The following is a 56241-nucleotide window of genomic DNA, read 5'->3' on the forward strand; positions in this document are numbered from 1 at the left end:
ACCACGTCGGCGTTCGCCCGTTCAATTTTCCATTTCAGCAAAAATTTGCGCAGGAACTGCGGGCAACGCAACGGCAGCGCATTGATAAGGCGGTTGGCGAAGGTGACGGGCTGATGCGCAGGCAACTGGCGGCGGATCTCTTCGCCAATGTCGCCGCTGATGCACAGGACCTGGTTGCTGCCGTCGGTGGTATCGTTGATGTACTGCAGGAACAGGCGCTCGACGCCGCCCATTTTACCCAGGTTGATAATGTGCAGTTTTTTCATGCTATAACCTTTTGCAACGCCTGCCATGCCGTATCGGCGTCGATTGTCGCCATGCTTTTTTCCGGCGAAATCAGCGAGTGCTGATTTTGCCCGTAACCGCCGATCAGGCCGGGATCGGTCGGCCCGAACAGCGTGATGTTCGGTTTGTCGAGCGCGGCGGTCAGATGGCTGAGCCCGGTGTCGACCGAAACCACGCCTTTGGCGCCGGCCAGCACCTCGGCCACCTGCTGCAGGCTGAGTTTCGGCAGCACTTCGACATGTGGAAAACCTTCCGCCAAGCGCAGCGCGCGCTGATGTTCATGCTCTGCGCCCCACGGCAGTTTGATCTTCAGCCCGCTGTCCGCCGCCAGCGCGATCAGCTCACGCCAGTTTTGCTCCGGCCAATGCTTATCGTCACGGGTCGTCGCGTGCAGAAACACCAAATACTGCCCGGCATCGGCCGGCGGGCGGCTGAGAAAGCGTGCGGCGATGGCGTAATCGCCGTAGCTGCCCGGTTTATCGTAGCCGAGGCTTTTGGCGAACAGTTCGCGCGTGCGTTCCACCGCGTGCTGCTGTTTGTCTACCTCATGGCGCACATTGTAGAACCAACTGGCGAACGGCTCGCGCGCACTCTTGCAGTCCAGGCCATGTTTGTTGCCTTTAGCGATGCGCGTGATCAGCGCGGCGCTTTTGATCAGGCCCTGCGCGTCGATCACCACGTCGTAACGGCGTTCTTGCAGCGCGCGCTTGAAGTCGCAGCGCTGTTGCCGAGTATCGTTGCCGAACCAGTTTTTTCGCCAGCGGCGAATGGCTACCGGGATCACGCGATCTACCGCCGGGTGCCAGGTGGGGATTTGGCTGAAGCCTTCTTCCACCACCCAGTCGAAGCGGATATCGGGAATGGCCTGCAGCGCGTCGGTCAGGGCGGGCAGCGTATGCAGCACGTCCCCCATCGAGGAGGTTTTTACAATTAACACCTGCATGACTATTCCTCGCTGGCGACAAGTAACGGCGTCAGCGCATCCAACACTTGCTGCGGCTGAATATCGATCAAACTTTGGTGGTATCCCTGCTCGGCATCGCCCTTACGCACCTTGTGGTAGCCGCTGATCAGGCGAATGACCCGCGCCTTGTCGGAAAGCGGCGGCGTGAAGTCGGGGCTGCTTGGGCCGTACAAGGCTATCAGCGGTTTGTTCAACGCTGCGGCAACGTGCATTAAACCGGAGTCGTTGCTGACCACCGCCCGGCAGGCTGCGATCAGGATAACTGCTTGCTCCAGCTGGGTTTTCCCGGCCAGATTAAGGCAGAAATCGCGCGCGTCGTCCTGCAATGCGGCGCGGATCTGTTCGCCGGCCTCATGGTCTTTTGCCGAACCGAACAGCGCGATCTGATAGCCGCCCTCGATCAGCCGCTGAGCTAACGCCGCGTAGTGATAGTGCGGCCAGCGTTTGGCGGGGCCGAACTCCGCGCCCGGGCAGAAGCCGACGATCGGCCGGCTGTCGGTCAGGTTGAAGGCCGCGGTGGTGTCGGCGATCTCTTCGTCGCTCACCTGCAGCCGCGGCCACAGCAGCGGCTGCGGCAGATCGTCGGCGCGCAGAACGCGGCCTTTGTCATAGGCCAGCGCCACGTAGCGTTGCACCATCAACGGGAAGGCGCTCTTGTCGAGCACGCGGACGTCGTTCAGCAGGCCGTAGCGCATTTCGCCCCGCCAGCCGGTGCGCTGCGGGATATCGGCGAAGAAGGGCACCAGCGCGGATTTGAACGAGTTGGGCAGAACATAAGCGCGATCGTAACGGTTGGCGCGCAGAGCGCGCCCCAGGCGGCGGCGCTCGCCGAGCCCCAGCGCGCCGTGGCCCAGCGGCATCGCCAGCGCCTGATTGACTTCCGGCATGCGCGCCAGCAACGGGCGGCACCAGGCCGGCGCCATCACATCGATCTCCGCCGACGGGTATTCGGCCTTCAGGGTGCGATAGAGACTTTGCGACATCATCATGTCGCCAACCCAAGAAGGGCCGATAACCAGTATTTTCATACCCAGCGTTAATTCCTTCAGCTTATGCGGTGCGGTTCAACCAGGCCATGTACTCTTTCACGCCTTCGGCGACCGTTTTGAACGGTGCGTTGTAGCCGGCGGCGCGCAGCTTGGTCAGATCGGCCTGAGTGTACGCCTGATAGCGGCCTTTCAGCTTCTCCGGGAACTCGATGTATTCCACAGCGCCTTTCTGGTGGAAGTCCACCACCGCGTCGGCTACCGCCTGGAAGGTTTCCGCTCGGCCGGTGCCGCAGTTGAAGATGCCGGATTTGCCGGTTTCCCAGAACCACAGGTTAACCGCCGCCACATCGCCGACGTAGATGAAGTCACGCTTGAAGTTTTCGCTGCCGGCGAACAGTTTCGGGTTTTCGCCGCGGTTGATCTGAGTATTCAGGTGGAAGGCGACGCTGGCCATGCTGCCTTTGTGGCCTTCGCGCGGGCCGTAAACGTTGAAGTAGCGGAAGCCGCAGATCTGCGAGTCCGCTTCCGGCAGGATCTCGCGCACGTACTGATCGAACAGGAATTTGGAGTAGCCGTAAACGTTGAGCGGCGCTTCATACTCACGCTCTTCGATGAACTCTTCGCGGCCGCCGTAAGTGGCGGCGGAGGAGGCATACAAGAACGGGATTTCGCGATCCAGGCAGTAGTGCAGCAGGTCTTTGGAGTACTGATAGTTATTGTCCATCATGTACTTGCCGTCCCACTCGGTGGTCGCGGAGCAGGCGCCTTCGTGGAACACCGCTTCGATCTCGCCCAGATCGTCGCCGGCCACGATGCTGGCGATAAAGTCTTCTTTATCGATATAGTCGGCGATGTCCAGATCGACCAGGTTGACGAACTTGGTGCCGTCTTTCAGGTTATCCACCACCAGGATATCGCGATATCCCTTGTCGTTCAGTGCCTTAATGATGTTGCTGCCGATCATGCCGGCGCCGCCTGTGACGATAATCATTGGGTTACCCCTGCTAAGCTGCCTGGCGGGGCACAATGCCCCACGCTCAATGGCGGTTATAATAGCATTTCATGCCGCGGCAAACAGCGGAAGGGCTCCGAATATCCCGCATTGCCATTGAAGGCCGCCGTTTGCCGTGATATCTGCTGCAATTTTAATATTCTCTCCCGCGCATTCTCGTCAGTTTGGTTACAAATCAGTAAAATATGCCGCAAATAGCCCAATCCTGGAGATAACCGAATGTCAGCGTCTTTTTATCAGCAGTTGGAACAACAGCTTGCCGCCACGCGCAGTGAAGGGCTGTTCAAGGAAGAACGCATCATCACCTCCGCGCAACAGGCGGATATCGCCGTCGCCGACGGCAGCCATGTGATCAACTTCTGCGCCAATAACTACCTGGGCCTGGCCAACCACCCGGCGCTGATCGCCGCCGCCAAGTCGGGCATGGACAGCCACGGTTTCGGCATGGCGTCGGTGCGCTTCATCTGCGGCACCCAGGACAGCCACAAGCAGCTGGAACAGAAACTGGCGGCCTTTTTGGGCATGGAAGACGCGATCCTGTACTCCTCTTGCTTCGACGCCAACGGCGGGCTGTTCGAAACCCTGCTCGGCCCGGAAGACGCCATTATCTCCGATGCGCTGAACCACGCGTCGATCATCGACGGCGTGCGCCTGTGCAAGGCCAAGCGCTATCGCTATGCCAATAACGACATGACCGAGCTGGCCGCGCAGCTCAAGCAGGCCAAAGCCGACGGCGCGCGTCACATCCTGATCGCCACCGACGGCGTCTTCTCGATGGACGGCGTGATTGCCAACCTGAAAGGGGTTTGCGATCTGGCGGACGAATACCAGGCGCTGGTGATGGTGGATGACTCTCACGCGGTGGGCTTTGTCGGCGCCAACGGGCGCGGCACCCATGAATACTGCGAAGTGATGGGCCGCGTCGATATCATCACCGGTACGTTAGGCAAAGCGCTGGGCGGCGCGTCCGGCGGTTACACCGCTGCCAAGAAAGAAGTGGTGGAGTGGCTGCGCCAGCGTTCGCGCCCGTACCTGTTCTCCAACTCGCTGGCGCCGGCGATCGTCGCCGCGTCGATCAAAGTGCTGGAACTGCTGGAAGAGGGCGATGCCCTGCGCGATCGCCTGTGGGCCAATGCGCGTCTGTTCCGCGAAAAAATGACCGCCGCCGGCTTCACGTTGGCCGGCGCCGATCACGCCATCATCCCGGTGATGCTGGGTGAGGCGAAGTTGGCGCAGGAATTCGCCAATGCGTTGCTCAAGGAAGGCATCTATGTGACCGGTTTCTTCTATCCGGTGGTGCCGAAAGGCCAGGCGCGCATCCGTACCCAGATGTCCGCCGACCACACCCCGGAGCAAATCGAACGCGCAGTGGCGGCGTTTACACGTATCGGTAAGGATCTTGGCGTTATTGCATAAGGTAAAACCATGAAAGCACTGTCAAAACTGAAAGCGGAAGAAGGGATTTGGATGACCGACGTGCCTCAGCCGGAGCTGGGCCACAACGACATCATGATCAAAATCCGCAAAACCGCGATCTGCGGCACCGATGTGCATATCTACAACTGGGACGAGTGGTCGCAAAAAACCATTCCGGTTCCGATGGTGGTCGGCCATGAATACGTGGGCGAAGTGGTGGCGATCGGTCAGGAAGTCAAAGGCTTCAACATCGGCGATCGCGTGTCCGGCGAAGGCCACATCACCTGCGGCCACTGCCGCAACTGCCGCGGCGGCCGCACGCACCTGTGCCGCAACACCGTCGGCGTGGGCGTGAACCGCCCGGGCAGCTTCGCGGAATACCTGGTGATCCCGGCGTTCAACGCCTTCAAGATCCCGGATAACATCTCCGACGAATTGGCTTCGATCTTCGATCCGTTCGGTAACGCGGTGCACACCGCGCTGTCGTTCGATCTGGTCGGGGAAGACGTGCTGGTGTCCGGTGCCGGCCCGATCGGTATCATGGCGGCGGCGGTGTGCAAACACGTCGGCGCCCGCCATGTGGTGATCACCGACGTTAACGAATACCGCCTGGAACTGGCGCGCAAAATGGGCGTGACCCGTGCGGTGAACGTCAGCAAGGAAAACCTCAGCGACGTGATGGCCGAACTGGGCATGACCGAAGGGTTCGACGTCGGCCTGGAAATGTCCGGCGCGCCGCCGGCGTTCCGCACGTTGCTTAATGCGATGAACCACGGCGGGCGTATCGCCATGCTGGGCATTCCGCCTTCGGATATGTCGATCGACTGGAATCAGGTCATCTTCAAAGGGCTGTTTATCAAAGGGATTTACGGCCGTGAAATGTTCGAAACCTGGTACAAGATGGCGGCGCTGATCCAGTCCGGCCTCGATTTGACCCCGATCATCACCCACCGTTTCTCGATCGACGAGTTCCAGCAGGGCTTCGACGCCATGCGCTCCGGCAAGTCGGGCAAAGTGGTGCTGAGCTGGGATTAACCTCGGCGATGTGAAAAGGGCCGGAATTCCGGCCCTTTTTTTATGCTTGCGGTTTGGTTTGCGTCCAGTGCTGCCAATGACGCTTGATGAAAGTCACCGGCGGCGAGGTGGCAATGCTGTCGGCGATAACGCCCAGCGCGGTGCCGGCGTTGGCTTTTTCCTTCGGCGGTTTGACCTTGCACTGCTTGATGCCGCCGCTGAACGGGTTCTTCGGCTGCGGTTTTTGCGGTTTGACCGGCGGGACGTAGCTGCCACCGCCGTTGCCCTGCGGTTCGTTCAGCAGCGCGCTCGGTTTGACCAGTACGATATCGGCGGGCAGCGACGGCAGCATCTGCTGCAGCACCTTCACCGTCGCCGGGCGCGGGTGGCCGATGGCGATGGCGGATCCGTTGCGCCGCGCCAATTCAACCGCGCGGTTGAACTGGCGGCGGATATCGGCTTCGTTCGCGGTATCGTCGAGGAACACCTTGCGTTTGATCACTTTCACGCCGGTGCCGGCCGCGGCGCGGGTCGCCTGGCTGCTGCCGATGGTCATGCTGTCGAGGAAGTACAGGCGGTAGCTTTCGAGCGCCTGCATCACTTTCTGCATGCCCGGCAGGCTGGAGGTCATGGCGCTGCCCATGTGGTTGTTCATGCCGACCGCGTAGGGCACGTTGTTCACCGCGTTGCGGATGATGCGCTGGATCTCGTCGCTGCTCATGGAAGGCTGCAGGGTATCGCGTTCCAGCGGCTGCTTGCTGAGCGGCGCCATCGGCATGTGGATCAAGACTTCGCGGCCCTGGCTGTGGGCGCGGGTGGCCATCAGGCGGGCATGCGGCGCGTTGGGCAAGACTGCGACCGAGATCGCCGTCGGCATTTGCAGCACCGCGTTTTCTTCGTGAGGGCGGTAGCCCACGTCATCGATGACGATGGAGAGTTTTCCTGCCTGCGCAGCGTAAACCTGCAGCAGACAGCCGATTAACAAAGCTGTACGGGTTTTGACATAACGCAAATCTATCTTCCCAACCACGGCAGTGGGTTAACCGCCTGTCCCTGACGACGGATTTCGAAATAGAGCGACGGCGTTCCCTGGCCGCCGCTGGTGCCGACCAGAGCGATCGGCTGGCCGGCGCGCACCTGCGCCCCGACGTTGACCAACGCGCTTTGGTTGTAGCCGTACACGCTCATGTCGCCTTTACCGTGTTCGACCACCACCATCAGGCCATAGCCTTGCAGCCAGTCGGCCAGCAGCACGCGGCCATCGGCGACGGCTTTCACTTCGCTGCCTTCGCGGGCTTCGATCACCATGCCTTTCCAGCGTAGCTCGCCCTGCTGCTGCTCGCCAAAGCCGTGCAGCGTGCGGCCGCGCACCGGCCACATCAGCTGGCCGGCCGGACGACCGAGGCCGCCGGTTCGCGCCATCAGCGAGCGATCGGCTTCGCTAGGTTTGTAGGTGGTGCCGGTTTTCTTCGCCTGCTGTTCCTTGATGCGCACCTGCTCGCGCACTTTGGCCGCTTCACGCGCTTCGCGTTCGGCGCGCGCACGGGCTTCGCGCTCCGCCCGAGCGATCTTGTCGCGCATGCGGGCTTCGTTCTGGCGCAGTTCCACCAGGCGTTGTTGGTCTTTTTCCAGCGAGGCTTCCAGCGCGGTCAGCGTTTTCTTGCGGGCGCCGCGCGCCTGCTCCAGCCTCTGCTGCTGCGTCTGTTGCTCGCTCAGTAAGGATTTTTGCTGGCCCTGTTTGGCCACCAGCGTGGTTTTTTGCTTCGCCAGCTCGGTGCGGGTCTGTTTCAACTCTTCGATGGTTTTCTGGCGCGCTTCGTTCAGATAACCGAAATAGGCCAGAATACGTTCGCTGCGCTGGCTTTCTTCACCGCTGAGGATCAGCTGCACGGCGCTGTGCTGCCCTTGCCGGAAGGCGGCATCGAGCTGTTTGGCGAGGAGATTTTGCTGGGTCGATTGCTGCTTTTGCAGTTTGGTTATCGAGGCGTTCAGGCCGGAAATATCCTTGCCCAACTGGGTGAGCGTGCCCTGGGTGTCGCGCAACTGGCGGCTGGCCTGGGCGATGGTTTTTTCCTGTTGACGCAGCTGATCCTGCAGCGAGCTGCGCTGCTGTTGCTGCTGCTTCACCGCTTTTTCTTTCTCGGCGATGCTCTGCTGGATGTCTTTCAGCTGGGATTTATTGTCTTCCGCCGCCTGGCCGGCGAGCGGCAACAGCAAGACGCCAGCGCAAAATACGCTGGCGCACATGGCGGTGAACGTCCTTGGCGCGGTGCGTTCAGGCAGCGGCCGGCTGCCTGCGTTTGCGCTTCGGGTTACCCTTGATAGTGCAAAAAACGCCTTCTCCCTCATGGAGAAGGATTATTCCACGATGAACAGCGGCTTACCAGTCATCTCTTGCGGGATTTCCATTCCCATCAGCGTTAACAGGGTTGGCGCGATGTCCGAAAGCTTGCCGCCTTCGACCGCGCGCGCCGGTTTGCCGACGTAAATCAGCGGCACCGGCAGGCTGGTGTGGGCGGTGTGCGCCTGGCCGGTGGCCGGATCGCGCATCTGCTCGGCGTTGCCGTGATCGGCGGTGATCAGCAGTTGGCCGTCGACGTCGCGCACCGCGTCAACCACCTGAGCGATGCAGGCGTCCAGCGTTTCCACCGCTTTGACCGCCGCTTCATACACGCCGGTATGCCCCACCATGTCACCGTTCGGGTAGTTGCAGATGATGGCGTCGTATTTGCCGCTGCGGATGGCGCTCAGCAGCTTGTCGGTCAGTTCGGCGGCGCTCATCTCCGGCTGCAGATCATAGGTGGCGACCTGCGGCGAGTTGACCAGCACGCGGTCTTCGCCCTTGAACGGCGCTTCCACGCCGCCGTTATAGAAGAAGGTGACGTGGGCGTATTTTTCGGTTTCCGAGATGCGCAGCTGGGTTTTGTCGTGCTTCATCAGCCATTCGCCGAAGGTGTTGGCCAGCGGCGCCGGCGGATAGGCGCAGGCGGTCGCGATGTCGGCGGCGTATTCGGTCAGCATCACGAAATCGCCGAACTGCACCTGCTTGGCGCGCGGGAAACCGTCGAAGTCGGCGTTCACGAAAGCGCGGGTGATCTGGCGCGCGCGGTCGGCGCGGAAGTTCATGAAGATCAACGCGTCGCCGTCCTGCATTGCGGCATCGGCCTCACCGGCGGCGCGGATCACGGTCGGTCTGACGAACTCGTCGTTTTCACCGCGCTGATAAGCAGCCTGCAGGCCGGCGATCGCATCCTCGGCCACGGAATCGCCTTTGGCTGCGGTCAGCAGGTCATAGGCCAGCTGCACGCGATCCCAGCGGTTGTCGCGGTCCATCGCGTAGTAGCGGCCGATCAGCGAGGCGATGCGCCCGACGCCCAATGCGGCGAAGGCGTCGCGGCAGCGTTGCAGCGGGGCTTCGGCGCTGCGCGGCGGCGTGTCGCGCCCGTCAAGGAAGGCATGCAGATAAATGGCTTTGGCGCCGCGTTGGGCGGCCAGCTTGATCATGGCCAGGATGTGCTCGTCATGGCTGTGCACGCCGCCCGGCGACAGCAGGCCCATGATATGCACCGCCTTGCCGGCCGCTACGGCCTTATCGACGGCGGCGGTCAGCACCGGGTTGGTGAAGAAGTCGCCGTCGGCGATCGCTTTGTCCAGCCGGGTCAGATCCTGGTACACGATGCGCCCGGCGCCCAGATTGACGTGGCCGACTTCGGAGTTGCCCATTTGCCCATCGGGCAGGCCGACATCCAGCCCGGAGGCGGCGATCAGCGTATGCGGCTGCTCCTGCCACAGACGATCCATCACCGGGGTGCCGGCGTTCAGGATCGCGTTGTCCTGCCGCTCTTCACGGTGGCCGTAACCGTCCAGGATCACCAGGACCATCGGTTTTTTGTTGTTCGACATTGCATTGACCTCTTATGAACTTTTTAAGCTGCGAATAGCCATGCGCCCGCCGCAAGCATGGCTATTCGCCCTCGAAAAACCGGCTGATTTTACACCGCCGCCGGCGATAAATAGCCCAAAGAGATCAAGGTTGCGGCGAATCGCGCGGGCTTTTATGCTCTGACGTCGGGAATTTCTCAGCGCAGCCCGCAGTTTCTACAATCGCGCTTGCTTATTGGCTGTATTTGCCGCACTCGGCAGGTATACTCTGGAACCTTGACTTATTTATCCCTTAACTGACGGGAGTTGTTACACCCCATGCTGCAAGAAATTATGCCATTCGTAAGCAGACACCCTATTCTGAGCCTGGCTTGGATCGCTCTGCTGGTCGCCGTGATCGTCATGACCTTCAAAAGCCGTTTCTCCAAGGTCAAAGAGATCGCCCGCGGTGAAGCTATTCGCTTGATCAACAAAGAAGAAGCCGTGGTGGTCGACACCCGCAGCCGCGACGATTTCCGCCGTGGTCACCTGGCCAACGCCATCAACCTGACCGCCAGCGAAATCAAAAACGGCAGCCTGGGCGAGCTGGAAAAACACAAAGCGCAGCCGATCATCGTCGTGTGCGCTAACGGCACCGCCTCCCGCGAGCCGGCGGAGAACCTGAGCAAGGCCGGTTTTGAAAAGGTGACGATGCTGAAAGACGGCATTGCCGGCTGGAGCGGAGAAAACCTGCCGCTGGTGCGCGGTAAGTAACCGTTTAACCTATTTGAGGTGGCAATCCATGGCTAACATTGATATCTACACCAAAGCGACTTGCCCGTTCTGCCATCGCGCCAAGGCGCTGCTGAACAGCAAGGGCGCGGCGTTTAACGAGATCGCCATCGACGGCGATAGCGCCAAGCGCGAAGTGATGATCGAGCGCAGCGGGCGCACCACCGTGCCGCAGATTTTCATCGACGGCCGGCATATCGGCGGCTGCGATGATTTATATGAACTCGATGCTCGCGGCGGCCTGGATCCGCTGCTTTAAGCAGCTTGCCGGTTCACCGAGTGTCAATAAGGACGTTTAACCAAGGGTATTACTCACATGTCAGAACAAAACAGCACCGAAATGGCTTTCCAGATCCAACGTATCTATACCAAGGATATCTCCTTCGAAGCGCCGAACGCGCCGCAGGTTTTCCAGCAGGAATGGCAGCCGGAAGTTAAACTTGATCTGGATACCGCGTCCAGCCAGCTGGCTGACGAAGTGTATGAAGTGGTACTGCGCGTAACCGTGACGGCGACCCTGGGCGAAGAGACGGCGTTCCTGTGCGAAGTGCAGCAGGCGGGCATCTTCTCGGTAGCAGGCATCGAAGGCACGCAGCTGGCGCATTGCCTGGGCGCATACTGCCCGAACATCCTGTTCCCGTATGCGCGCGAGTGCATCACCAGCCTGGTTTCCCGCGGCACCTTCCCGCAGCTGAACCTGGCACCGGTCAACTTTGACGCGCTGTTCATGAACTATCTGCAGCAGCAGGCGGAAGGCGAAGGTGCCGCACCACATCAGGATGCCTGATGAACACCGTCAATGCTTCAATGACTGTCATCGGTGCCGGCTCGTACGGCACCGCATTGGCCATCACGCTGGCGCGTAACGGCCACACCGTGGTGCTGTGGGGGCACAACCCCGCGCAAATTCAAACGTTGCAGCGCGATCGCTGCAATCAGGCGTTTCTGCCCGATGTTCCCTTCCCCGATACCCTGCTGCTCGAAGCCGATTTGGCGCGTGCGCTGGCCGCCAGCCGCGACGTGCTGGTGGTGGTGCCGAGCCACGTGTTCGGCGACGTGCTGCGCCAACTGAAGCCGCATCTGCGCCCGGATGCCCGCATCGTGTGGGCCACCAAGGGGTTGGAAGCGGAAACCGGCCGGTTGCTGCAGGACGTGGCGCGTGAGGCGCTGGGCGAGACGATCCCGCTGGCGGTGCTCTCCGGGCCGACGTTCGCCAAAGAGCTGGCCGCCGGCCTGCCGACGGCGATCGCGCTGGCGGCGACCGATGCGCAGTTCGCCGACGATCTGCAACAGCTGCTGCACTGCGGCAAGAGCTTCCGCGTCTACAGCAATCCCGACTTCATCGGTGTGCAGCTTGGCGGCGCAGTGAAGAATGTGATCGCCATCGGCGCCGGCATGTCCGACGGCATCGGTTTCGGCGCCAATGCCCGTACCGCGTTGATTACGCGCGGGCTGGCGGAAATGAGCCGTCTGGGGTCTGCGCTGGGCGCCGATCCTTCGACGTTCATGGGCATGGCGGGGCTGGGGGATCTGGTGCTAACCTGCACGGACAACCAGTCGCGCAACCGTCGCTTCGGCATTATGCTGGGGCAGGGTAAAGGCGTGCAGGAAGCGCAGGACAGTATCGGTCAGGTGGTCGAGGGCTATCGCAATACCAAAGAGGTGTTGGCGTTGGCGCAGCGGCACGGTGTGGAAATGCCGATCACCGAACAGATTTATCAGGTGCTTTACTGCCACAAGGACGCCCGCGAAGCGGCGCTGAGCCTGCTGGGGCGAGCCCGAAAGGACGAAAAACCCAGCGCGTGACATAAAACGATATGTCGGGGCAGCGGAATGCTGACCCCGCAAATGACCTGGGCCGCTTCGCGCTACCGTGTGAAGCGGCCCGTTTGGCAAGGTAAAGGGGTATGTGATGTCGTCAGAAGAGTTGGAACAGGTCTGGAACAGCATTAAATCAGAAGCGCGAGCACTGGCTGATTGTGAACCGATGCTGGCCAGCTTTTTCCATGCGACGTTGCTCAAGCACGAGAACCTGGGCAGCGCGCTCAGCTATATGCTGGCCAACAAGCTGGCCACGCCGATCATGCCCGCCATCGCGGTGCGTGAGGTGGTGGAAGAGGCCTACAAGTCTGATAACCAGATGATCGTTTCGGCGGCGCGCGATATCCTCGCGGTGCGCCTGCGCGACCCGGCGGTCGATAAATACTCCACGCCGCTGCTTTACCTGAAGGGGTTCCATGCGCTGCAGGCTTACCGCATCGGTCACTGGCTGTGGCAGCAAGGGCGGCAGGCGCTGGCTATCTACCTGCAAAATCAAATTTCCGTCGCCTTTGGCGTGGACATCCATCCGGCGGCGACCATCGGTTGCGGCATCATGCTCGACCACGCCACCGGCATCGTGATCGGTGAAACGGCGGTGGTGGAGAACAACGTTTCTATCCTGCAGTCGGTCACCCTGGGCGGTACCGGTAAAACCAGCGGCGACCGTCACCCAAAAATCCGTGAAGGGGTGATGATTGGCGCAGGCGCCAAAATTCTCGGCAATATCGAAGTGGGCAAGGGCGCGAAGATCGGCGCGGGCTCGGTGGTCTTGCAGGCGATACCGCCGCACACCACCGCCGCCGGCGTGCCGGCGCGCATCGTCGGGCGGCCGGAGAGCGATACGCCGTCGATGGATATGGACCAATACTTCAACGGCACTAACCACGGCTTCGAGTATGGCGACGGCATCTAAGCCGTGGTTGCGGGTTCATTCAGGGGGAGCTTCGGCTCCCCCTGTGTTTTTCAGGCGGTGGTCAGCCCTGTTTCGGGAACGTGACGATGTCGTTGACCATGTCATCGATCGCCGCTTTAACTTCTTGTTCCGTGACTGGCGCACTGTCGTTGTTGACGGTTTTGCCGTAACTCTTGCGCACCACTTCCAGCACCGTTTTACCGCTATCCTGATCGATCAACTGCGCTTCCAGGAACAGCGTGGTGTTTTGCGTCCGGTGGCCAGTGGCGGCCATGGTGCTGGCCACCACGGCCGCTACCGGCACCACTTCATAGAATTTCATATCCTCATCTTCGGCAGACACGGCGGTAATCGCGACTTTGGCCAACAGCACGCGGGAACCTGTCGGGTTATTCAAAACGGTAGTGCGCTCGGCCACCGCTTTTCTCACGCTTTGGTCGGTATAGTTTCTAATTTTGTCCAGCGTTTGTTGGCTGACGCGGGCGGTGGGTTTAGCCGCCGGGTAATAAACCACGGGAGCGACATACACGCCGCGATAATTCGACTCTTTAAAGGTGGGATCGATCCAACGCAGCGTTTTATGGCCGCTTGGCGAGCTGGTTTCCTGCAGCTTGCTGTAGTCCGGCAGGAACCCCGAATATTGATTCGTTTGGGTGACTTTGGACGAGCAGCCCGCCAGCAACAGGCCCGCCGCCAGAACCGCCATGGCAACGCTCAAACGTTGTTTCTTCATATGGTTTCCTATGATGAGTGGTGATTACCCTTACAAAACATAGCGCATTATCTGCGCCTCATCGGGCTTTTTCGGGGCCGGGCGTGCCCTGCTGCGGCCTTTTTTCAGGATCGTGATGCGCCGCCGGTTTTCGCCGCCAGTGCCGGTGATAAGGCGGCGAGCAAGGCGTCCGCGCTGACCAGCGCCTGGCGTTGCTCAGCTTGCCACCGGGGCAACAAGGGCCAGAGATCCGCCTGATGTTCGGCTTGCAGGCACCAAACCTCCCGGTCGTGCCAATCACCGAGGGCGTTCTGCGCCGCTTTCAGGCTCGCCATCGCGGCGGGGGAGAGGGGAAGGCGCTGCGGATAGGCTTCAGCCGCGTAACGCAGGCGTTTTATCAGCAGCCGCAGGCGGTGGCGATCGTAGCCGGTATCGGCCAATGCCCGGCGCAATTGCCGTTGTTGGCGCTGCAGGTGTTTATTCAGGCGGTGTTTGGCGACGCGTTGCGCGCTGCGGCGAAAGCGGCGCGGCCAGGCGTGCAAAAGCGAGGGAAAGCCGATGAGCTGCGGATGGGTGAGCAGTTGACGGTAGCGGGCCTGAAATTCGCTCTGGCGCACGTTAGCCTGCCAATCGAGGCGATGGCGCGCCAGTTCGGCGATCAGCACCTCGAGATCGCGCAGCGGCGTCGTGAGCCTGCCCAATTCGGCGGCGGCCCGATCGAGCCGGGTTGCGCCGGGGCAGCCGCGTAACGGGCGCAGCAGGCTGCGAATACGGCGCAGACAGACGCGCAAGTCGTGCAGCGCTTCGCTGTCTTGCGCCTGTTGCAGCCGCAACAGCGCCTCGTTCAGCGCCGGTTCGAGCCGGCGAAGCTGGGTGACAATCTCTGCGACGAAAGCCATATGCCGTGCCTGGAAAGGATGACTCTTCCAGTATGGCGCGACGTCGCGGATTACGCCTTGATCAGTGCACCGGCATAGCCCAGCTGCCGCCAGGCTTCATACACCACCACCGATACGGCATTCGACAGGTTCATGCTGCGGCTTTGCGCCTGCATCGGGATGCGGATTTTTTGCTGCGCGGGCAGCGCATCGAGGATGTCGGCAGGCAACCCGCGCGTTTCCGGGCCGAACAGCAGGTAGTCGCCGGCCTGGTAGCTGACGGCGCTGTGCGCTGGCGTGCCCTTGGTGGTGAGGGCAAACAGCCGCTGCGGGTTTTCGGCGGCGAGAAAGGCGGCGTAATCGGCATGGCGGCTGACGCGGGTGAACTCATGATAGTCCAGCCCGGCGCGGCGCAGGCGTTTGTCGTCCCACGGGAAACCCAGCGGTTCGATCAGGTGCAGATTAAAGCCGGTATTGGCGCACAGGCGGATGATATTGCCGGTATTGGGTGGAATTTCGGGTTCAAATAAAACGATGTTCAGCATGTTGCAGGCCCCTCGTGAACGAGGGGCGCAGGATAGCAAACTCTTACTGTTCTGTCTTAGACGATAGGCGTTGATGATGCAGCGGCAGCCACAGCACCAGCCGCAGACCGCCAAGCGGGCTGTCTTCGGCCTTCACCCAGCCGCGATGCTGATTGACCGCCGCCTCGACGATAGCCAGGCCAAGGCCGGTGCCGCCGGACTCACGGTCGCGCGCCTCATCGGTGCGGTAGAACGGACGGAAGATCTGCTCGCGGTCTTCGGCGCTGACGCCGGGGCCGTCGTCGTCAACCTGGATAGTCACGCCCTGATTGTCGGCGCTGAACGCCACGGCGATGCGGGTGTGCGAATAACGCAGGGCGTTGCGCACGATGTTTTCCAACGCGCTGTCCAGCGCGCTCGCGTTGCCGAACAGCGTCCACGGACCGGGCGGCGCAGCGATCTCCAGCTGCTTGCCCATCTGTTCGGCTTCGAAACGGGCGTTATCCAGCACGTCGGCCCACAGTTCGTTGGCCTTCAACTGCTCGCGCGCCAGCTCGCCCTTCTGCTGCCCGCGCGACAGCGCCAGCAGATCGTTGATCATCGAATCCAGCCGTTGCGCTTCGGTTTCGATGCGCGCCAGCTCGTGGCCTTCGCCGTGGCGGCGGCGCATCAGCGCGGTGGCCAGCTGCAGGCGAGTCAGCGGCGTGCGCAGCTCGTGCGAGATGTCCGAGATCAAGCGTTGCTGGGCGTTCATCATGCGTTCCAGCGCGCTGACCATCTGGTTGAAGCTGGCGCCGGTGGCCAGAAATTCCTGCGGGCCGGCCTCCAGTTCCGGATGCTGTTTCAGGTTGCCGCGCGCCACGTCATCGGCGGCGTTCTTCAGCTTGCGCGCCGGTTTCGCCAGGCTCCAGGCCAGCCACAGCAGCAGCGGGGCGCTGATCAGCATGGTGACGATCAGCAGCAGCAGCGGCCGGTCGAACATCAGGTTGATGAAATCGGATTGCGGGCTGTTGGCGGGGCGGATCAGGTACAGCTGGTAGTTGTCTTCGCCGTCGCGCACCGCGAACGGCCCGACCAGTTCGACGCGGCCGTACTTTTTCTTCTTCGGATGATCCGAATTGTCGGATTGGCCGATGAAGTTGCGGACGATCTGCATTTCATTGCGCTGCGCGCCGATCACCCGACCTTCGCTGGTGACCAGCAGCAGGCGTTGGCCCGGCGGCGCCCATTTGTCGATGGCGCGGAACAGGCGGCGCCACCACATTAGATCGTTGGCCGGATCGTTTTGCAACTCGGCCTCGACGTGCTGTTCCAGCATCAACCCCTGCCGCTGCTCGCTGTCGAGCAGCGAGGTCATTTGGCGGGAGTCGAGCTTGGGCACCATCAGCACCAGCATTAGCACCAGGGCTAACGTGAACCAGAAAATGGCGAAGATGCGTGCCGTCAAACTGTTGATCATGTTGCAGATACCATCAAATAACCACGCCCGCGCAGGGTTTTGAACCACGGATGCCCGTCTTTGCGATCCGGCAGCTTACGCCGCAGGTTGGAGATATGCATGTCGATGGCGCGATCGAACGGAGTCAGGCGTTTGCCCAGCACTTCCTGGCTCAGCAGTTCGCGCGACACCACCTGGCCGAGATGTTGCGCCAGCAGATACAGTAAGGTGAACTCGGTGCCGGTCAGATCCAGCACCTGGCCGTCGAAGCTGGCCTCCTGGCGGCCGGGGTTCAGCTGCAGGCCATCGACATCCAGCGTCGGGGCGCCGCTGTCGACCTGCTGCTGCTGTTCGCTCCAGTTGGAACGGCGCAGAATGGCGCGAATGCGCGCGACCAGTTCGCGATCGTTGAAGGGTTTCGGCAGGTAATCATCGGCGCCCAGCTCCAGGCCCAACACGCGGTCCAGTTCGCTGCCGCGCGCGGTCAGCATGATGACCGGCGTCTGGTGATGTTGGCGCAGTTCTTTCAGCGTATCGATGCCGTTTTTCTTCGGCATCATGATGTCGAGCAGCAGCAGATCGACGGAGCTGTCCAGCAGCGACAACGCCTGCTCGCCATCGTGCGCGACGACGATATTAAAACCTTCCATTTCAAGCAGTTCTTTTAACAGCGAGGTCAACTCGCGGTCGTCGTCAACTAACAGAATCTTGTTCATTATGATTTACCTCCAGACGCAAAATACGTCATCAACTGTTGCCATTCCATGACTTTACGTAGTTTTACATGCACTGACGCAGGTTTTCAGGTGCGGCGGTACACTGCTCCTCGTTGATTCGCAAAGTGAGAAAGCTTGAGGAGTTGAAATGCGTAAGGTGACCGCATTAGTTATGGCATCACTGCTGGCAATTGGTTCGACCGCTGCCTTCGCTGCCGACACTATACCGGACACAGCCCAACCTCCCGGCAACGACGCGATGACCCGAATACCCGGCCAGCACCATATGTTCGACGGTGTCAGCCTCAGCGAACAGCAGCGCCAGCAAATGCGCGATTTGATGCGCCAGGCCCGGCACGATCTGCCAGGTGTCAATGTAGCTGAAATGGAAGCCATGCATAAACTGGTGACCGCAGAGAAATTTGACGAAGCCGCCGTGTATGCCCAGGCGGAAAAGATGGCCCAACAGCAGGTCAAGCGCCAGGTCGAAATGGCCCGGGTGCGCAACCAAATGTATAACCTGCTGACGCCAGAGCAAAAAAGTGTTTTAGACCAGAAACATCAGCAGCGCATGCAGCAGATGGAGCAACAAATTTCTGGTTTGCAGCAAGCTTCTGCCCAGAAGTGAAGTACGACTGAGTAGTCCCCTGTTTTTCCTTGCCATAGACACCATCCCTGTCTTCCCCGCCATGATGGCGGGGTTTTTTTTATCCGACATTTCGCTATATTGAGCGCCATACCTTTTGACCGGGATCCCTCAATGGAACAGCGCTATGCACGCCTGGTAAAGTCCGCTGCGTTGGCCGCTACCGCGCTGGCGTCGTCGCTGTTGCTGATCAAAATCGTCGCCTGGTACCAGACCGGTTCTGTCAGCCTGCTGGCGGCGCTGGTGGATTCGCTGGTCGATATCGCCGCCTCGCTGACCAACCTGCTAGTGGTGCGCTATTCGCTGCAGCCGGCCGATGCCGAGCACACCTTCGGCCACGGCAAAGCGGAATCGCTGGCGGCGCTGGCGCAAAGCATGTTTATTTCCGGTTCCGCCCTGTTTCTGTTTCTCACCGGCTTCCAGCATCTGTATGCGCCGCAAACGCTGCGCGATCCCGGCGTTGGGGTCGTCGTGACGGTGATCGCGTTAGTCAGCACTCTGATGCTGGTCACCTATCAACGCTGGGTGGTCAGAAAAACGCGCAGCCAGGCCGTGCGCGCAGATATGCTGCATTATCAGTCAGATGTCATGATGAATGGTGCTATTCTTATCGCTCTTGGGCTAAGCTGGTACGGCTTCCAGCGGGCGGATGCGCTGTTTGCGCTGGGCATCGGCGTTTACATCCTCTATAGCGCGCTGCGCATGGGCTACGAAGCGGTGCAGTCGCTGTTGGATCGGGCGTTGCCGGATGACGAGCGCCAGGCGATTATCGCCGTGGTTTCCTCCTGGCCCGGCGTGAAAGGCGCACACGATCTGCGCACGCGTCAGTCGGGGCCGACGCGTTTCATCCAGCTGCATCTGGAGATGGAGGACACGCTGCCGCTGCGCGAGGCGCACCGCTTGGCCGATCAGGTGGAACAGGCGCTGCGGCAACGTTTTACGGGGGCGGACGTCATCATTCACCTGGATCCGTGCTCCGTGGTGCCGCCGGGTAGGCAGGGGCATTGGGAGCTATAATCATATAGAGGCATAGCGCAACGTATTATCATGAATATCTGAGTTAGCTCAGCGTGCCATGCGGTGTTTTAACCGTTATATTGCGTGACTTGAATCAATTCAGCTGGGTGTTTTTGATATAATATCCAGCAATAAGCCGTAAAGCTGGTTTTCTGCAGCCGGAGAGGTTTCAAGACGATCGGCGGAGACAGAATTCTTAAGAAATTGCATCTACACAGTTCAGAGGTAGTCATGATCAAGAAAATCGGTGTACTGACGAGCGGCGGTGATTCGCCGGGTATGAACGCTGCAATCCGCGGCGTTGTGCGTTCTGCGCTTTCAGAAGGTCTGGAAGTTTTTGGTATTTACGATGGCTACCTTGGCTTGTACGAAGATCGCATGGAGCAGCTGGATCGCTATAGCGTGTCCGACATGATCAACCGTGGCGGCACCTTCCTCGGTTCGGCCCGCTTCCCGGAATTCAGGGATGAAAACGTGCGCGCCAAGGCGATTGAAAACCTGAAGAATCGCGGCATCGACGCGCTGGTGGTGATCGGCGGCGACGGTTCCTACATGGGCGCCAAACGCCTGACGGAAGAAGGCTTCCCGTGCATCGGTCTGCCGGGCACCATCGATAACGATGTCGCCGGCACCGACTACACCATCGGTTACTTCACCGCGCTGGAAACCGTGGTGGAAGCGATCGACCGCCTGCGCGATACCTCCTCGTCGCACCAGCGTATCTCCATCGTGGAAGTGATGGGCCGTTACTGCGGCGATCTGACGCTGGCGGCGGCGATTGCCGGCGGCTGCGAATTTATCGTGCTGCCTGAAATCGAATTCAACCGCGAAGATCTGGTGTGCGAAATCAAGGCCGGCATCGCCAAAGGCAAAAAACACGCCATCGTGGCGATCACCGAGCACATCTGCGACATCGATGAGCTGGCGCGCCACATCGAGCAGGAAACCAAGCGTGAAACCCGCGCCACCGTGCTGGGCCACATTCAGCGCGGCGGTTCGCCGGTCGCCTATGACCGCATCCTGGCCTCGCGCATGGGCGCCTACGCCATCGAACTGCTGCTGCAGGGTTACGGCGGCCGCTGCGTCGGTATCCAGAACGAAAAAATGGTGCACCACGACATCATCGACGCGATCGAAAACATGAAGCGTCCGTTCAAGGGCGACTGGCTGGAAACGGCGAAAAAGCTGTACTGATACGCCACTCAGCGCACGACAAAAAAGCCTCCGCTCCCGGGGGCTTTTTTATGCTCGCCGGTGACATATTCCAGAATCATCTATCCCAAAATTTTTTATTCTTTAGTTGCCGGGAAAGTTTCTGGCAGGCTCTGATGCTAAATCAACCGATTGAGGTTGCGCTTAATTTTCTGGGAGAGCCTGTCGATGCGTAAATGGGGTGTAGGTCTGACATTGGTGCTGTTGGCGTCCGGCGCCATGGCGAAGGATATTCAGTTGCTGAACGTGTCATACGATCCGACGCGTGAGTTCTATCAGGCTTACAACACGGCATTCAGCAAGCACTACCAGGCGGAAACCGGCGACAAGGTGACGGTGCGCCAGTCGCACGGCGGCTCCGGCAAGCAGGCGACGTCGGTGATCAACGGCATCGAGGCCGACGTGGTGACGCTGGCGTTAGCCTATGACGTCGACGCTATCGCCGAACGCGGGCGCATCGAGAAAGACTGGATCAAACGCCTGCCGGACAATTCGGCGCCTTACACCTCGACCATCGTCTTCCTGGTGCGCAAAGGCAACCCGAAACAGATTCATGACTGGCCTGATTTGATCAAGCCGGGCGTGTCGGTGATCACACCAAACCCGAAAACTTCCGGCGGCGCCCGCTGGAACTACCTGGCCGCCTGGGGCTACGCGTTGCATCACAACAACAATGATAAGGCCAAGGCGCAGGACTTCGTCAAAAACCTGTACAAGAACGTCGAGGTGCTGGATTCCGGCGCGCGCGGCTCGACCAACACCTTCGTTGAGCGCGGCATCGGCGACGTGCTGATCGCCTGGGAAAACGAAGCGCTGCTGGCGGAGAAAGAGCTGGGCAAAGACAAGTTCGAGATTATCACCCCGAGCGAATCGATCCTGGCCGAACCGACGGTGTCGGTGGTGGATAAGGTGGTCGACAAACGCGGTACCCGCGAGGTGGCGACCGCCTACCTGAAATATCTGTATTCGCCGGAAGGGCAGACTATCGCGGCACAGCACTATTACCGCCCGCGCGATGCGGCGGTGGCGGCCAAGTTCGCCGGGCAGTTCCCGCAGCTGAAGCTGTTCACCGTGGATGACACCTTCGGCGGTTGGACCGAAGCGCAGAAGGTGCACTTCGCCACCGGCGGCGTATTCGACGAAATCAGCAAACGCTGATGCCGTTTAAACGGCAATAAAAAACCCCGGCAAGCCGGGGTTTTTTTATGGCAAGCCTAAGGCAATCAGGCTTTTTTCGCTGCGGCAGCGGCTTTGACGATCACGGCGAAAGCGTCGGCTTTCAGCGAGGCGCCGCCAACCAGCGCGCCATCGATGTCCGGCTGGGAGAACAGCTCTGCGGCGTTCTTGTCGTTCACCGAACCGCCGTACTGGATGATGATTTCAGCGGCAACCGCGGCATCGTGCTTGGCGATGTGATCGCGGATAAATTTGTGCACGGCCTGCGCCTGCGCAGGGGTGGCGGATTTGCCGGTACCGATGGCCCAGACCGGCTCATAGGCGATCACGGTGCCTTTCATCGCCGGTGCGCCCAGCGTTTTCAGCACGGCGTCGATCTGGCGCGCGCACACTTCTTCGGTTTTGCCCGCGGCGTTTTCCGCTTCGGTTTCACCGATGCACAGCACCGGGATCAGACCGGCTTCTTTCAGCACGGCGAATTTCTCGGCGATCACTTCGTCGCTTTCTTTGTGGTAGGTGCGACGCTCGGAGTGGCCGATGATGATGTACTGAGCGCCGACGTCTTTCAGCATGTTGGCGGAAACTTCACCGGTGAAGGCGCCGGACAGGTTAACGTCCACGTTCTGCGCGCCCAGCGCGATGCGGCTGCCGGCCAGCGCGTGCTTGGCCTGATCCAGATACATCACCGGCGGGGCGATGGCGACGCCACAGCCGTCAACGCTACTCAGCTCATTGCGCAGACCGGCGATCAGTTCGTTGACCATGTGAGTGCTGCCGTTAAGCTTCCAGTTACCCATAACTAATGGATGACGCATGTTTTTTCCTCCAACTAGGGAACGCGAGAGTCGAAATGACAACTGCCGGACCGGCAGTTTACCTGCCCAACAGTATAGAGATCATTAAGCGCGAAGGCTTTGCTTTTCGTCATTAAATGCCGCGCCGTTACGGCTCGGAAAGCGCCAGCTTAATCGGTTCAACCGCGAAGGTTACGCCTTTATCGCCGTTGTCCGAGACGACATAGCGAATGGCGCCGACCTGCTGTTGGTAAAAGCGCGATCCTTTGCCTTTTTCCAGCAGGCTGTTCACCTTGTTCTGGCTCTGTTCCACCGTCAATGCCGGTTCGAACTGGCGCATCAGCGCCGCCATGTAGTTGATGGCGATGGCGCGCGCGGCTTTTTCTTCATTGGCCTGCTGCAGCGGCAGATGCGTGATCTGCAACGTTTTGATTTTTCCGGTGCCTTTCTCCAGCGCGGTGGAGGCATACAGGTTTTCGTTGAGTTTGCTGGCGGCGCGCGTCAGCAGCGGCGAATCGTCTTCGGCGGCGGGAATGGCACGGAATTCGCCAATCGGCAGCTTCGGGTTGTCGCGATTGTATTTCTCGCGGAATTTGACCACCGTCAGATCGAAGGTCGGCGCCCCGGCCAGCAGGTAAGGCGCGGTCGGTTTCGCTTCGGCGGCGGGCGGTTCGGCCCAGGCGCTGGCGGCGGCCTGCAGCAGGCAGGCGATGGCGAGGGTTTTTCTCAGCATGGCGTATGGCATCAAGGACAAAGATGGCTCCGATTAAAGCGATAACTCGCGGGCCTTGTCAAAGATCCCACGCCATTATCGGTTCGCTGACGAGAAAGCTGTGCGGCGCGCCGCGTTATGCAAGGCGGAAAACTCGGCCCGGCAGCGCCTATGTTACACTGCGTCGCAGAATATGGGCAGGCTTAGAGCGCAGGAATCGATGACGTTACAACAGTGGTGTTTTTCTTTTAAGGGCCGCATCGGGCGGCGCGACTTCTGGATCTGGATGGGGCTGTGGTTGGCGCTAATGGCGGCGGCGTTTACGCTGGCCAATTATCAATTGATCGCCATCCAATCCATCGCCTTCTTTATCGTGGCGCTGCTGTGGCCGACGGCGGCGGTGCTGGTCAAACGTCTGCACGATCGCAACAAGGCCGGCTGGTGGGCGTTGCTGCTGATCCTGGCGTGGATGCTGGCGGCGGGCAACTGGCAAATGCTGGCGCCGATCTGGCAATGGGGCGTCGGGCGTTTCATCCCGACGCTGATTATCGTGATGATGACTATCGATCTGGGCGCCTTCGTCGGCACGCCGGGAGACAATCGGTTCGGCCCGGAAGCCGAACCGGTGAAGTTCCGCTGATCCTCGGGTTACCAGTAGTGCTCGCTGGTGATGTGGCCCGGTTTGCGGCGCAGGTGCTTGCGCATTTGGCGGTGGTCTTTCAGCGTTTGCTGGGTGTCCCGCACCATCTGCGGGTTGCCGCACAGCATCACGTGGCTGGTTTCGGCGTCGATGGTCAAGCCGATCGCCGCTTCCAGCCGGCCGTCCTCGATCAGCGCCGGCACGCGGCCGGTCAGTGAGCCGGGTGTTTCTTCACGGCTGACGACGGTCTGGATGCGCAGCTTGCCGTTGTAGCGTTGCTGCAGTTGCTGCATCAGCGGCAGGTAGCTCAGATCGCGCGCGAAACGCGCGGCGTGCACCAGCACCAGGTTGTTAAAGCGTTCCAGGCCGACACCTTGCTGCAGAATCGATAAATAGGGGCCGATGGCGGTGCCGGTCGCCAGCATCCACAGCGTGTCGCAGTCGGGCACCTCATCCAGCACGAAGAAGCCGGCGGCTTCTTTGGTCACCATGACATCCGACCCTGGCCGCAGCTGATTGAGGCGCGGGCTCAGTTTGCCTTCCGGCACCGTCACCAGATAGAACTCCAGGTTGGCGTCATCGGGGGCATTGACGTAGGAGTAGGCGCGTTGCACTCGTTCGCCGTCGATCTCCAGCGCCAGTTTGGCGAATTGCCCGGCGGTGAAAGGATCGATGGGGGCATTGACCACCAGGCTGAACAGCCCGTCGGTCCATTGTTTTACCTGCGTAACCTTGCCGTTTACCCATTCAGCCATACTCTAAAGCTCCCGTGGTCGAATCAAATAAGCACAATGTCGTGAGCCGGAAATGGCGTGCGTGGTGCGCTCTATCCGATAGTCGTTGCCGAACAGGCGGTGAAACAGCTGCAGCTCGGAATTGCACAGGCTGCTGCAGTTGGAACCGGCCACGCCGATCGGACAGTGGTTTTCCACCAACAGCGCACCGTGCGGATGATCGAGCAATTCGGCCATGTAACCATCATGTTGCCGCAGACGCACCAATCGGGCTAACCGCTCTTGGTGGCTGCGCTCGGCAGACAGCTCTTCGGCATAACGCAGATAAAGCTGCTCTTCGCGCGCGTTCAGCAACGGTTCCACGCCGGCGCCGCCAAACAGCCGCAGCGCGGATACCCGCAGCCGTTCCTGATCGGCGGCCGCAAAAGCGTGCCCTCGCGCTGTCAGCGACCAGTAGCGCGTCGGGCGGCCGACCTTGCTGCGCGCTTCTTCGTAACAAACCAACTCACGTTTTTCCAGGGATTGCAGATGTTGTCGGATGCCCATCGGCGTGATGTCCAGACGCTCCGCCAGCATTTTGGCCGAGTGCGGGCCGAGAGCCTTTAACTGCAATAAAATCAGCTCAGGTGTTTTCATGAACCAAATCCCTATGGTGTTATTTTATTTCAAGTTGATGAAAATAATTATCGATTAAATGCTAAAGCGCGGCTACTGCAAGGGCGCTATTTTTAACTCCAAAGCGTTAGACGTACAGTTTAATTTACGAGCCTGGTCGGGTTTGCTGCCAGTGTGACCTGGATCAATATCTGCCTGAAACTCGCTAAAAAAATCAGATTTGATTAGTTTATGCCGCCATAGAGGGCTGCTCGCCGTTCTGGCTGCTGCAACGGCCATACCGGGACGCTGTGACGAGTTGAAACGTTAACGAAGATAATGAGAAAACTAGAGAATTTTCACCTGTTGGTGATGCTTATCCTGTTGGTCGCCGTCGGCCAGATGGCGCAAACCATTTATGTTCCCGTTATTGCTGATATCGCCCACGATCTGTCGGTTCGCACCGGCGCCGTGCAACGGGTGATGGCGGCGTATCTGCTGACCTACGGTTTCTCCCAGCTGATTTACGGGCCGATATCGGATCGGATCGGGCGCCGCCCGGTGATCCTGACCGGCATGATGATCTTCCTGGTCGGTGCGCTGGGCGCACTGCTGTCCACCAACCTGACGATGCTGGTCGCCGCCAGCGCGATTCAGGGCATGGGCACCGGCGTGGCGGGCGTGATGGCGCGCACCATGCCGCGCGATCTGTATGCCGGCACCGCACTGCGCTACGCCAACAGCCTGTTGAACATGGGGATTTTGGTCAGCCCGCTGCTGGCGCCGGTGATCGGTGGCGCTTTGGCGATGGTGTTCGGTTGGCGCGCCTGCTACGCCTTCCTGCTGGCGCTGTGCGCCTGCGTCGCCTTCGCCATGTTCCGCTGGCTGCCGGAAACCCGCCCGGTGCAAACGGAAAAACGTCGCATGCTGGCCAGTTTCCGCCAGCTGCTGGGTGACAGCACCTTCAGCTGCTATCTGGTGATGCTGATCGGCGCGCTGGCGGGGATTGCGGTATTCGAGGCCAGCTGCGGCGTGTTGATGGGCGGCGTGTTGGGGCTGAGTGGGCTGACCGTCAGCATCCTGTTCATTCTGCCGATCCCGGCGGCGTTTTTCGGCGCCTGGTACGCCGGGCGCGACGGCAAGACCTTCCACACGCTGATGTGGCATTCGGTGATTAGCTGCCTGCTGGCGGGGGCGATGATGTGGATCCCGGGCTGGTTCGGCGTGATGAACATCTGGACGCTGATCGTGCCGGCCGCGCTGTTCTTCTTCGGCGCCGGCATGCTGTTCCCGCTGGCGACCACCGGGGCGATGGAGCCGTTCCCTTACCTGGCCGGCGCGGCGGGCGCACTGGTGGGCGGGATGCAGAACATGGGGTCCGGTCTGGCGACCTGGCTGTCCGCCATGTTGCCGCAAACCGGGCAGTTCAGCCTCGGCTTGCTGATGTTCGCGATGGCGCTGCTGATCCTGCTGTGCTGGTGGCCGCTGTCCAATCGTATGCAGCATCAGGGGCATACCGCATAACGACAGGGCGCCATTCGGCGCCCTCATACCGTTGACAAAGGGGAGAAAAAGCGGGGTTTTTCTCCCCTTTGTGGTTATCAGCCGAAAATCAATAAATTGATTTTCCTTGTTTTTTATTCGCTGTTCTCTGCCAACACGGCAAGGGCATGAGGTTTGTCATCAATCATCAGGGCGCCATTCGGCGCCCTGTTTCGTTACAGCAGAAACTCGTGCAGCGCCGGGTCTTTGCGATCCAGATAGTGGGTCGAACGAATACGGCGGATGGTGCGCGACTTGCCGCGGATCAGCAACGTTTCGGTGGTGGCCATGTTGCCCTGGCGGCTGATGCCTTCCAGCAGATCGCCCTTGGTGATGCCGGTGGCGGAGAAGATCACGTTGTCGTTGCGCGCCATCTGATCCAGACGCAGCGTCTGGCCGGCTTCGATACCCATCTCCCGGCAGCGGGCCAACTCCTGTTCGCCGATGCGGCGGTTTTCGGCGCTGTCGCCTTTCACCTCATGACGCGGCAGCAAACGCGCCTGCATGTCACCGTCCAGCGCGCGGATCACCGCAGCTGAGATCACCCCTTCCGGCGCGCCGCCGATGCCGTACATCACATCGACCTCGCTTTCCGGCATGCAGGTGAGAATGGAGGCCGCTACGTCGCCGTCAGGAATGGCGAATACTCGCACGCCCAATTGCTGCATCTGCGCGATGACGCCGTCGTGGCGCGGTTTGGCCAATACGATCACCGTCAGCTGCGACAGCGGTTTGCCCAGTCGTTCGGCGACGTTCTGCAGGTTTTCTGCCAATGGCCGGTTGAGATCGATGGCGCCGCGCGCCGCCGGGCCGACCACCAGCTTCTCCATGTACATGTCCGGCGCGTGCAGGAAGGTGCCGCGATCGCCCACCGCCAATACCGCCAGCGCATTGGACTGGCCCATGGCGGTCATGCGGGTGCCTTCGATCGGATCGACCGCGATGTCGACCGCGTCGCCCTGGCCGGTACCGACCTGCTCGCCGATATACAACATCGGCGCTTCGTCGATCTCGCCTTCGCCGATCACGATGCGCCCATCGATATCCACTTTGTTGAGCATGATGCGCATGGCGTGGACCGCCGCGCCGTCGGCGGCGTTCTTGTCGCCGCGCCCCAGCCATTTGTAGCCCGCCAGCGCGGCGGCTTCGGTAACGCGGGAGAATTCGATGGCTAATTCACGTTTCATGGCAAACCTGTCTGTGAGAAAGGGAGGAAAATATCGACAAAGTCTATCACAGCGCGGTGGCGGCAGGGCGGGGCAAAAAAAAGCGCCGCCCGCAGGCAGCGCTTGTTGGCGAAACGGCAGCTTCGGGATTACTCGTGATCTTCCCATGCCTGAGCGCGAGCCACCGCTTTTTTCCAGCCGCTGTAGCGGTAGTTGCGTTCGGTGGTTTCGATGCTTGGGCGGAATTCACGCTCAACCACCGCTTTGCTCTTCACTTCATCCAGATCGTTCCAGTAGCCGATGGCCAGGCCCGCCAGGAACGCCGCGCCCAGCGCCGTCGATTCACGCACTTCAGGGCGTTCTACGCGGGTGCCGAGAATATCTGACTGGAACTGCATCAGGAAGTTGTTGGCGACCGCGCCGCCGTCCACGCGCAGCGATTGCAGGCGGGTGTTGGCGTCGGCCTGCATGGCGTCCAGCACGTCACGGGTCTGGAAGGCGATGGATTCCAGCGTGGCGCGGATGATGTGGTTGCTGTTGGCACCACGGGTCAGGCCGAAGATGGCGCCGCGGGCATACGGATCCCAGTAGGGCGCGCCCAGGCCGGTGAAGGCCGGCACCACATAGACGCCGTTGCTGTCTTTCACCTTGGTGGCGAAATATTCGGAGTCGGCGGCGTCGCTGATCAGTTTCAGCTCGTCGCGCAGCCACTGGATAGACGCACCGCCGATGAACACCGCGCCTTCCAGCGCATAGTTCACTTCGCCGCGTGGGCCGCAGGCGATGGTGGTCAGCAGACCGTTTTTCGAACGCACCGCTTCTTTGCCGGTGTTCATCAGCAGGAAGCAGCCGGTGCCGTAGGTGTTCTTCGCCATGCCCGGTTGAACGCACAGCTGGCCGTACAATGCCGCCTGCTGGTCACCGGCGATACCGGCGATAGGAATACGCGTGCCGCCCTTACCGCCGATGTTGGTCTGGCCGTACACTTCGGAGGACGGGCGGACTTTCGGCAGCATGGCGCGCGGGATATCCAGCACTTCCAGCATGCGCTCGTCCCAGTCCAGTTCGTGGATGTTGAACATCATGGTGCGTGAGGCGTTGGTGTAATCGGTGACGTGTACGCGCCCCTGGGTCATTTTCCACACCAGCCAGGTATCCACGGTGCCGAACAGCAGTTCGCCGCGCTTGGCGCGCTCGCGGGCGCCTTCGACGTTGTCCAGGATCCACTTCACCTTGGTGCCGGAGAAGTACGGGTCAACCACCAGGCCGGTGTTGTGACGGATGTACTCTTCCAGGCCGTCGCGCTTGAGCTTCTCGCAGATGTCGGCGGTGCGGCGGCACTGCCAAACGATGGCGTTGTAAATCGGCTTGCCGGTCTCTTTTTCCCAGACGATGGTGGTTTCGCGCTGGTTGGTGATGCCGATGCCGGCGATCTGATCGGAACTGATGTCGGCCTTCGCCAGCACTTCTACCAGCGTCGAGCTTTGCGACGCCCAGATCTCCATCGGGTCGTGCTCAACCCAGCCGGCTTTTGGGTAGATCTGCGGGAATTCGCGCTGCGATACCGCAACGATGTTGGCGTCGTGATCGAGCACGACGGCGCGTGAGCTGGTGGTCCCTTGGTCGAGTGCGACAATGTATTTTTTTTCTACAGTCATGGTAATTATCCTGCTGTTGTTAACCGTGTAAAACTGCACCCATCACGCTTTACGCTGTTGGGTCTTGGCGTCGGGCTCTTCTTCCGTCACGCAGACGTCGCACGGCAGGTGGCGGCCAATCAGCGCGCGGTAACCGAAAGCGCCCAGGCCACAGCCGACGATAGGGGCGAAGATCGGCACCAGGAAGTACGGGATGTCGCGTGCGCCGGTGAAGGCGACTTTGCCCCAGCCGGCCAGGTAGGCGAACAGTTTCGGCCCGAAGTCACGCGCCGGGTTCAACGCAAAGCCGGTCAATGGTCCCATGGAGGCGCCGATCACGGCAATCAGAATACCGATCAGCAGCGGCGCCAGCGGGCCGCGCGGAATGCCGTTGCCGTCGTCGGTCAGCGCCAGGATCAGGCACATCAGGATTGCAGCGATCACCATTTCTACCAGGAAGGCCTGGCCGACGGAGATGTGCGCGTTAGGGTAAGTCGAGAAGATGCCGGCCAGTTCGAGGCTTTCGTTGCTGCCGCGCACCATGTGGTGGGCCGCTTCGAAGTCGAAGAACAGGTTATAGTACAGTCCGTAGACCAAGGCCGCGGCGCAGAAGGCGCCGGCGACCTGCGCAATGATATAAGGCACCACTTTGCGCCCGTCGAAGCAGGCGAACAGCCACAGGGCGAGGGTGACCGCCGGGTTGAGATGCGCACCGGAAATGGCGGCGGTCAGATAGATGGCCATGGCGACGCCCAGGCCCCAAATGATGCTGATTTCCCACTGGCCGAAGCTGGCGCCCGCCAGTTTCAGCGCGGCAACGCAGCCTACGCCAAAGAAGATCAGCAGCGCCGTGCCGAGGAACTCGGCGATGCACTGGCCTTTTAATGTCGGACTGGTGGTTTGGCTCATAATGTTGGTGTCCTGCAAAACGGCGGTTGTTGGTTTATAGGCTCAGCCAGGTATACATCTGACCTATGGGCACAGTTTTTTCATCTCGTCCAATTATTGAATGAGGACGTGATGTAAATTTATCGTTAACGAACATAAACGAGAAATAGCGAAATCAAAATGTGTGTGGCGCGTCATAAAATTGAGCGATTTCGCGTCGTTTAGTGTTCTTTCTGAGCCATAAAAGTGTGATCTGACCAGTGGTTTAGCGAGGGGCGTTAACAACTCGCGGCGGCGGCGATGGGGATTTTCAGTTTTTGCTGATGGCGGGGGCAGGAAAATTGCAACAGACTGCGCGATGATCCGGTATGTTGCTAGACAGGCGGAGACTGGCTACTTACAATCGTTTTTAACGAATCGAGACCGGCGCGCCTTTCGTAACGGCGCGCGTCACTGAGCGCGATGCAATATTCGCAGTAGCTGCAGCCGACGTTGCGGCCGCTACTTATAGATGTACGCCTTGCTATCATGAGGGGACTGAAGCATGTCATTTGAAGTATTTGAGAAACTGGAAGCAAAAGTACAGCAGGCGATTGATACCATCACCTTGTTGCAGATGGAAATTGAAGAGCTGAAAGACAAAAACAACTCTCTGTCGCAGGAAGTTCAGGCTGCCTCCGGCAACCACGAAGCGTTGGTGCGTGAAAACCAACAGCTGAAAGAAGAACAGCACGTATGGCAAGATCGCCTGCGCGCGCTGCTGGGCAAAATGGAAGAGGTTTGATTCCTTACGCCATGCAGCAACGAAAAGGGCGCCTGAGGCGCCCTTTTTCATGTCCGAAAATCACTCGATGTCGAGCGGGTCTTCGGAGAGGATGATGCCGGTGTTGTCGGCATACAGGTGGTCGCCTGAGAAGAAGGTGACGCCACCGAAGTTGACGCGGATATCGCTTTCGCCCACGCCTTCGCTTACGGCACCCGCCGGGATCGCCGCCATCGCCTGAATGCCGATGTCGAGCTCTTCCAGATCGTCCACCTGGCGCACCGCGCCGTACACCACGATGCCTTCCCATTCGTTCTGGGCGGCCAGGCGCGCCAGTTCGGCGTTGATCAGCGCCCGGCGTACCGAACCGCCGCCGTCGACCAACAGCACGCGGCCGCGGCCGTTTTCTTCAAGCAGATCGAATAACAGGCCGTTATCCTCAAAGCATTTCACCGTGGTGATCTGCCCGCCAAATGAAGTACGCCCGCCAAAATTGGAGAACAGAGGTTCAACAACGTTCACCTCTTCATGATAGATGTCGCAAAGTTCGGAAGTATCGTATTTCATAGGATTTTACGTCTGTTTGCCGCAGGAATGTTCAGTATATCCCTTTATTCGCCCTGTTGGCAAAATCATCAGTTTTTAACTGAGCGCCACGCCGATGGCGAACAGCAGATTGGCCAGCAACGCCGCCTTGACCATATGCTCCAGCATCGGCCGCATACCGACCGGCGTAGGATCGCGCAGCACGCGCAGGCCGTGGCGCGCCAGCAGCGGGATCGCCAGCACGAACAGCCAACCCCATGGGCTGTGGAGGTTGAACAGCGTGAACAGCGCGAAACACAGCACCGCGCCGCCGAGCAGCAGGGCGTGGTAAATGCGCGCCTTGTGCGGGCCGAGACGCACCGCCAGCGTATTCTTGCCGTTTTCGCGATCGCTTTCGATATCGCGCAGATTGTTGATGTTGAGCACCGCCGTCGCCAGCAGGCCGCAGGCGGTGGCGGGCAGCATCACGACGCTGTCGAAGGTGTGCGTCTGCAGATAGTAGGTGCCGGCCACGCTCAGCCAGCCGAAGAATACCAACACCGAGATATCGCCCAGCCCCAAATACCCGTAGGGCTTGTTGCCGACGGTATAGGTGATGGCCGCCACGATGGACAGCCCGCCCAGCACCAGGAAACCCACCACGTCGCTGGGTTGCTCGCAGGCGACGGCGATCAGCGAACAACCGGCTATGGCGATCAGCACCACCGTCACCACCAGCGCCCGTTTCATCTGCGCCTGGGTGATCATGCCCTTTTGCATGCCGCGCAACGGCCCGATGCGATCTTCTTTGTCGCTGCCTTTGACCGCATCGCCGTAGTCATTCGCCAGGTTGGAGAGGATCTGCAGCAGACCGGCGGTCACCAGCGCCAGCAGCGCCACTTCAGGTTTCAGGCTGCCGTGCCAGGCGGCGATCGCCGAGCCGACCACGATGGAGGCAAAGGCCAACGGCAGGGTGCGGGGGCGTAGACTTTCGAGCCAGGCGGAAATCGGGGTGGTGGAGGTTGATGAGCTCATGTTTCGCTTCTGTCAGTAAGTTGCGGTGTCCGTTAGAAATAATTGTGGGAGGCAATGCCTCCCACACAGATGACTGACAAGACAATGATTGAGCGATTATAGGATAAAACGACTCAAATCTTCATCCGCCACCAGTTCATCCAGATGACTGCGCACGTAATCCGCATCAATTGTAATGGATTGGCCATTAATTTCACTCGCATCGTAGGAAATATCTTCCATCAGACGCTCCAGCACGGTGTGCAGACGACGCGCGCCGATGTTCTCGGTGCTTTCGTTGACCTGCCACGCGGCTTCGGCGATGCGGCGGATGCCGTCGGCGGTGAACTCGATGTTGACGCCTTCGGTGCCCATCAGCGCTTTGTACTGCTCGGTCAGCGACGCGCTCGGCTCGGTCAGGATGCGCTCGAAGTCTTCGGTGGTCAGCGCCTGCAGCTCAACGCGGATCGGCAGGCGGCCCTGCAGTTCCGGGATCAGATCCGACGGATTGGCGGTCTGGAACGCGCCGGAAGCGATGAACAGGATGTGGTCGGTCTTCACCATGCCGTGCTTGGTGGACACGGTGCAGCCTTCCACCAGCGGCAGCAGATCGCGCTGCACGCCTTCGCGCGAGACATCCGGGCCGGAGCTTTGGCCGCCGCGCTTACAGATTTTGTCGATCTCATCGATAAACACGATGCCGTGCTGCTCAACCGCTTCGATCGCCTGCTCTTTCAGCTCTTCCGGATTCACCAGCTTGGCGGCTTCTTCTTCCACCAGCAGCTTGAAGGCTTCTTTGATCTTCAGCTTGCGCGGTTTTTGCTTCTGGCCACCGAGGTTCTGGAACATCGACTGCAGCTGGTTGGTCATCTCTTCCATGCCCGGAGGCGCCATGATTTCCACGCCCATCGGCGCGGCGGCCAGATCGATTTCGATCTCTTTGTCATCCAGCTGGCCTTCGCGCAGTTTCTTGCGGAATGCCTGGCGGGCGGCGGACGGTTCCTGATTTTCTTCCGGCTGGCCCCAGTTGTTTTTGGCCGGCGGGATCAGCACGTCGAGAATGCGCTCTTCGGCCAACTCTTCGGCGCGGGTGCGGTTTTTCTCGATCGACTGCATGCGCACCATTTTGATGGCGGCATCGGTTAGATCGCGGATGATGGAGTCCACTTCTTTGCCCACATAGCCCACTTCGGTGAACTTGGTGGCTTCAACCTTGATGAACGGCGCGTTGGCCAGCTTCGCCAGACGGCGGGCGATTTCGGTTTTACCGACGCCGGTCGGGCCGATCATCAGAATGTTTTTCGGGGTCACTTCGTGACGCAGCATCTCGTTGAGCTGCATCCGGCGCCAGCGGTTGCGCAGGGCAATGGCGACAGCGCGTTTGGCCTTGTTTTGGCCAATGATATAGCTGTCCAGTTCGCTGACGATCTCGCGCGGGGTCATTTCAGACATGGTATTCGATCCTTACGCTTTGGAAGGCAATTCTTCAATGGTGTGGAAATGGTTGGTGTAAATACAGATGTCGCCGGCGATGTTGAGGGATTTCTCAACGATGTCGCGGGCGCTCAGTTCGGTATTTTCCAACATGGCGCGGGCGGCGGCCTGGGCGTACGGGCCGCCGGAGCCGATGGCGATCAGATCGTTTTCCGGCTGCACCACATCGCCGTTGCCGGTGATGATCAGCGAGGCGGTTTCATCGGCGACCGCCAGCAGCGCTTCGAGCTTGCGCAGCATGCGGTCGGTGCGCCAGTCTTTCGCCAGCTCGACGGCGGCTTTCACCAGGTGGCCTTGATGCATTTCCAGTTTGCGTTCAAACAGTTCAAACAGCGTGAAGGCGTCAGCGGTGCCACCGGCGAAACCGGCGATCACTTTGTCGTTATACAGGCGACGCACTTTCTTGACGTTACCCTTCATCACCGTATTACCCAGGGTTGCCTGGCCATCACCACCGATGACGACCTGGCCGTTGCGGCGTACGCTTACAATTGTTGTCACGAGCAGACCCTCGTTAAAGACGGAAAGAAGTCCCCGCAGCGCCTGCTTTCGCAGACGCTACGAGGCATATTGAGAGTATAGATGGGGGGGGATTGACGCTTTTCAACCCCCAACGGAGAGGGGAATGCAACTCGACATGCCGACGCCCTTCAGGCGCGAAAGGGTTTTGTCCGCTGCGGCGCGGCTGCTGTAGGGGCCGAGCACCACGCGATTCCAGCCGCCGCCGGCGGTGATGCGGCTCTCGATGCCTTCGAACGCCAGGCGCGCCCGTACGGATTCAGCCTGATCGGTGGCGCGGAACGAACCGCATTGCACCATCCACTTCTGTTTCGATTCCGGTTTGGTGTCCTGCTTGGCCGTTTCCTGTTTCACTTCCGGTTTGGGCTCCGGCTTCGGTTGCGGCTTCGGCTCAGGCTGTTTCACCTGCACCGGTTGCTGGGTGGCCGGCTTCGGCTGCTGGTGCTGCTGCACCGGCGCGGTGGTGGCCCCGTTGTTGAACGGGTTGCGCGGTGGCTGAGTGACCTGCTGCTGTTGCTGTACCGGCTGCTGCTGCATTTGCGGTTGTTGCATCTGCTGCTGCTGGCGGTTGCTGCGCGCGTTGGCCTGGCCCGGATCGTTATACGGCACTTCATTCAGCTGCGTCGGACGCTGCTGCATGTCGGCCTGCATTTGTTCCAGCAACTGCCGCTGTTCGGCGGTCAGCTGAGTTTTGGAATTGAGCTCGCCGCCGGCCGTCGGTTCGGTCGGGGTTTGCACGCCGATCTGCCGGTTTTCCAGCTCTTTGATATAGCGCCAGCGCTCTTCCGGCTTCGGCGGCAGGCCGTTGCCTGGGCGAGTGGTGTGTGCAGGCAACAACGGCGCGTCTTCCGGCTTGTTGTGCGTAATGAAATAGAGGCCACCGACAAAGACAACCAGCAACGCGGCGGCTAACGCCAGCACGGTTTTGGAAACCTTCGGAGAACTGCGTTTTTTACGGCTGGGGGTTTTACGCTTAGCTCCTGCTGCGCGCCCACGGCTTACATAGTCTTTTTGTGCCACTATTATTCCGCTGTGTCCTGATGAGAGGATAAGTCCGTCATGTTACTGAACCCTAAAATATTTGACTAGCGTTTCGGGGCAGCGGTGCTGCCTCTGATAATCAATTCACTGTCCAATAGCCGGGAGCCGCTGGCCACCGTTTGGCCGTTCAACTGCTCCAGCAGCAGCAACATCGCCTGCTGGCCGATCTGGAAGCGCGGCTGCGCCACCGTGGTCAGCGGCGGATCGCAATACTGCGCCAGCTTGAGGTCGTCAAAGCCGACGATCGACAGATCCTGCGGTACCCGCAGCCCCATTTTCTTCGCCTGGGACAGCACGCCGATCGCCATGACGTCGCTGTGGCAGAACACCGCCGTCGGCGGTTTCGGCTGAGCCATCAGCGCCGTCAGCGCTTGCGCGCCGGCTTCGTAGGTAAAATCACCCCGGGTAATATAGCTGCTTTCGACGGTAATGCCATTACGACGTAGCGCTTGAACGTAACCCTGCAGCCGATAATGGCTCAGCGGCATCTGTTCCGGCCCGGCGACGCAGGCGATCTGCCGGTGGCCCAATTGATGCAAATAATGCACGGCTTCAAAGGCGGCGGTCAGGTTATCGATGTGCACCGTCGGCAGTTCCAGCTCAGGGGCAAACTCGTTGGCCATCACCATCGGCGGCAGGTTGCGCTGCTCTTCCTTGCTGGCGTCAAACGGCAGGTTGGAGCCCAGCAGCAGCATACCGTCGATCTGTTTGGTGATGATCAGATTGACGAAGGTGCGCTCTTGCTGATTTTGCTGCGCGCAGTCGCCGATCAGAACCAGATAACCTTGTTGGGCCGCGGTCTGTTCGATCCCCTGGATCACATCGGCGAAAAACGGATCGCAGATGTCGGGCACGATCACCAGGATGGTGCGAGATTCGTTGCGTTTGATATTGCGTGACAGAGCATGAGGAGAATAACCCACGGCCAGCACGGCCTGTTCCACTTTCTGGCGCGTTGGCGTTGACACCTTTTCCGGGTTCATCAGCGCACGCGATACGGTAGCCGTTGAAACGCCCGCCATTTCGGCGACGTCTTTCATGGTCGCCATGGATAACTCTTTCTTGTGTTCCAACGCCTTTCTCCTTGCGTCAGCACCATGCCGACGCCACTACTGCTGTTTGCTCACAATGTCCGGCATGCGGTGGCGAGATTGTTGTCATTGAGCGCCACTCGCGTTCGGGCACTCCGTCGCGCTGCGATGTGGCGACAAAATTTGCCCTCGCAGACATTCTAAACAGAATACGCCCCGCCTTTGTTACCTAATTTGCATAAAAAATGTGACCTGAGAAGGTTTTTTAGCGTTCGCTCGCAATTTCAAGGGTAAACGTTTGCACTGCGGCAGCTAAATCGGACTTTTCCGGGATCAGCTGTCGATCGGATCGACATCCAGCGTCCATTTCACCTTGCGCGTTTGCGGCAGGGTGCCGATCAGCGGCAGCGAGCTTTTCATCAGCTGTTGCAGGACGCGCCGCGTCGGGTGCTGCAGCAGCAACTGCCAGCGGAAACGGCCGCCGCGTTTGGACTGCAGCGCCGGCACCGGGCCCATCACCCACAGCGAATCGTCCTTCAGCGGGCTGGCTTCCAACAGATTGCGCAGCTGCTGCAGGAACAGCGGGGCCTGTTGGTTATCGTGATCTTCGGCGCGCACGATGATGTGGCTGGTGTAGGGCGGCAGAAACACGCTGTTGCGCTCCGCCAGCGTCTGTTTGGCGAAGGCGTCGTAACCCTGTTGCAGCAGCACCTGCAATAACGGGTGCTCCGGGTGGTGGGTTTGCAGCAGCACTTCACCCTGTTTGCCCGCGCGGCCCGCCCGGCCGGAGACCTGGGTATACAGCTGAGCGAAACGCTCGGCGGAGCGGAAGTCGGCGGAGAACAGCGCGCCGTCCACGTCCAGCAACGCCACCAGCGTGACGTCGGGAAAATGGTGGCCCTTGGCCAGCATTTGCGTGCCGATCAGAATGCGCGCTTCGCCGCGATGAATATCCGCCAGGTGTTGCTCCAGCGCCCCTTTGCGGCTGGTGGTGTCGCGATCGATGCGGGTGATCGGCGTGTCGGGGAACAGCGGCGCCAGCTCCTGCTCCAGCTGTTCGGTGCCGACGCCGACCGATACCAGGTGGGTGGAGCCGCACTGCGGGCATTGGTGCGGCACCGGTCGCTGGCTGTCGCAGTGGTGGCAGCGCAGCTGGCGCTGATGCTGGTGGAAGGTGTAATAGTGATCGCAGCGCTGGCACTCGGCGATCCAGCCGCATTCGTGGCACAACAGCGCCGGGGCATAGCCGCGGCGGTTAAGGAACAGCATCACCTGATTGCCGGCTTTTAAATGGTGCTGCATGCTCTTCAACAGCGGCTGTGACAGGCCGACCTTCAGCGGCAACCCTTTCAGATCGATCAGGTGCTGCGCCGCCGGTTTGGCGTTGCCCGCGCGTTGGGTGAGCTTCAACTGGCGATATTTGCCCAGCTGCACGTTGTGCAGCGTTTCCAGTGCCGGCGTGGCGGAGCCCATCACCATCGGGATGTCCTCTTCCCGGGCGCGAAACACCGCCAGATCGCGGGCATGGTAGCGCCAGCCTTCCTGCTGTTTATAAGAGCTGTCGTGCTCTTCGTCGATGATGATTACGCCCAGTTGCCGGAACGGCGTGAACAGCGCCGAGCGGGTGCCGATGACGATCGCGGCTTCGCCGCTGCGCGCGCGCAGCCAAACCGCCAGCCGTTCGCTGTCGTTCAGCCCGGAGTGCAGCACGTCCACCGGCGCGTTGAAGCGCTCGCGAAAGCGGGCGATGGTTTGCGGCGTCAGGCCGATTTCCGGCACCAGCACCAGCGCCTGCCGGCCTTTGGCCAACACGTTCTCCAGCACGCTGAGATACACCTCGGTCTTGCCGGAGCCGGTGACCCCGGCCAGCAGCCAGGCGGCGAACTGCTCATCCTCGCTTCTGATCGCCCCGACGGCGGTGGCCTGTTCGGTATTCAGCCGCAGCCGCTCGCCAAGCACCGCGAAATTGGGGCGCCAGTCCTGCGTGGCCGCGACCTGAGCACGCAGGTCGATCAGCCCTTTGGCGCGCAGCGCCTGTAGAGCGCTTTCCGTCAGCTCAAGCTGGCTGACCTGATGGCGATAGACCGGGCGTTGCAACAGCGCCGCCAGCGCCTGCTGCTGTTTAGGCGCGCGTTTCAGGCTTTCGGGCGGCGTGGCGCGCCCCTCTTCGGTGGCGAACCACTGCCACAGCGGCGCGGCCTCGGCCGGTTTGCCTTGGCGCAGCAGGATCGGCAGCGCATGGAACAGCACTTCACCGATGGGATAGTGATAGTAATCGCTGGCCCAGCGCAGGATGCGCCACAGGCTGGGGGAGAACAGCGACTCGGTGTCGATCACGCTGTCGATCGGTTTGAGCTTGTCCAGCGGCAGTTCGCTGGTGTCGCTGCAGCCGGTGACGATGCCGATTGCATGCTGCCTGCCCCACGGCACGCCCACGCGCGCGCCGGCCACCGGCTGCATGCCGGGCGGCAGCAGATAGTCGAAGGTGCGGGCGAGGGGGACCGGCAAAGCAACGTGTACGACGGGCATGATCTCATCCAAATTGAAAAAAAGTGGGCATCAGTTTACACGGCGCATCGGCAAATGTACGGTTCCGATTGCGCGCCCCGGCTAATGCTGTATAATTTGCCGCCTTTGGTATAATTCGATACCAAAATTCTATTATCAACCACGTGTGGTGTCTGGCGAAACAGGGCTGGATAGCGACACGGCCTTAACTGAGGTTTCCCATGAAACAAGGTATCCACCCAAAATACGAAGAAGTTACTGCTAACTGCTCTTGCGGTAACGTGATGAAGATCCGCTCCACCGTGGGCCACGATCTGAACCTGGACGTTTGTGGCGCATGCCACCCGTTCTACACTGGCAAGCAGCGTGACGTTGCTACCGGTGGCCGCGTTGACCGCTTCAACAAGCGTTTCAGCGTACCAGGCGCTAAGAAATAAGATTTCTTATCGACCGATGAAAAAGGCGCCCTGGGCGCCTTTTTTCTTTTCTGCCGCCGGCGTTCGCCGGGCGGTTCTCAATATTCCCAGGTATCGGGATCGACACCCAGTTCGCGCATCAACGCTTTTGCGGCTTCCGGGATTTCATCGCTGCGCTCTTTGCGCAGGTCTTCATCGTTCGGCAGCGGCTGGCCGGTAAAGGCATGCAGAAACGCTTCGCACAGCAGTTCGCTGTTGGTGGCGTGGCGCAGGTTGTTCACCTGGCGACGGGTCCGTTCGTCGGTAAGGATTTTCAGGACCTTCAGCGGAATGGATACCGTGATCTTTTTGACTTGCTCGCTTTTTTTACCGTGTTCAGCGTAAGGGCTGACATACTCGCCGTTCCACTCAGCCATGGGACACCTTAACTTTGTCAGAAAAATTACAAAATTCTAAAAACCGGCCAATTATGCCCGATCTTCACTGTTCTCACTAAATAAATGTCAATTTTACGCGACCAGGGTCACTGAATGCCCCGCTTCGGCCAGGCATTGCCGCTTAACATCTTATCGTCATGTCATATCGGCATAATTTTAGCGGGTATTGTGTCATTGCTCAATCTATACGCAAAGAAGTTTAGATGTCCAGATGTATTGACGTCTATCAATCCTGCGATTACTCTTTAGGCCTCATCCACCGAACCGAGAGCCGAGCGAGCCCATGACGCGTAAACCAGCCACGATTGCCGTACGCAGCGGCCTGAACGACGACGAACAGTACGGCTGCGTTGTCCCGCCGATTCATTTGTCCAGCACCTATAACTTTACCGACTTCAACCAACCCCGAGCCCATGACTACTCGCGACGCGGCAACCCGACGCGCGACGTAGTGCAGCGCGCGTTGGCGGAGCTGGAAGGCGGCGCCGGCGCGGTGATGACCGGCAGCGGGATGTCGGCGATCCATCTGGTGACCACCGTGTTGTTGAAGCCCGGCGATCTGCTGGTGGCGCCGCACGACTGCTACGGCGGCAGCTATCGGCTGTTCGACAGCCTGAGCAAGCGCGGCGCCTATCGCGTGCTGTTCGTCGATCAGGGTAATGAAGAAGCCCTGCAGCAGGCGCTGGCGCAGAAGCCGAAGCTGGTGCTGATAGAAAGCCCCAGCAATCCGCTGCTGCGGGTGGTGGACATCGCGGCGATCTGCGCTGCCGCGCATGCGGCGGGCGCGTTGACGGTGGTGGACAACACCTTCCTCAGCCCGGCCCTGCAACAGCCGATCGAACTCGGTGCCGATCTGGTGGTCCATTCTTGCACCAAATACCTGAACGGGCATTCGGACGTGGTGGCCGGGGCGGTGATTGCCAAAGATCCCGAGCTGGCGGTCGAGCTGGCCTGGTGGGCGAACAACATTGGCGTGACCGGCGGCGCGTTCGACAGTTATCTGTTGCTGCGCGGCATGCGCACGCTGTCGCCGCGCATCAAGGCGGCGCAACAAAACGCTGAAGCGATTGTTGACTATTTACAGCAGCAACCGCTGGTGAAAAAGCTGTATCATCCCTCCCTGCCGGAGAATCCGGGGCATGAGATCGCCCGTCGTCAGCAGCGCGGTTTCGGCGCGATGCTGAGTTTTGAACTGGACGGCGATGAAGCGGTGCTGCGCCGTTTTCTCTCTGCCCTTGAGCTGTTTACTCTGGCAGAATCGTTGGGCGGCGTAGAAAGCCTGATCTCGCATGCAGCGACCATGACTCACGCCGGCATGGCGGCGGAGGCGCGGGCAGCGGCCGGCATCTCCGAGAGCCTGCTGCGCATTTCCGTGGGTATTGAAGACAGTGAAGATTTGATTGCCGATCTGGAACGCGCTTTCCAGGCGGCGGCAACGAGGTAAGCATGAATGCAATTGCTGTAGCAGGGCCGGTGAGCGGGCGTCAACTGCACAAGTTTGGCGGCAGCAGTCTGGCGGATGTGAAGTGTTATCTGCGTGTGGCCGGGATTATGGCGGAATACAGCCAGCCGGGCGACATGATGGTGGTATCGGCCGCCGGCAGTACCACCAACCAGTTGATCAACTGGCTGAAGCTCAGCCAGAGCGATCGCCTGTCTGCGCATCAGGTGCAGCAGACGTTGCGTCGCTATCATAGCGATCTTATCAGCGGCCTGTTGCCGCCGGAAAGCGCCGAGCCGCTGATCGCCGAGTTCATTCAGGATCTGGAACGTCTGGCGGGGCTGCTGGACGGCAACGTCGACGAGGTATGCTATGCCGAAGTGGTCGGGCACGGCGAGATCTGGTCGGCGCGCCTGATGGCGGCGGTGCTTAATCAGCTGGATATGCAGGCGGCCTGGCTGGACGCGCGTGATTTCCTGCGCGCCGAGCGCGCCGCGCAGCCGCAGGTGGATGAAGGCCGTTCTTACCCGCTGCTGCAGCAATTGATGGCTCAACATCCGGGCAAACGCCTGGTGGTGACCGGCTTCATTTCGCGCAACGACGCTGGGGAAACCGTGTTGTTGGGGCGTAACGGCAGCGACTACTCCGCCACTCAGGTCGGCGCGTTGGCCGGCGCTGCGCGCGTCACCATCTGGAGCGACGTGGCCGGGGTATACAGCGCCGATCCGCGCAAGGTGAAAGACGCCTGCTTGCTACCGCTGCTGCGTCTGGACGAAGCCAGCGAGCTGGCGCGCCTGGCGGCGCCGGTATTGCACACCCGTACCCTGCAGCCGGTCTCCGGCAGCGATATCGATCTTCAGCTGCGCTGCAGCTATCAGCCGGAGCAGGGCTCGACGCGCATCGAGCGCGTATTGGCTTCCGGCACCGGCGCCAAGATTGTCACCAGCCACGACGATGTGTGCCTGATTGAACTGCACGTCGCCGCTCAACATGACTTCAAACTGGCGCAGAAAGAGTTGGATCTGGTGCTCAAGCGCGCGCAGATAAAACCGCTGGCGGTGGGCATCCACCCTGACCGCAACCTGGTGCAGCTGTGTTACACCTCCGAGGTGGTCAACAGCGCGCTGGCGACGCTGCAGGCCGCGGCGCTGCCAGGCGAGCTGCGCCTGCGTGAAGGGTTGGCGCTGGTGGCGATGGTCGGCGCCGGGGTGTGCAAGAACCCGCTGCACAGCCACCGTTTCTATCAGCAGTTGAAAGATCAGCCGGTCGAGTTCATCTGGCAGGCGGAAGATGGCATCAGCCTGGTGGCGGTATTGCGCCAGGGGCCGACCGCGCTGCTGATCCAGGGGCTGCACCAAAGCCTGTTCCGCGCCGAGAAGCGCATCGGTCTGGTGCTGTTCGGCAAGGGCAATATCGGCTCGCGCTGGCTGGAGCTGTTCGCCCGTGAGCAGACCAATATCTCCGCGCGCAGCGGCTTCGAATTTATCCTGGCGGGGGTGGTGGACAGCCGCCGCAGCCTGCTGAACTATGACGGGCTGGACGCCAGCCGCGCGCTGGCATTCTTTGAGGACGAAGCGCAGGAGCTGGATGAAGAATCGCTGTTCCTGTGGATGCGCGCGCACCCGTTCGACGATCTGGTGGTGCTTGACGTGACCGCCAGCGAAGAGCTGGCCGGGCAGTATCTGGATTTCGCCAGCTACGGTTTCCACGTGATCAGCGCCAACAAGTTGGCGGGGGCCTCGTGCAGCGACAGCTATCGCCAAATTCGCGACGCCTTCGCCAAAACCGGCCGCCACTGGCTGTATAACGCCACCGTCGGCGCCGGCCTGCCGGTCAACCACACGGTGCGCGATCTGCGCGACAGCGGCGACAGCATTCTGGCGATCAGCGGCATCTTCTCCGGCACGCTCTCCTGGCTGTTCCTGCAGTATGACGGCACGGTGCCGTTCACCGAGTTGGTGGATCAGGCCTGGCAGCAGGGGCTGACCGAACCGGATCCGCGGGTCGATCTCTCCGGCCAGGACGTGATGCGCAAGCTGGTGATCCTGGCGCGCGAAGCGGGCTACGACATCGAACCGAACCAGGTGCGGGTCGAGTCGCTGGTGCCGGCGGGCTGCGAGCTGGGCTCTGTCGATCAGTTCTTCGAGAACGGTGAGGCGCTGAACCAGCAGATGCAGCAGCGCTTTGAGGCCGCCAGCGAAATGGGCCTGGTGCTGCGCCACGTGGCGCGTTTCGACGCCAACGGCAAGGCGCGGGTCGGCGTGGAGGCGGTGCGCCCTGAGCATCCTCTGGCCTCGCTGCTGCCGTGCGACAACGTGTTCGCCATCGAAAGCCGCTGGTATCGCGATAATCCGCTGGTGATCCGCGGGCCGGGCGCCGGCCGCGACGTCACCGCCGGCGCGATCCAGTCAGACCTTAACCGATTGGCGCAGCTGCTTTAATCCTCTGCGGGCGCGGGTTCACCGCGCCCCTTGGCTTTTCCTGCCATACTTATCTTTGTCGCGATCATGAAATTCCCTCGTTGAGCGGGTGAGGATTAATCATCTTATTCCCCTCATTTTCCTGTTGACTCTTTAGCCAACATGCGGCATTTTCTATCTAGACGTCTAAACGTATAGACGCTCATCAAGATGAAATAAAAACAGTGATCGATAAGAGGTGAGCAGGGTATGAGTTTTTTCCACGCAAACCAGCGGGAAGCGCTGAATCAGAGTCTGGCGGAGTTGAACGGCCAGATTAACGTATCATTCGAGTTCTTCCCGCCACGCACTAGCGAGATGGAAGAGACCCTGTGGCAGTCGATCGATCGTCTGAGCATCCTCAAGCCTAAATTCGTTTCCGTCACCTACGGCGCCAACTCCGGCGAGCGCGATCGCACCCACAGCATCATCAAAGGGATCAAGGAACGCACCGGCCTGGAGGCGGCGCCGCACCTGACCTGCATCGATGCCAGCCCGGCGCAGCTGCGCGACATCGCGACCGATTACTGGAACAGCGGCATCCGCCATATCGTGGCGCTGCGCGGCGATCTGCCGCCGGGCGGCGGCAAGCCGGACATGTACGCGACCGATCTGGTGGCGCTGCTGAAAGACGTGGGCGACTTCGACATTTCCGTCGCCGCCTACCCGGAAGTGCACCCGGAGGCGAAGAGCGCCCAGGCCGATTTGATTAACCTGAAACGCAAGATCGACGCCGGCGCCAGTCGCGCCATCACTCAGTTCTTCTTCGACGTTGAGAGCTACCTGCGCTTTCGCGACCGCTGCGTCACCGCCGGTATCGACGTGGAAATCGTGCCGGGCATTCTGCCGGTGTCCAACTTCAAGCAGCTGCAGCGCTTCGCCACCATGACCAACGTGCGGGTGCCGAGCTGGATGACCAGCATGTTCGAAGGGCTGGACGACGATGCGGAGACCCGCAAAATGGTCGGCGCCAACATCGCCATGGACATGGTGAAGATCCTCAGCCGCGAAGGGGTGAAAGATTTCCACTTCTATACCCTGAACCGCGCCGAGATGAGCTACGCCATCTGCCACACGCTGGGCGTGCGCCCGGTGGCCGCCGCCTGACGGGCTTGTTCCATTGAAAAAGGGCGTCGCTTTACCGCGGCGCCCTTTTTTTGTGGGGGAAGGCATAAAAAACGGCCCCGATAAACGGGGCCGCGATGAGGCTCACTAGCCGGTGTTGCGCATCCCGGCGGCGACGCCGGCGATGGTGACCATCAGCGCCTGCTCCACGCGGGCGTCCGGCTGCTCCTGCTGACGCGAACGGTGCAGCAGCTCAGCCTGCAAGACGTTCAGCGGGTCGGTATAGACGTTGCGCAGCGCGATGGATTCGGCGATCCACGGCAGGTCTTCCATCAGGTGCGCATCGTTGGCGATGGTCAGCACTACCTTGATGTCGCTTTCCAGCTGATCGCGCAGCTGTTGGCCCAGCGGCCACAACGATTTATCCACCAGGCGCTGATCGTAGTATTCCGCCAGCCACAGGTCGGCCTTGGCGAACACCATTTCCAGCATGGCGATGCGGGTGGAGAAGAACGGCCAATCGCGACACATCGCCTCCAGCTCCGCCTGCTTGCCGGCTTTCACCGCTTCCTGCAATCCGGCGCCGGCGCCGAGCCAGGCCGGCAGCATCAGGCGGTTCTGCGTCCAGGCGAAGATCCACGGAATGGCGCGCAGGCTCTCCACGCCGCCGTTTGGCTTGCGCTTGGCCGGGCGTGAACCCAGCGGCAGTTTGCCCAGCTCCAGCTCCGGCGTGGCCGCGCGGAAGTAAGGCACGAAGTCCGGGTTTTCACGCACGTAGCCGCGATACATCCGGCAGGAGGTCTCGGACAGGTCGTCCATCAGCGCCCGCCATTCTTTCTTCGGTTCCGGCGGCGGCAGCAGGTTGGCCTCGAGGATCGCGCCGGCATACAGCGCCAGGCTGCTGATGGTGACTTCCGGCAGGCCGAACTTGAAGCGGATCATCTCGCCCTGTTCGGTGACGCGCAGGCCGCCCTTCAGGCTGCCCGGCGGCTGCGACAGCAGCGCCGCATGCGCCGGAGCGCCGCCGCGGCCGATGGAACCGCCGCGGCCGTGGAACAGCGTCAGCGCCACGCCGGCCTTTTCACAGGTTTTGATCAGCGCGTCCTGTGCGCGGTACTGCGCCCAGGACGCGGCCATCACGCCGGCGTCTTTCGCCGAGTCGGAATAGCCGATCATCACCATCTGTTTGCCCTGGATGAAGCCGCGATACCAGTCGATGTTAAGCAACTGGGTCATCACGTCGTCGGCGTTGTTCAGATCGTCGAGGGTTTCGAACAGTGGGGCGACCGGCAGCGCGAACGGGCAGCCGGCCTCTTTCAGCAGCAGGTGCACCGCCAGCACGTCGGAAGGCGTGCGCGCCATCGAAATCACATAGGCGGCGATCGAGCCCTGCGGCGCTTCGGCAATCACCCGGCAGGTTTCCAGCACTTCCTGGGTGTCGGCGCTCGGTTGCCATTTCAGCGGCACCAGCGGGCGTTTGGAGTTCAGTTCGCGGATCAGGAACGCCTGTTTATCGGCTTCCGACCAGCTTTCATAGTCGCCCAGCCCCAGATAGCGGGTCAGCTCGGCGATGGCTTCGGTATGGCGGGTGCTCTCCTGACGCACGTCGATGCGCACCAGCGGCACGCCGAAGCAGCGCACGCGGCGCAGGGTATCCAGCAGTTGACCGTTGGCGATGATGCCCATGCCGCAGGCCTGCAGCGACTGGTAGCAGGCATACAGCGGCTCCCACAGCTGCTCGTTGTTCACCAGCAGGTCGTGCGGTTTCAGCACGCGCTCGCCCTTCAGGCGGCCTTCCAGATAAGCCTGGGAACTCATCAGCTGGCTGCGCAGCTGCTTCATGATTTCGCGGTACGGCTCCTGCACCTCATCGCCGCCGGCGCGGGCGCGCAGCTCCGGGGTGCATTCGGTCATCGACAGCTCAGAGACCAGCACCTGGATGTCGCGGGTGAACAGGTCGCAGGCTTTCCAGCGGCTGAGCAGCAGCACATGGCGGGTAATTTCGGCGGTGACGTTCGGGTTGCCGTCGCGGTCGCCGCCCATCCAGGAGGTGAAGCGCACCGGCACCGCTTCCACCGGCAGGCTGTAATCGATGGAGTTTTCCAGCTGTTCGTTGAATTCGCGCAGGAATGCCGGCACGCCTTCCCACAGGCTGTTTTCCACCACCGCAAAGCCCCATTTGGCTTCGTCGATCGGGGAAGGGCGGTGTTTGCGAATTTCATCGGTGTGCCACGACTGGGCCACCAGCTGGCGCAGGCGGCGCATGATCTTGTTGCGCTCGTAGTCGGCCAGATCGTTGTGATCGAGCTGGCTGAGGCAGGTGTTGACCTCCACCAGCTTGTGGATCAGGGTGCGACGGGTGATCTCCGTCGGGTGCGCCGTCAGCACCAGCTCGATGGAGAGTTGCGATACCGCGTGCTGCAGCTCTTTGTCGCTGAGCTTTTTGTCTTTGAGACGGCTGAACAGTTGAGCCAGCGCTTCCGGGTTGCTGGCGGCCTCGCCGTTGGGCGAAATGCTGTGGTACTGCTCGGCGACGTTGGTCAGGTTGAGGAACTGGCTGAAGGCGCGCGCCACCGGCAGCAGCTCGTCGTTGGACAGGTTCTGCAGGGTGGAGAGCAGCTCCTGGCGATGCGCTTCGTTGCCGGCGCGTGAGGATTTGGAAAGCTTACGGATGGTCTCAACGCGATCGAGAATATGCTCACCCAGCGCTTCTTTGATGGTATCGCCGAGCAATTTGCCGAGCATACTGACATTACTGCGCATTGCCGAATATTGTTCGTTCATATAACCCCTGACCCAGTTCTGTATGATTTTTATCTTGTAAATAAATTTCACGCGTCAGGCGCAGACCGCCTGCCTGATCACATCGCGTTCCTGTCCAATCGTCAATTGACACTATTTTTAGCAAAAAAACATCAAAATCGGCGCATTTTCTGAAATTTAATTACGGCGCGTCGGTTATCAGCACGGCTTATTTCGCCGTTTTCTACTTATTTTGAGTTAGGGGAAGCATAAAGCATTTCCCCTGTTAAATGTCGGGTTTATTGCCGGCAAAAGTGATTGACCAGCTGACCCAACAGTTTGCGCGTCGGTTCGATAAACGCGGTGTCGATGTACTCGTCCGGCTGGTGGGCCTGATCGATGGAGCCGGGGCCGAGCACCAGGGTCGGGCATACCTGTTGCACGAACGGCGCTTCGGTGCAGTAGTTGACCACCTGCGTGCGGGTGCCCAGCAGCTCCTCGATCACCGCCACCATGCGGTGGTCGGTCGGGCACTCGTAGCCCGGCACCGACGCGTGCAGCTCTTCGATGGTCAGGCGGCCCGGCCAGCGTTGGCTTACCGGCTCCAGCGCCTGATGCATCAGTTCGTTGATGTTGTCGAGCGTCATGCCGGGCAGCGGGCGGATATCCAGGTGCAGTTCGCAGCAGGCGCAGATGCGGTTGGCCGCGTCACCGCCGCTGATATGGCCGAAGTTCATGGTGGGATAAGGCACGGCGAACGCCGGGTTGTTGTAGCGCTCCTGCAGGGTCTTGCGCAGCTCCATCAGGCGGCCGATGGACTCGTGCATCAGATCGATGGCGTTGACGCCGCGCGCCGGATCGCTGGAGTGGCCGGACTGGCCGACGATGCGAATGGCGTTGGCCATGTGGCCCTTGTGCGCGCGCACCGGCTGCAGCGAGGTCGGCTCGCCGATGATGGCGAAATCCGGCCGAATGGCGGTGGAGGCGGCGAAATAACGCGCGCCGGCCATCGTCGTTTCTTCATCTGCGGTGGCTAAAATGTACAGCGGCTTGGTCAGCTTGCTCGCGTCGATATCGCGCACCGCATCCAGAATAAAGGCGAAGAAGCCTTTCATGTCGGCGGTGCCCAGCCCGTAGAGCTTGTTGTCGTGCTCGGTCAGGGTGAAGGGATCGCGCGTCCAGCGGCCTTCGTCGTAAGGCACCGTATCGGTGTGGCCGGCCAGCAGCAGGCCGCCGCTGCCTTCGCCGATGCTGGCCAGCAGGTTGAATTTGTGGCGCGACTCCGGCACCGGCTGCACGTCGACGCGAAAGCCCAGGTCGGCAAACCATCCGGCCAGCAAGTTGATTAACGCCTCATTGCTCTGATCGAGGCCGGCATCGGTGGCGCTGATTGACGGAGTGGCGATCAACGCCCGGTACAGCTCAATAAATGGAGGTAATTTCATCTTCACTGTTGACAGCCTTAGGTTAGGATAGTATCAATATTCATGCATTTATTTTGAATAAAAATACAGTAAGCCGAAGCGTAAGGGAACCCGATGCCCGGATGTTTATAAAAGCATCAACGCCTGGCTCCGTGGGTGAACGGCGCAACAACGCTGGCTAGCCCTGTTACCTGGGTCGCAAGCGACCGCACGTCAGTTTAGAAGGTGAAAGGCCACATGTTGAATACGCTGATCGTTGGTGCCAGCGGTTACGCCGGAGCGGAGCTCACGGCTTACCTGAATCGCCACCCACACATGAACATAACCGCTTTAGCGGTTTCAGCGCAAAGTGCAGATGCAGGAAAGTTGCTTTCCGATCTCCATCCCCAGTTGAAAGGCATCGTCGATCTGCCGCTGCAGCCGTTGACCGATGTCGCCAAGGCGGCGCAGGGCATCGACGTGGTGTTCCTCGCCACCGCTCATGAAGTCAGCCACGATATCGCACCGGCCTTCCTGGCGGCAGGCTGCGTGGTGTTCGATCTGTCCGGCGCCTTCCGCGTGCAGGACGCCGGTTTTTATACCCAGTACTACGGTTTCGAGCATCAGCATGGCGCCCTGCTGGAGCAGGCGGTGTACGGCCTGGCGGAGTGGCAGAGCGACAAGATCAAACAGGCGCAGCTGATCGCGGTGCCGGGCTGCTACCCGACGGCGGCGCAGCTGGCGCTGAAACCGTTGATCGAAAAGCAACTGCTGAACCTCGACCAGTGGCCGGTGATCAACGCCACCAGCGGCGTCAGCGGCGCCGGGCGCAAGGCCAGCATGACCACCAGTTTCTGCGAAGTGAGCCTGCAGCCGTACGGTATTTTCACTCACCGGCACCAGCCGGAGATCGCCGCGCACCTGGGCGTGCCGGTCATCTTTACGCCGCACCTGGGCAATTTCCCGCGCGGCATTCTTGAAACCATCACCTGCCGCCTGAAAGCCGGCGTAACCGCGCAGGACGTGGCCGCCGCCTATCATGCCGCCTATGACGACAAGCCGCTGGTGCGGCTGTACGACCAGGGCGTGCCGGCGCTGAAAGCGGTGGTGGGGCTGCCGTTCTGCGACATCGGTTTTGCGGTGCAGGGCGAGCATCTGATCGCCGTGGCGGCGGAAGATAACCTGCTGAAAGGCGCGGCGGCGCAGGCGGTGCAATGCCTGAATATCCGTTTCGGCTTCCCGGAAACCCAATCACTCCTTTAAACCAGCGTGAGTAAACAGCAATGAACCCGTTAATTATCAAGTTAGGTGGCGTGTTATTAGACAGTGAAGAAGCGCTGGAGCGTCTGTTTACCGCGTTGGACAGCTATCGGCAGCAGCATCAGCGTCCGCTGGTGATCGTGCACGGCGGCGGCTGCGTGGTGGACGAGCTGATGAAGCAGCTCGCTTTACCTGTGGTGAAAAAGAACGGCCTGCGCGTCACGCCGGCCGATCAGATCGACATCATCACCGGCGCGCTGGCCGGCACCGCCAACAAAACGCTGCTGGCGTGGGCGATTAAGCATCAAATCAACGCCGTTGGCCTGAGCCTGGCGGACGGCGGCAGCGCAGTCGTGACCCAACTCGATCCGGCATTGGGCCACGTCGGCAACGCGCAGCCCGGCTCGCCCGCGCTGCTCAATACCCTGCTGGGCGCCGGCTACCTGCCGGTTATCAGCTCCATCGGCATCACCGCCGAAGGGCAGTTAATGAACGTGAACGCCGATCAGGCGGCGACGGCGCTGGCGGCGACGCTGGGGGCGGATCTGATCCTGCTGTCGGACGTCAGCGGCATCCTCGACGGCAAGGGCCAACGCATTGCGGAAATGACGGCGCAAAAAGCGGAACAACTGATCGCGCAAGGCATCATCACCGATGGTATGGTGGTGAAGGTGAATGCGGCGCTCGACGCCGCCCGCACCCTCGGCCGCCCGGTGGATATCGCCAGCTGGCGCCATGCCGATCAGCTTCCTGCTTTGTTTAACGGCGTGTCGATTGGCACCCGGATCCTCGCTTAATTTTAGAATTAGAAAGGAATAGATCATGCAAAACCAAGGCATCAAAAAAATCGTTCTGGCGTACTCCGGCGGCCTGGATACCTCGGCCATCATTCCATGGCTGAAAGAGAACTACGGCGGCTGTGAAGTGGTGGCGTTCGTGGCGGACATCGGCCAGGAGCGCAGCGATCTGGAAGGCGTGGAGCAAAAAGCCCTGCAGTCCGGTGCCTCTGAATGTCACGTGGTCGATCTGCGTGAAGAATTTATCCGCGATTACGTTTATCCGGTGCTGCAGACCGGCGCCCTGTACGAAGGCAGCTACCTGCTGGGCACCTCAATGGCGCGGCCGATCATCGCCAAGGCGCAGGTCGAGTTGGCGTTGAAAGTGGGCGCGGACGCGCTGTGCCACGGCGCAACCGGCAAAGGCAACGATCAGGTGCGTTTCGAAACCACCTACACCGCGCTGGCGCCGCAGCTGAAAGTGGTAGCGCCGTGGCGCGAGTGGAACCTGCGTTCCCGTGAAGCGCTGCTGGATTACCTGAAAGAGCGCAATATCCCGACCACCGCATCGCTGGAGAAAATCTACAGCCGCGATGAGAACGCCTGGCACATCTCCACCGAAGGCGGCGTGCTGGAAAGCCCGTGGAACGCGCCAAATAAGGATTGCTGGGTATGGACCGTCGATCCGCAGGAAGCGCCGGACCAGCCTGAGCAGGTGACCGTCACCGTCGAGAAAGGCCGCGTCGTGGCGGTTAACGGTAAAGCGCTGTCGCCGTACCAGTGCCTGGAAACCCTGAACGCGCTGGGCGCCAAGCACGGCGTCGGCCGGATCGACATCGTGGAAAACCGTCTGGTGGGCATCAAATCCCGCGGCTGCTATGAGACCCCGGGGGGCACCATCATGGTGGCGGCGCTGCGCGCCGTCGAGCAGCTGGTGCTGGACCGCGACAGCTTCAAATGGCGCGAGCAGCTGGGCCTGGAGATGTCCTATGTGGTGTACGACGGCCGTTGGTTCGCGCCGCTGCGCCGCTCGCTGCAGGCTTCTGCCGAAGCATTGGCTGAAGAGGTGAACGGCGAAGTGGTGCTGCAGCTGTACAAAGGCCAGGTGACGGCGACCCAGAAAAAATCCGCCAACAGCCTGTACTCCGAAGAGTTCGCCACCTTCGGCGAAGACGAAGTTTACGATCACAGCCACGCGGGCGGCTTTATCCGCCTGTTCTCTCTGTCTTCACGCATCCGCGCGTTGAACGAGAAAAAGAATAAATAACCGATTGGCGTGACTCTGCAAGGGCGCAGCATGCTGCGCCCTTTCGCATAAAAATTCAGGAGTAAAGGTATGGCACTTTGGGGCGGACGGTTCACTCAGGCGGCGGATCAGCGGTTCAAGCAACTCAACGATTCGCTGCGGTTCGATTATCGCCTGGCGGAGCAAGATATCGTGGGCTCGGTGGCCTGGTCGAAGGCGCTGGTGACCGTTAACGTGTTGACGGCAACGGAGCAACAGCAGCTGGAGCAGGCGCTGAATGCCTTGCTGACGGAAGTCCAGGCCGATCCTTTGGCGATCGTCCAAAGCGATGCCGAAGACATCCACAGCTGGGTGGAGCAGAAGCTGATCGAGAAGGTCGGCGATTTGGGCAAGAAGCTGCACACCGGCCGCAGCCGCAACGATCAGGTCGCGACCGATCTGAAGCTGTGGTGCAAACAGCAGATAGGCGATCTGCATCAGGCGATCGTCCAGCTGCAGCAGGCGCTGGTGGAGACCGCCGAAGCTAACCAGGATGCGGTGATGCCGGGGTATACCCACCTGCAACGCGCGCAGCCGGTGACTTTCGCGCACTGGTGCCTGGCCTATGTCGAGATGCTGGCGCGCGATGAAAGCCGCCTGCAGGATACCCTGAAACGGCTGGACGTCAGCCCGCTGGGCAGCGGCGCGCTGGCCGGCACTGCTTATCCTATCGATCGCGAGCAACTGGCCAGCTGGCTGGGCTTCGCCTCGGCGACCCGCAACAGCCTGGACAGCGTATCCGATCGCGATCACGTGTTGGAACTGCTGTCCAACGCCGCCATCAGCATGGTGCACCTGTCGCGCTTCGCCGAAGATCTGATCTTCTTCAACAGCGGCGAGGCGGCGTTTGTCGAGCTGTCCGATCGCGTGACCTCCGGCTCTTCGTTGATGCCGCAGAAGAAAAACCCGGACGCGCTGGAGCTGATCCGCGGCAAGTGCGGCCGCGTACAGGGCGCGCTGACCGGCATGATGATGACGCTGAAAGGCCTGCCGCTGGCGTACAACAAAGACATGCAGGAAGACAAAGAAGGGTTGTTCGACGCGCTCGACACCTGGATGGACTGCCTGCAGATGGCGGCGCTGGTGCTGGACGGCATTCAGGTGAAGCGCCCGCGCTGCCAGGAAGCGGCGGAGCAGGGCTATGCCAACGCCACCGAGCTGGCGGATTACCTGGTCGCCAAGGGCGTGCCATTCCGCGAAGCGCACCATATCGTCGGTGAGGCAGTGGTAGAAGCGATTCGCCAGGGCAAACCGCTGGAAGCGCTGCCGCTGGCGGATTTGCAGCAGTTCAGCGCGACGATCGCTGACGATGTCTACCCGATCCTGGCGTTGCAATCCTGCCTGGACAAACGTGCGGCCAAAGGCGGCGTTGCGCCGCAGCAGGTCGCCGCGGCAATCGCCGCAGCGAAACAGCGTTTGGCTTGACGACGACAAGGGCGGCCTGGCGCCGCCCTTGAACCTCTACCCCGCCAGGCGGGCGCAGAGATAACGGTTCAGGCTCACGCCTTCCTCCATCGCGCCAATCGCCAGCCGGCGATGCTGTTCCGGCGTCATGCGCAACACCAGTTTTCCGCTGAAGTTCTTTTCCGCCAGCGCCTGCGGCGGCGTTTCGCCTTGCGCCAGCATATCGGCGATCGTTTCGCTCACGACTTTCTCGATACCCTCCAATGCGCCGGTACGCGTGGCGGCCAGCCAGGAAAGCGAGGGGAATTCGGCGCACAGCCCGACATATTCACGATCTTCCGCTGACCAGGTGATGCGATAGGTATAGTGTTCATGCTTTTCCATGTTCTTCTTCCATTCTGGCTCCTTCCTTCATTTTAGTATCTATATTGATATCAATTCAATGTCGGAGCATAAAAAATGAGCGCAGGAGGGCCGTGAGGCAAGAGGAGGGAGGCAAATGTGGAAAGTGCTGCGCAAAAAAACCGGGCCTGAAGGCCCGGTGGGTATGAACGGAGAATGGGAGGTTATTCGCCCGGGCAGCGCTGGCAGCGCTCGATTTCGGCCGCGCCGAGTTTGAGCTTCGCCTGCAGGTCGCGCAGCGCGGTGCGCAAGCCTTCTTCGATCACTGGATGATAGAACGGCATGTCCAGCATCTGATCGACGGTCATCTGCTGCTGGTGCGCCCAGGCCAACAGGTGCGCAATGTGTTCGGCGTCCGGGCCGATCATTTCCGCACCGAGGAAACGGCCGGTGCCCTGTTCGCCGTAAACGTGCAGAACGCCCTTGTTGCGCAGCATCACCCGAGAGCGGCCCTGATTCTCAAACGAGACCTTGCCCACTTCAAAACAGCCGCAGGCGCTGAACTTCTCGCTCAGCTCGCGGAAGGTCGAGCCGACCATGGCGATCTGCGGATCGGAGAACACCACCGAAATCGCGCTGCGGCGCAGACCCGGATTGATCTCCGGGAAACTGCCGGCGTTGGCGCCGGCGATACGCGCCTGATCGCTGGCTTCATGCAGCAGCGGCAGCTGATTGCTGGCGTCGCCGGCGATGAAGATATGCGGCACGCTGGTTTGCATCGTCAGGCGGTCGGCTAGCGGCACGCCTCGGGCGTCGAGCTGCAGGCCGGTGTTCTCGAGGCCCAGCCGATCGACGTTGGGGCGGCGGCCGGTGGCGGCCAGCACGTAGTCCACCAGGATCTCCTGCGGTTGGCCCTGCAGATCCTGATAGCGGATAAATACTTTATCGCCCTCGCGCTGCATCATCTCTACCTTCACGTCGGCGTCGAGATAGAACTCGTCCCCCAGCGCTTTGGCGGCGTAGTCGCGCACGGCGCTGTCGGTGAGCGGCCCGACGGCGCCGCCGATGCCAAAGACCTTGGTGTCGACGCCGAGGCGGTGCAGCGCTTGCCCCAGTTCCAGCCCGATGACGCCGGGGCCGAATACCGCTACGGACTGCGGCAAATCATCCCAGTTGAACAGATCGTCGTTGACGATCAGGCGATCGCCCAGCTCGTTCCACGGCGCCGGCCAGCTGGGGCGGGAGCCGGTGGCGATCACGATGCGCTGCGCCACAATGCGCGTATGGTCATCGACCTGCAGCGTGTTGTCGTCGATAAAGCGGGCATAGCCCTGAATTTTGTCGCCGGCCGGGATCTCGTCCACACCTTCCAGCACGAAGCCGACGAAACGATCGCGTTCGCGTTTGACGCGCGCCATCACCTCGCGCCCGTCGATGCGCGTTTTGCCGGTTGGGTGCACGCCAAAGCCCGGTGCACGTTCGATTTGATGCACCGCTTCGGCGGCGGCGATCAATAATTTGGATGGCATGCAGCCAACGCGCGCACAGGTGGTGCCATAAGGCCCACCTTCGATCATCACCACGCTGGGGGTAGACAGTTTGGCCGCTCGGTAGGCGCCGAGCCCTGCGGTGCCGCCGCCGATGACCGCGACATCAACGTTCAACAGTTTCATATCCGCTCCTGAAAGGTAAAAAAAGGCGGGCCGTAGCCCGCCAAAGTTCACGTTGGCTTTGTTATTACTTATTAAGCTGACAGGAAGGTTTCCAGATCGTCGCTGCCGCCGATGTGACGGCCGCCGATGAATACCTGCGGCACCGTGGCGCGGCCGCTGACGGCGCGCAGGCTGACGGTGGTGGCGTCTTTGCCCAGCACGATCTCTTCATACTGAATGCCGCGCTCTTGCAGCATCTGCTTGGCTTTGGCGCAGAATGGGCAGCCCGGTTTGGTGAATAGGGAGACCGATTCCTGCACTTTGAATTCCGGCGCCAGGTATTTCAGCATGGTATCGGCGTCGGACACTTCAAACGGGTCGCCCGGCTTGTTCGGCTCGACAAACATTTTCTCGACCACGCCGTTGCGCACCAGCATCGAGTAGCGCCATGAGCGAGGGCCAAAGCCCAGATCCGCTTTCTCGACCAGCATGTTCATGCCTTTGGTGAATTCACCGTTGCCGTCCGGCACGAAGGTGATGTTTTCCGCATGTTGGTCGGCTTTCCAGGCGT

54 protein-coding genes (2 of these 54 only partly in view) are annotated in these 56241 nt (G+C 60.6%); 22 read left to right on the top strand and 32 right to left on the bottom strand.

Annotation, left to right across the window (positions count from 1 at the left end):
* The 4 genes in view from ACOWVD_RS23185 to rfaD are tightly spaced (at most 22 nt apart) and all read right to left on the bottom strand, a layout consistent with a single transcriptional unit that may run on beyond the window.
* Window positions 1–266, bottom strand: partial view of a glycosyltransferase gene (locus ACOWVD_RS23185; protein WP_049240834.1) — the beginning only. The gene continues 901 nt to the left of window position 1, outside the view; 266 of the gene's 1167 nt are visible here — the first part of the coding sequence; the start codon lies at window positions 264–266; its stop codon lies beyond the left edge, outside the window.
* Complete coding sequence (gene rfaC / locus ACOWVD_RS23190; protein WP_049240833.1) at window positions 263–1228, bottom strand: lipopolysaccharide heptosyltransferase RfaC; 966 nt, start codon at window positions 1226–1228, stop codon at window positions 263–265. Before rfaC ends, ACOWVD_RS23185 begins: the two co-directional genes overlap by 4 nt.
* A 2-nt stretch (window positions 1229–1230) precedes the next feature.
* Complete coding sequence (gene rfaF / locus ACOWVD_RS23195) at window positions 1231–2277, bottom strand: ADP-heptose--LPS heptosyltransferase RfaF (protein ID WP_049240832.1); 1047 nt, start codon at window positions 2275–2277, stop codon at window positions 1231–1233.
* 22 nt (window positions 2278–2299) lie between these two features.
* The gene (gene rfaD / locus ACOWVD_RS23200) at window positions 2300–3229 is read right to left on the bottom strand and encodes an ADP-glyceromanno-heptose 6-epimerase (protein WP_044030115.1); all 930 of its coding nucleotides are present in this window, start codon (window positions 3227–3229) and stop codon (window positions 2300–2302) included.
* Window positions 3230–3469: 240 nt separating this feature from the next.
* Between rfaD and kbl the strand changes: the two genes are divergently transcribed.
* Both kbl and tdh read left to right on the top strand, forming a co-directional pair.
* Complete coding sequence (kbl, locus tag ACOWVD_RS23205; RefSeq protein WP_004931154.1) at window positions 3470–4666, top strand: glycine C-acetyltransferase; 1197 nt, start codon at window positions 3470–3472, stop codon at window positions 4664–4666.
* 9 nt (window positions 4667–4675) lie between these two features.
* Entirely contained in the window at window positions 4676–5701 is a 1026-nt protein-coding gene (gene tdh / locus ACOWVD_RS23210) for an L-threonine 3-dehydrogenase (protein ID WP_004931152.1), read from the top strand.
* Between the two features lie 40 nt (window positions 5702–5741).
* Here tdh and ACOWVD_RS23215 read toward each other — a convergent pair whose 3' ends face one another.
* From ACOWVD_RS23215 to gpmM, 3 genes are read right to left on the bottom strand one after another with little or no spacing between them, the layout of a single operon-like run.
* The gene (locus tag ACOWVD_RS23215) at window positions 5742–6692 is read right to left on the bottom strand and encodes a divergent polysaccharide deacetylase family protein (protein WP_049240830.1); all 951 of its coding nucleotides are present in this window, start codon (window positions 6690–6692) and stop codon (window positions 5742–5744) included.
* 2 nt (window positions 6693–6694) lie between these two features.
* Window positions 6695–8029, bottom strand: a complete 1335-nt coding sequence (gene envC / locus ACOWVD_RS23220; RefSeq protein WP_049240829.1) for a murein hydrolase activator EnvC — start codon at window positions 8027–8029, stop codon at window positions 6695–6697.
* A gap of 9 nt (window positions 8030–8038) precedes the next feature.
* A complete protein-coding gene (gene gpmM / locus ACOWVD_RS23225; protein ID WP_049187724.1) occupies window positions 8039–9583 on the bottom strand; it encodes a 2,3-bisphosphoglycerate-independent phosphoglycerate mutase in 1545 nt (514 codons plus the stop codon).
* A gap of 297 nt (window positions 9584–9880) precedes the next feature.
* Here gpmM and ACOWVD_RS23230 point away from each other — a divergent pair, with 297 nt between their 5' ends.
* The 5 genes from ACOWVD_RS23230 (at window position 9881) to cysE (ending at window position 13067) form a co-directional block, all read left to right on the top strand.
* A complete protein-coding gene (locus ACOWVD_RS23230) occupies window positions 9881–10315 on the top strand; it encodes a rhodanese-like domain-containing protein (protein WP_015379424.1) in 435 nt (144 codons plus the stop codon).
* 28 nt (window positions 10316–10343) lie between these two features.
* On the top strand, window positions 10344–10592 hold the full coding sequence (gene grxC, locus ACOWVD_RS23235) for a glutaredoxin 3 (RefSeq protein ID WP_019452217.1): 249 nt from the start codon (window positions 10344–10346) through the stop codon (window positions 10590–10592).
* 57 nt (window positions 10593–10649) lie between these two features.
* Complete coding sequence (gene secB / locus ACOWVD_RS23240) at window positions 10650–11120, top strand: protein-export chaperone SecB (protein ID WP_004931139.1); 471 nt, start codon at window positions 10650–10652, stop codon at window positions 11118–11120.
* Window positions 11120–12139 carry an NAD(P)H-dependent glycerol-3-phosphate dehydrogenase gene (gpsA, locus tag ACOWVD_RS23245; RefSeq protein ID WP_033631338.1) on the top strand — a complete coding sequence of 340 codons (1020 nt, stop codon included), beginning with the start codon at window positions 11120–11122 and terminating at the stop codon, window positions 12137–12139. Before secB ends, gpsA begins: the two co-directional genes overlap by 1 nt.
* Before the next feature lie 106 nt (window positions 12140–12245).
* Complete coding sequence (gene cysE / locus ACOWVD_RS23250; protein WP_004931135.1) at window positions 12246–13067, top strand: serine O-acetyltransferase; 822 nt, start codon at window positions 12246–12248, stop codon at window positions 13065–13067.
* Between the two features lie 61 nt (window positions 13068–13128).
* Here cysE and ACOWVD_RS23255 read toward each other — a convergent pair whose 3' ends face one another.
* The 5 genes from ACOWVD_RS23255 to cpxR form a co-directional block, all read right to left on the bottom strand.
* On the bottom strand, window positions 13129–13800 hold the full coding sequence (locus ACOWVD_RS23255; RefSeq protein WP_004931134.1) for a DUF3313 domain-containing protein: 672 nt from the start codon (window positions 13798–13800) through the stop codon (window positions 13129–13131).
* 104 nt (window positions 13801–13904) lie between these two features.
* Entirely contained in the window at window positions 13905–14678 is a 774-nt protein-coding gene (locus tag ACOWVD_RS23260; RefSeq protein WP_015379423.1) for a CHAD domain-containing protein, read from the bottom strand.
* Between the two features lie 50 nt (window positions 14679–14728).
* Entirely contained in the window at window positions 14729–15202 is a 474-nt protein-coding gene (gene trmL, locus ACOWVD_RS23265; protein ID WP_015379422.1) for a tRNA (uridine(34)/cytosine(34)/5-carboxymethylaminomethyluridine(34)-2'-O)-methyltransferase TrmL, read from the bottom strand.
* A 43-nt stretch (window positions 15203–15245) separates the two neighbouring features.
* Window positions 15246–16640, bottom strand: a complete 1395-nt coding sequence (gene cpxA / locus ACOWVD_RS23270; RefSeq protein ID WP_015379421.1) for an envelope stress sensor histidine kinase CpxA — start codon at window positions 16638–16640, stop codon at window positions 15246–15248.
* On the bottom strand, window positions 16637–17335 hold the full coding sequence (gene cpxR, locus ACOWVD_RS23275) for an envelope stress response regulator transcription factor CpxR (RefSeq protein ID WP_004931124.1): 699 nt from the start codon (window positions 17333–17335) through the stop codon (window positions 16637–16639). The genes cpxA and cpxR overlap by 4 nt, the downstream gene beginning before the upstream one ends.
* A gap of 148 nt (window positions 17336–17483) precedes the next feature.
* Here cpxR and cpxP point away from each other — a divergent pair, with 148 nt between their 5' ends.
* The 4 genes from cpxP to ACOWVD_RS23295 all read left to right on the top strand — a co-directional run bounded on the left by cpxP (window position 17484) and on the right by ACOWVD_RS23295 (window position 21368).
* Complete coding sequence (gene cpxP, locus ACOWVD_RS23280) at window positions 17484–17963, top strand: cell-envelope stress modulator CpxP (protein ID WP_004931122.1); 480 nt, start codon at window positions 17484–17486, stop codon at window positions 17961–17963.
* A gap of 132 nt (window positions 17964–18095) precedes the next feature.
* On the top strand, window positions 18096–18998 hold the full coding sequence (gene fieF, locus ACOWVD_RS23285; RefSeq protein WP_421105793.1) for a CDF family cation-efflux transporter FieF: 903 nt from the start codon (window positions 18096–18098) through the stop codon (window positions 18996–18998).
* A gap of 231 nt (window positions 18999–19229) precedes the next feature.
* A complete protein-coding gene (gene pfkA / locus ACOWVD_RS23290) occupies window positions 19230–20192 on the top strand; it encodes a 6-phosphofructokinase (protein ID WP_004931116.1) in 963 nt (320 codons plus the stop codon).
* Between the two features lie 186 nt (window positions 20193–20378).
* Window positions 20379–21368 carry a sulfate ABC transporter substrate-binding protein gene (locus tag ACOWVD_RS23295; protein ID WP_015379419.1) on the top strand — a complete coding sequence of 330 codons (990 nt, stop codon included), beginning with the start codon at window positions 20379–20381 and terminating at the stop codon, window positions 21366–21368.
* A gap of 65 nt (window positions 21369–21433) precedes the next feature.
* On the opposite strand, the gene tpiA is transcribed toward ACOWVD_RS23295, so the two are convergent.
* Window positions 21434–22201, bottom strand: a complete 768-nt coding sequence (gene tpiA, locus ACOWVD_RS23300; RefSeq protein WP_004931113.1) for a triose-phosphate isomerase — start codon at window positions 22199–22201, stop codon at window positions 21434–21436.
* 127 nt (window positions 22202–22328) lie between these two features.
* Entirely contained in the window at window positions 22329–22913 is a 585-nt protein-coding gene (locus ACOWVD_RS23305; protein ID WP_021504458.1) for a DUF1454 family protein, read from the bottom strand.
* Between the two features lie 199 nt (window positions 22914–23112).
* Between ACOWVD_RS23305 and ACOWVD_RS23310 the strand changes: the two genes are divergently transcribed.
* A complete protein-coding gene (locus tag ACOWVD_RS23310; RefSeq protein WP_049240821.1) occupies window positions 23113–23532 on the top strand; it encodes a DUF805 domain-containing protein in 420 nt (139 codons plus the stop codon).
* 8 nt (window positions 23533–23540) lie between these two features.
* Here the strand turns inward: ACOWVD_RS23310 and fpr are convergent, their stop codons facing one another.
* Together fpr and ACOWVD_RS23320 are read right to left on the bottom strand one after the other, a co-directional pair.
* On the bottom strand, window positions 23541–24287 hold the full coding sequence (fpr, locus tag ACOWVD_RS23315) for a ferredoxin--NADP(+) reductase (protein WP_004931107.1): 747 nt from the start codon (window positions 24285–24287) through the stop codon (window positions 23541–23543).
* Between the two features lie 3 nt (window positions 24288–24290).
* Window positions 24291–24902, bottom strand: coding sequence for a helix-turn-helix transcriptional regulator (locus ACOWVD_RS23320; protein WP_049240820.1), 612 nt, complete (start codon window positions 24900–24902; stop codon window positions 24291–24293).
* Between the two features lie 297 nt (window positions 24903–25199).
* Between ACOWVD_RS23320 and emrD the strand changes: the two genes are divergently transcribed.
* On the top strand, window positions 25200–26384 hold the full coding sequence (gene emrD / locus ACOWVD_RS23325) for a multidrug efflux MFS transporter EmrD (protein ID WP_004931102.1): 1185 nt from the start codon (window positions 25200–25202) through the stop codon (window positions 26382–26384).
* A 194-nt stretch (window positions 26385–26578) separates the two neighbouring features.
* Here emrD and glpX read toward each other — a convergent pair whose 3' ends face one another.
* The 3 genes from glpX to ACOWVD_RS23340 form a co-directional block, all read right to left on the bottom strand.
* A complete protein-coding gene (glpX, locus tag ACOWVD_RS23330; protein ID WP_049240818.1) occupies window positions 26579–27589 on the bottom strand; it encodes a class II fructose-bisphosphatase in 1011 nt (336 codons plus the stop codon).
* Window positions 27590–27717: 128 nt separating this feature from the next.
* Complete coding sequence (gene glpK, locus ACOWVD_RS23335; RefSeq protein WP_049240816.1) at window positions 27718–29226, bottom strand: glycerol kinase GlpK; 1509 nt, start codon at window positions 29224–29226, stop codon at window positions 27718–27720.
* Between the two features lie 42 nt (window positions 29227–29268).
* Window positions 29269–30114: an MIP/aquaporin family protein gene (locus ACOWVD_RS23340; RefSeq protein WP_015379417.1), complete on the bottom strand. Its 846-nt coding sequence runs from the start codon at window positions 30112–30114 to the stop codon at window positions 29269–29271.
* A 523-nt stretch (window positions 30115–30637) separates the two neighbouring features.
* Here ACOWVD_RS23340 and zapB point away from each other — a divergent pair.
* On the top strand, window positions 30638–30877 hold the full coding sequence (gene zapB, locus ACOWVD_RS23345) for a septal ring assembly protein ZapB (RefSeq protein WP_004931092.1): 240 nt from the start codon (window positions 30638–30640) through the stop codon (window positions 30875–30877).
* A gap of 60 nt (window positions 30878–30937) precedes the next feature.
* Here the strand turns inward: zapB and rraA are convergent, their stop codons facing one another.
* From rraA to priA, 7 genes are all read right to left on the bottom strand, one after another.
* Window positions 30938–31423, bottom strand: coding sequence for a ribonuclease E activity regulator RraA (gene rraA / locus ACOWVD_RS23350; RefSeq protein WP_004931090.1), 486 nt, complete (start codon window positions 31421–31423; stop codon window positions 30938–30940).
* Window positions 31424–31498: 75 nt separating this feature from the next.
* Window positions 31499–32416, bottom strand: coding sequence for a 1,4-dihydroxy-2-naphthoate polyprenyltransferase (locus ACOWVD_RS23355; RefSeq protein ID WP_164095855.1), 918 nt, complete (start codon window positions 32414–32416; stop codon window positions 31499–31501).
* A gap of 96 nt (window positions 32417–32512) precedes the next feature.
* Window positions 32513–33847 carry an HslU--HslV peptidase ATPase subunit gene (gene hslU, locus ACOWVD_RS23360; protein ID WP_004931086.1) on the bottom strand — a complete coding sequence of 445 codons (1335 nt, stop codon included), beginning with the start codon at window positions 33845–33847 and terminating at the stop codon, window positions 32513–32515.
* A 12-nt stretch (window positions 33848–33859) separates the two neighbouring features.
* A complete protein-coding gene (hslV, locus tag ACOWVD_RS23365) occupies window positions 33860–34390 on the bottom strand; it encodes an ATP-dependent protease subunit HslV (protein WP_004931085.1) in 531 nt (176 codons plus the stop codon).
* Window positions 34391–34492: 102 nt separating this feature from the next.
* Window positions 34493–35428 (bottom strand): cell division protein FtsN, encoded by a 936-nt coding sequence (gene ftsN, locus ACOWVD_RS23370; protein WP_197800727.1) that lies wholly within the window; start codon window positions 35426–35428, stop codon window positions 34493–34495.
* 65 nt (window positions 35429–35493) lie between these two features.
* The gene (cytR, locus tag ACOWVD_RS23375; protein WP_004931082.1) at window positions 35494–36522 is read right to left on the bottom strand and encodes a DNA-binding transcriptional regulator CytR; all 1029 of its coding nucleotides are present in this window, start codon (window positions 36520–36522) and stop codon (window positions 35494–35496) included.
* 291 nt (window positions 36523–36813) lie between these two features.
* A complete protein-coding gene (gene priA / locus ACOWVD_RS23380; RefSeq protein ID WP_004931080.1) occupies window positions 36814–39009 on the bottom strand; it encodes a primosomal protein N' in 2196 nt (731 codons plus the stop codon).
* A 200-nt stretch (window positions 39010–39209) separates the two neighbouring features.
* Between priA and rpmE the strand changes: the two genes are divergently transcribed.
* The gene (gene rpmE / locus ACOWVD_RS23385) at window positions 39210–39425 is read left to right on the top strand and encodes a 50S ribosomal protein L31 (RefSeq protein ID WP_004931078.1); all 216 of its coding nucleotides are present in this window, start codon (window positions 39210–39212) and stop codon (window positions 39423–39425) included.
* 77 nt (window positions 39426–39502) lie between these two features.
* Here rpmE and metJ read toward each other — a convergent pair whose 3' ends face one another.
* Window positions 39503–39820 carry a met regulon transcriptional regulator MetJ gene (gene metJ, locus ACOWVD_RS23390; protein WP_004931076.1) on the bottom strand — a complete coding sequence of 106 codons (318 nt, stop codon included), beginning with the start codon at window positions 39818–39820 and terminating at the stop codon, window positions 39503–39505.
* Window positions 39821–40124: 304 nt separating this feature from the next.
* Between metJ and metB the strand changes: the two genes are divergently transcribed.
* The 3 genes from metB to metF all read left to right on the top strand — a co-directional run bounded on the left by metB (window position 40125) and on the right by metF (window position 44848).
* Window positions 40125–41285: a cystathionine gamma-synthase gene (metB, locus tag ACOWVD_RS23395; RefSeq protein WP_015379413.1), complete on the top strand. Its 1161-nt coding sequence runs from the start codon at window positions 40125–40127 to the stop codon at window positions 41283–41285.
* A 2-nt stretch (window positions 41286–41287) separates the two neighbouring features.
* Window positions 41288–43723: a bifunctional aspartate kinase/homoserine dehydrogenase II gene (locus ACOWVD_RS23400; protein WP_015379412.1), complete on the top strand. Its 2436-nt coding sequence runs from the start codon at window positions 41288–41290 to the stop codon at window positions 43721–43723.
* Window positions 43724–43951: 228 nt separating this feature from the next.
* The gene (metF, locus tag ACOWVD_RS23405) at window positions 43952–44848 is read left to right on the top strand and encodes a methylenetetrahydrofolate reductase (RefSeq protein ID WP_043140967.1); all 897 of its coding nucleotides are present in this window, start codon (window positions 43952–43954) and stop codon (window positions 44846–44848) included.
* Window positions 44849–44953: 105 nt separating this feature from the next.
* Here the strand turns inward: metF and ppc are convergent, their stop codons facing one another.
* Both ppc and argE read right to left on the bottom strand, forming a co-directional pair.
* Window positions 44954–47590, bottom strand: a complete 2637-nt coding sequence (ppc, locus tag ACOWVD_RS23410; RefSeq protein WP_004931070.1) for a phosphoenolpyruvate carboxylase — start codon at window positions 47588–47590, stop codon at window positions 44954–44956.
* Window positions 47591–47847: 257 nt separating this feature from the next.
* On the bottom strand, window positions 47848–48993 hold the full coding sequence (gene argE, locus ACOWVD_RS23415) for an acetylornithine deacetylase (RefSeq protein WP_015379410.1): 1146 nt from the start codon (window positions 48991–48993) through the stop codon (window positions 47848–47850).
* 216 nt (window positions 48994–49209) lie between these two features.
* Between argE and argC the strand changes: the two genes are divergently transcribed.
* From argC to argH, 4 genes are all read left to right on the top strand, one after another.
* Complete coding sequence (gene argC / locus ACOWVD_RS23420; protein ID WP_004931065.1) at window positions 49210–50214, top strand: N-acetyl-gamma-glutamyl-phosphate reductase; 1005 nt, start codon at window positions 49210–49212, stop codon at window positions 50212–50214.
* A gap of 20 nt (window positions 50215–50234) precedes the next feature.
* Window positions 50235–51008, top strand: a complete 774-nt coding sequence (gene argB / locus ACOWVD_RS23425) for an acetylglutamate kinase (RefSeq protein WP_015379408.1) — start codon at window positions 50235–50237, stop codon at window positions 51006–51008.
* A gap of 25 nt (window positions 51009–51033) precedes the next feature.
* Window positions 51034–52254: an argininosuccinate synthase gene (locus ACOWVD_RS23430; protein ID WP_019452247.1), complete on the top strand. Its 1221-nt coding sequence runs from the start codon at window positions 51034–51036 to the stop codon at window positions 52252–52254.
* Window positions 52255–52323: 69 nt separating this feature from the next.
* A complete protein-coding gene (argH, locus tag ACOWVD_RS23435) occupies window positions 52324–53697 on the top strand; it encodes an argininosuccinate lyase (protein WP_421105794.1) in 1374 nt (457 codons plus the stop codon).
* 36 nt (window positions 53698–53733) lie between these two features.
* Here argH and ACOWVD_RS23440 read toward each other — a convergent pair whose 3' ends face one another.
* From ACOWVD_RS23440 to ACOWVD_RS23450, 3 genes are all read right to left on the bottom strand, one after another.
* Window positions 53734–54060, bottom strand: coding sequence for a type II toxin-antitoxin system HicB family antitoxin (locus ACOWVD_RS23440; protein WP_019452249.1), 327 nt, complete (start codon window positions 54058–54060; stop codon window positions 53734–53736).
* A gap of 182 nt (window positions 54061–54242) precedes the next feature.
* Window positions 54243–55691, bottom strand: coding sequence for a dihydrolipoyl dehydrogenase (locus ACOWVD_RS23445; RefSeq protein ID WP_197764044.1), 1449 nt, complete (start codon window positions 55689–55691; stop codon window positions 54243–54245).
* A 71-nt stretch (window positions 55692–55762) separates the two neighbouring features.
* Window positions 55763–56241, bottom strand: partial view of a glutathione peroxidase gene (locus ACOWVD_RS23450; protein WP_015379403.1) — the 3' portion only. It continues 253 nt past the right edge of the window; only the last 479 of its 732 coding nucleotides appear in the window; its start codon lies off the right edge, out of view; the stop codon is at window positions 55763–55765.

Origin of the sequence: Serratia sp. SA088, from assembly GCF_049065515.1 — a bacterium.
GTDB lineage: Bacteria > Pseudomonadota > Gammaproteobacteria > Enterobacterales > Enterobacteriaceae > Serratia > Serratia nematodiphila.

Bases quoted from the DNA above. Each gene is read 5' to 3' on its own strand.
- cpxA (WP_015379421.1), bottom strand. From the start codon at position 16,640: ATGATCAACAGTTTGACGGCACGCATCTTCGCCATTTTCTGGTTCACG.
- grxC (WP_019452217.1), top strand. From the start codon at position 10,344: ATGGCTAACATTGATATCTACACCAAAGCGACTTGCCCGTTCTGCCAT.
- pfkA (WP_004931116.1), top strand. From the start codon at position 19,230: ATGATCAAGAAAATCGGTGTACTGACGAGCGGCGGTGATTCGCCGGGT.
- hslU (WP_004931086.1), bottom strand. From the start codon at position 33,847: ATGTCTGAAATGACCCCGCGCGAGATCGTCAGCGAACTGGACAGCTAT.
- secB (WP_004931139.1), top strand. From the start codon at position 10,650: ATGTCAGAACAAAACAGCACCGAAATGGCTTTCCAGATCCAACGTATC.
- ACOWVD_RS23400 (WP_015379412.1), top strand. From the start codon at position 41,288: ATGAATGCAATTGCTGTAGCAGGGCCGGTGAGCGGGCGTCAACTGCAC.
- glpK (WP_049240816.1), bottom strand. From the start codon at position 29,226: ATGACTGTAGAAAAAAAATACATTGTCGCACTCGACCAAGGGACCACC.
- ACOWVD_RS23295 (WP_015379419.1), top strand. From the start codon at position 20,379: ATGCGTAAATGGGGTGTAGGTCTGACATTGGTGCTGTTGGCGTCCGGC.
- ACOWVD_RS23255 (WP_004931134.1), bottom strand. From the start codon at position 13,800: ATGAAGAAACAACGTTTGAGCGTTGCCATGGCGGTTCTGGCGGCGGGC.
- rfaC (WP_049240833.1), bottom strand. From the start codon at position 1,228: ATGCAGGTGTTAATTGTAAAAACCTCCTCGATGGGGGACGTGCTGCAT.
- argH (WP_421105794.1), top strand. From the start codon at position 52,324: ATGGCACTTTGGGGCGGACGGTTCACTCAGGCGGCGGATCAGCGGTTC.
- fpr (WP_004931107.1), bottom strand. From the start codon at position 24,287: ATGGCTGAATGGGTAAACGGCAAGGTTACGCAGGTAAAACAATGGACC.
- cysE (WP_004931135.1), top strand. From the start codon at position 12,246: ATGTCGTCAGAAGAGTTGGAACAGGTCTGGAACAGCATTAAATCAGAA.
- ACOWVD_RS23310 (WP_049240821.1), top strand. From the start codon at position 23,113: ATGACGTTACAACAGTGGTGTTTTTCTTTTAAGGGCCGCATCGGGCGG.
- metB (WP_015379413.1), top strand. From the start codon at position 40,125: ATGACGCGTAAACCAGCCACGATTGCCGTACGCAGCGGCCTGAACGAC.
- glpX (WP_049240818.1), bottom strand. From the start codon at position 27,589: ATGAAACGTGAATTAGCCATCGAATTCTCCCGCGTTACCGAAGCCGCC.
- ACOWVD_RS23305 (WP_021504458.1), bottom strand. From the start codon at position 22,913: ATGCTGAGAAAAACCCTCGCCATCGCCTGCCTGCTGCAGGCCGCCGCC.
- argB (WP_015379408.1), top strand. From the start codon at position 50,235: ATGAACCCGTTAATTATCAAGTTAGGTGGCGTGTTATTAGACAGTGAA.
- gpmM (WP_049187724.1), bottom strand. From the start codon at position 9,583: ATGTCGAACAACAAAAAACCGATGGTCCTGGTGATCCTGGACGGTTAC.
- ACOWVD_RS23320 (WP_049240820.1), bottom strand. From the start codon at position 24,902: ATGAAAACACCTGAGCTGATTTTATTGCAGTTAAAGGCTCTCGGCCCG.
- zapB (WP_004931092.1), top strand. From the start codon at position 30,638: ATGTCATTTGAAGTATTTGAGAAACTGGAAGCAAAAGTACAGCAGGCG.
- ACOWVD_RS23445 (WP_197764044.1), bottom strand. From the start codon at position 55,691: ATGAAACTGTTGAACGTTGATGTCGCGGTCATCGGCGGCGGCACCGCA.
- ACOWVD_RS23440 (WP_019452249.1), bottom strand. From the start codon at position 54,060: ATGGAAAAGCATGAACACTATACCTATCGCATCACCTGGTCAGCGGAA.
- envC (WP_049240829.1), bottom strand. From the start codon at position 8,029: ATGAGGGAGAAGGCGTTTTTTGCACTATCAAGGGTAACCCGAAGCGCA.
- ppc (WP_004931070.1), bottom strand. From the start codon at position 47,590: ATGAACGAACAATATTCGGCAATGCGCAGTAATGTCAGTATGCTCGGC.
- ACOWVD_RS23355 (WP_164095855.1), bottom strand. From the start codon at position 32,416: ATGAGCTCATCAACCTCCACCACCCCGATTTCCGCCTGGCTCGAAAGT.
- argE (WP_015379410.1), bottom strand. From the start codon at position 48,993: ATGAAATTACCTCCATTTATTGAGCTGTACCGGGCGTTGATCGCCACT.
- metF (WP_043140967.1), top strand. From the start codon at position 43,952: ATGAGTTTTTTCCACGCAAACCAGCGGGAAGCGCTGAATCAGAGTCTG.
- cpxP (WP_004931122.1), top strand. From the start codon at position 17,484: ATGCGTAAGGTGACCGCATTAGTTATGGCATCACTGCTGGCAATTGGT.
- trmL (WP_015379422.1), bottom strand. From the start codon at position 15,202: ATGCTGAACATCGTTTTATTTGAACCCGAAATTCCACCCAATACCGGC.
- kbl (WP_004931154.1), top strand. From the start codon at position 3,470: ATGTCAGCGTCTTTTTATCAGCAGTTGGAACAACAGCTTGCCGCCACG.
- rraA (WP_004931090.1), bottom strand. From the start codon at position 31,423: ATGAAATACGATACTTCCGAACTTTGCGACATCTATCATGAAGAGGTG.
- ACOWVD_RS23260 (WP_015379423.1), bottom strand. From the start codon at position 14,678: ATGGCTTTCGTCGCAGAGATTGTCACCCAGCTTCGCCGGCTCGAACCG.
- ACOWVD_RS23430 (WP_019452247.1), top strand. From the start codon at position 51,034: ATGCAAAACCAAGGCATCAAAAAAATCGTTCTGGCGTACTCCGGCGGC.
- fieF (WP_421105793.1), top strand. From the start codon at position 18,096: ATGGAACAGCGCTATGCACGCCTGGTAAAGTCCGCTGCGTTGGCCGCT.
- emrD (WP_004931102.1), top strand. From the start codon at position 25,200: ATGAGAAAACTAGAGAATTTTCACCTGTTGGTGATGCTTATCCTGTTG.
- rpmE (WP_004931078.1), top strand. From the start codon at position 39,210: ATGAAACAAGGTATCCACCCAAAATACGAAGAAGTTACTGCTAACTGC.
- priA (WP_004931080.1), bottom strand. From the start codon at position 39,009: ATGCCCGTCGTACACGTTGCTTTGCCGGTCCCCCTCGCCCGCACCTTC.
- rfaD (WP_044030115.1), bottom strand. From the start codon at position 3,229: ATGATTATCGTCACAGGCGGCGCCGGCATGATCGGCAGCAACATCATT.
- cpxR (WP_004931124.1), bottom strand. From the start codon at position 17,335: ATGAACAAGATTCTGTTAGTTGACGACGACCGCGAGTTGACCTCGCTG.
- tdh (WP_004931152.1), top strand. From the start codon at position 4,676: ATGAAAGCACTGTCAAAACTGAAAGCGGAAGAAGGGATTTGGATGACC.
- rfaF (WP_049240832.1), bottom strand. From the start codon at position 2,277: ATGAAAATACTGGTTATCGGCCCTTCTTGGGTTGGCGACATGATGATG.
- ACOWVD_RS23340 (WP_015379417.1), bottom strand. From the start codon at position 30,114: ATGAGCCAAACCACCAGTCCGACATTAAAAGGCCAGTGCATCGCCGAG.
- gpsA (WP_033631338.1), top strand. From the start codon at position 11,120: ATGAACACCGTCAATGCTTCAATGACTGTCATCGGTGCCGGCTCGTAC.
- tpiA (WP_004931113.1), bottom strand. From the start codon at position 22,201: ATGCGTCATCCATTAGTTATGGGTAACTGGAAGCTTAACGGCAGCACT.
- argC (WP_004931065.1), top strand. From the start codon at position 49,210: ATGTTGAATACGCTGATCGTTGGTGCCAGCGGTTACGCCGGAGCGGAG.
- metJ (WP_004931076.1), bottom strand. From the start codon at position 39,820: ATGGCTGAGTGGAACGGCGAGTATGTCAGCCCTTACGCTGAACACGGT.
- ACOWVD_RS23230 (WP_015379424.1), top strand. From the start codon at position 9,881: ATGCTGCAAGAAATTATGCCATTCGTAAGCAGACACCCTATTCTGAGC.